The sequence below is a fragment of the Vibrio spartinae genome (assembly GCF_024347135.1).
Classification (GTDB): Bacteria; Pseudomonadota; Gammaproteobacteria; order Enterobacterales; family Vibrionaceae; genus Vibrio; species Vibrio spartinae.
Window position 1 is genome coordinate 631599 of record NZ_AP024907.1, and the last position, 57671, is coordinate 689269.

The following is a 57671-nucleotide window of genomic DNA, read 5'->3' on the forward strand; positions in this document are numbered from 1 at the left end:
GGAAGGTTTCCCACCACTGGGCGAGTTCTTGCGTTTCCCCCCCTTCGACGATACCTCTCATGGTTAAGAAGTCGAAACCGGCACGGAATTTATTGATATCCAGTAAACGGAAAGCCCGTTTACCATGGCGGCGCGGGAAACGCAGTTGTAGTTGCCAGATATCACGAATGGTTGCGGTATGACGTCTTGGGATCGCGATCGTTTTGACCAACTGATCCAATATTTTGTTACCCGCTTCCATCACGGCATCGTAGTAACAGAGGTTTTTGGATTCCATAAATGTTTCGGCCAAATGAATCATCGGATACCAGAGAATCGCCGCAAACATAAATGCCGGATTGATTCGTTTCCCTTCCTCGATTCTTTGGTCGGTCGAATCGAGTGACAGATCGAGCATCTTTTCCGTCGGTGAACTGTGATCCTCGGTAAAGTAGGCGGAGATCATCGGGAACAGTTGCTGGAACAAGTTGTAATGCCGCATTTGATGGTATGTTTCCAGACCATATCCAGTTTGCAGCATTTTCAGCGACTCTTCATAGAGTCGTGCCGAAGGAATGTCTTGTAATAAGGGTGACAGTGCTTCGATGGGGGCGGCTGTTTCTTCTTCGATATCGAAATCAAGTTTGACCGCAAAGCGGATCGCTCTCAACATTCGTACCGGATCTTCGCGGTAACGGGTTTGCGGATCGCCAATCAAACGGATCAGTCGGTCTTCGATATCTTCAATGCCACCGGCGTAATCATGAATCGTATAATCAGCAATGTTGTAATACATGGCATTGATGGTGAAATCACGCCGTTCAGCATCTTCGTCGATTGTGCCGTAAACGTTGTCTCGGAGCAGCATTCCGGCTTCCGACTGACTCGATTTCTGACGGTCGTTTTCCTGATGATGACCACGGAATGTGGCGACCTCGACAATTTCACGCCCGAACATCACATGGGCAAGGCGAAAACGTCGGCCAATCAAACGGCAGTTGCGAAACAGCTTACGAACCTGTTCAGGTGTCGCATTGGTTGTAATGTCGAAATCTTTCGGGGATTCCCCCAGTAAAAGATCACGGACGCCGCCACCGACAAGATAGGCGTGATAGCCTGAACTTTGCAGTCGGTAAAGCACTTTGAGTGCGCTCTCGCTGATTTGTTTGCGAGAGATTTTATGCTCTTGTCGCGTGAGGATATTTAGCGTCAAATCCGGATAAACGCGATGAGCTTGTTCTGTAATATCGTTTTTATTCATGAGCATCAGACAAGGATAAGAATCTCTACCTTGTTGTCTTTTGTTGACAGAATGTCTTTGTGGGTCAATTAGCGGCTAATCATAGCCTATTGGACGCAATTTGAGAATCATCGTGTGATTTCAAGCGTCTCTGGGAGTTGATGAATATGCCAGTTTTGGCAGCCCCAAGCAACAATTTCCGACAGTTCTGCTGCCTCAATATCGACGGGGAGCTGAAAGCCGAGAAATTTCATGGCTTGAATCAGGGTTGGCCGTGGGTTTTGCCGATCAATCGCTGGGGCATGATTTTGCTTCGAGAGTTTATGGCCGCTGCGATCAACGGCGAGTGGTAAATGAAGGTAACTGACCGGAGGATGGCCCAATTGTTGATAAAGGCTGATCTGGCGTCCGGTCGGCTCAATCAAATCTGCACCGCGAACAACTTGTGTAATGCCTTGGTCAATATCATCGAGTACCACTGCCAGATTGTACGCAAACAGACCATCCCGGCGTTTAATCGTAAAATCTTCTTGCGCTAATGCTAGCGGGATCTCAATTTTGCCATGTTTTTCATCGTCAAACTGAGTTATTGGCGTCTCCACCCATAAGCGGACGGCATATCCGGGCTGTGGGAGCAGGTGGCGATGACGGCAGGCGCCGTTGTAATAGCCCCCGTAAGCTTTTATTTGTTTACGGGTACAACGACAATAGTATGCCTGACCTTGAGCAAGCCACTCATCAATCTGCGCCTGATAAGCTCGATGACGACGACTTTGATACCAGACCGTTCGGTCCCAGTGAAGCCCATAGGCTTCGAGGGTTTTCAGGATGAGATCCGCAGCACCGGGCATTTCCCGTGGTGGGTCGAGGTCTTCAATCCTGACCAACCATTCTCCGTGCATGGCGCGAGCCTGAAAATAGCTGCCTAATGCAGCGACAAGGGAGCCAAAATGCAATGGTCCGGAAGGCGAAGGGGCAAAGCGCCCGATATAATTACTCATGTTCATCGATTGTATGGAAATGATACTGTGATTGATGTTCTCATCAAGTGTTGATATGGCCGTATTTTGGACCGGATGACAATAACAAACAAGGGAGCAATTGCTCCCTTGTTTGTATTGCATGAGGTAATCGAACTGACTTAACCTTGCATTTGTCTTTCTTTCATTTCTGCAAGCGTTTTACAGTCAATACACAAGTCAGCGGTTGGACGTGCTTCAAGACGACGAACACCAATCTCAACACCACAAGATTCACAGAATCCGAAGTCTTCTTCTTCAATCTTATTCAGCGTTTTTTCGATTTTCTTGATTAAACGACGTTCTCTATCCCTATTACGAAGCTCCAGGCTGAACTCTTCTTCCTGAGATGCACGATCGACAGGATCTGGGAAGTTCGCCGCTTCGTCCTGCATATGGTGGACAGTCCGTTCAACTTCTTCTCTAAGTTGGTTACGCCAAGCTTGTAAAATTTTTGTAAAATGAGCGATCTGGCCCGGTGACATATATTCTTCACCCGGTTGTTCCTGATATGGCTCAACACCTGCGATGGCTAGGATGCCTAGCGATTTTTTTTTGGATTCTGTCATACAGTATCTCCTACTAACACCTAGTCAACTGCGAGAGCAGTCTACTTAAGGCGGGTATCTATACCAGAAAGAAAAGGGGGTGGCAAACACTCGTTGTAAACTTGTTACCAATGTGCAGACAATATCAATATTTTATTGATTCGCTGAGCCATTCTATCTTTGATACAAGTTTCATTTCATATTTGGATAGTTCTGCTTTGTAGCACAGGACTTCCACGCCTTCCTTTTGTGCTTCTTCCAACAAACGTGAATATGTCGCGTCTATATGGAGGGCGGCCGATACTTTTTCAATCCCTGAGTGTAATACGGTAAATAAAAGTATGGCCCGTTTTCCATTTCGAGCAACCTCAATAAGTTCTCGGAGGTGTTTTTGTCCTCGAGTCGTGACCGCATCCGGGAAGTATCCCTGACCGGATGGCTTGGCATCTAGGGGAGAATACTCAAGTAACGTGACACTTTTTACTTCAATGTAGCAGTCCGGCCGGGAGGTAGCACTGAGGAGAATATCGATCCGGCTGTTCTCCTGACCGTATTTCACTTCGGTACGTAAGGTGTCATACCCCTGAAGTTCTTCGATGACACCCGCTTGGATTGCTTCACAGGCCAGCGTATTAGCTCGAATTGTATTGACACAAATCCGATGTCCGTGTGTGGTTTCCGTCAGCTCCCAACTGAAAGGGTATTTGCGTTTGGGGTTATCCGAGTGCGAAAACCATACCGTGTCACCGGGCGTCGCACAGCCTGTCATCGCGCCTGTATTGGCGCAGTGGATGGTGGTCGTGGTGCCATCGGGCAATTGAATATCAGCCAGAAAACGTTTGTAACGTTTCAACAGGACAGCGGGACTTAACGGGGGAGCAAACTGCATTTATTCACGTTTTTTCGGTACAATCATTTTCTCATTTAATCACAAGGGTGATGTTTTGTCACAGTCGTCAGCGTTATCTCAGTTACCCATAGCAGCCGTCATGGCTGAATTACTGGCAGCGATTGCCGATTGTCCTCAGGTGATCTTGAAAGCCCCGCCCGGTGCCGGGAAATCCACCGGTTTGCCGCTTGCTTTACTTCAGCAAAACATCATTGCCGGCAAAATGATTATGTTGGAACCACGTCGACTTGCAGCGCGGAATATTGCCAATTATCTGGCTTCACAACTGGGAGAATCGGTTGGCGAAACCATTGGGCTTCGGGTTCGGGGCTCGACTCAAGTGAGTTCTCATACTCGACTTGAGATTGTGACCGAAGGCGTGATGACCCGGATGCTACAACAAGATCCGGAACTACAAGGGATTGATTTACTGATATTTGATGAGTTTCATGAGCGAAATTTAAATGCGGACATCTCACTGGCACTGGCATTAGAAGTCCAAGAAGCATTACGAGACGATCTTAAATTATTGATTATGTCGGCCACGCTCGATGGGGCGGCTTTACAGAGCATATTGCCAGCGGCGGGTTATATTGAATCGACAGGGCGCAGTTATCCGGTCGAATTGTATTATAAGACGCCGGCGGCGGGAGGACGGTTGATTGAAACCGCTGCGAAAGAAATCTCGTCTTTGTTCTCACGTGAAACCGGCTCCATGCTGGTCTTTTTGCCCGGGGCTGGCGAGATTCAACGTCTCGCCCAGCAGCTTGACGGTCAATTGGCGGCGGATGTGTTGGTTTGTCCGCTGTATGGTCAACTTTCCGTTTCCCAGCAACAGCAGGCGATTGCGCCGGCCCCGACTGGCAAACGTAAAGTTGTGCTGGCAACCAATATTGCAGAAACCAGTTTGACCATCGAAGGGATTCGCATGGTGGTCGATTGCGGGCTTGAACGACTTGCCCAATGGGACCCGAAAACGGGGATTAGCCGACTTGAGTCTGTCCGTATCTCACGTGCATCCGCTGAACAGCGAGCCGGGCGAGCCGGGCGGTTAGCGCCCGGTATTTGTCTGCGTCTTTACAGTGAGGAAATGTTAGCCCGACAACCCGTCGCACAACAGCCGGAGATCTTACGGGCTGACCTCACTTCACTGGCGATGGAGCTGGCACAATGGGGATGCAGTTCACCTTTGGATTTACAGTGGTTAGATTGCCCGCCAGAACCGGCACTCAAACAAGCTGAGTCGCTATTAGCTTGGCTGGTGGTGACCGATGATGATGGACGACTGACGGCGACAGGCCGTGCGATTTCACAGCTTGGGGTTGAGCCGCGGCACGGGGCAATGTTATGGCGTGCCAAACAGCATGGTGTGTCAGTGGCAGCAACGGCAGCGATGTTAGTGGCGTTACTCGAAGAACCGCCAAGAGGAAATGCAAATCCTGATTTGCACTTCCAACTGAACCTCATTGAAAGTGGTGCCTTGCCACGCAGTCAGTTTTACTTAAAGCGCGCGAGGCAGTTATTCACGAAACTCAGCTATTCAGCACAACCGCTCAAGGTCTCTCACCAATGGATCGCACCTTTGCTGGCAGCCGGTTTTCCTGACCGCATTGCATTATCGCGTGGTCAGGGCAGTCGTTATCGGTTAGCCAATGGTCAGGGGGCGATGATGATGCCAGATGAACCTCTGGCTGATGAAGCATTATTAGTCGTGGCCGACATTGTCAAAACGCAGCAGGGCGATAGTCGGATTTTTTCTGCGGTTCGTGCCGATCAAGCGATGTTGCAACAGGTACTGCCGCATTTGTTTACGTGGCGGGAATGGTTCGATTGGGATGATAACAAAGGACGATTGACCGCAGAAAAGCATCTGTGTTGTGGAAAGTTAGTGCTGGAACGTCAGTCTTTAGGCGAACCTGATGCCGATAAGGCTGCTGAAGCTTTGCTGAATGCGGTGATACGAAAAGGCTTATCGACTTTACCGTGGAATCAAGCCGCGCAGAACTTACTTGAGCGGGCGCGATGTGCACGAGACTGGTTACCCGACTTAGGTATTCCGGCAATGGATGATGAAACACTGCTTGCTGAAGCGGCACTATGGTTACTGCCTTATATGACAGGGATGAAAACATTGAAGGCGTTAGCGCAGCTTGATCTCGTCGCAGCGCTTGAGGCGCGCCTCGGGTGGGATGTGAAGCAACGACTCGATCATGCGTTACCCACGCACTATGTGGTGCCGACAGGCTCGCGCTATCCCATCCGTTATCAACAAGGACAAGCACCGGTTCTGGCGGTGAAATTACAGGAGATGTTCGGAGAACAGGCTTCTCCTCGGATTGCTCAGGGGCAAATTGCTTTGGTGCTTGAATTGCTTTCACCGGCACAAAGGCCGCTGCAAATTACCCGGGATTTGGCTGCTTTCTGGCAAGGCGCCTACCGTGAAGTGCAGAAAGAGATGAAAGGGCGGTATCCGAAGCATCCTTGGCCGGATGACCCTGCCAGCCATCAACCCACCAAAAAGATCAAAAAACAGCTATAGCTATCGCTGTGTGGCGATTTGCTGCATTGGCTGATCGATCTCAAGATTTATCACTGGATGTCCAGCGGTGTGTGCTGTGTCTCATTGCTTAAAATGAGTGGTGAGTGTCAATGATGTCAATAAACGTGTCGTGGCTGTTAATATTGTGTCAAACCAAGCGGTTCAAATTGACATTAAACCAGCGACTTAGTACACCAGATGAACAACCTCCAACCATGTTCATGCACCAATACATCAGGTAACATAACTGCGAACCGATGACATCGCAGCGAAAGTTGCGAATCATCCAGAGCAGAGATAGAAACGAAGCGATAATTAATTCAATGAGTAGTCAAAAAAATCAGCAGAAGAGACGACGTTCTGATCGTCGCGCATCCGATACCAAAAAAGCACAGGGTTCGAGCCACAAAACGGCCGCTAAACGCACTGGATGGTTTAATAAACTGTGGCGTATCGGATGGAAAGTCGGATTAACGCTTGCCATTGTGATTGCGTTCTATGGGGTGTATCTGAATAGCCTCGTCAGTCAGAAATTTGAGGGCCAACTTTTTGATCTTCCGACCGTTGTCTATGCCCGAATTTTATCGATGTCTCCCGGTGATGATATCAGTTTGGATGCGTTGCGGCATGAGTTGGATATTTTAAATTATCGCAAAGTTGCCCGGCCGCGTTATGCCGGAGAGTATTCGGCATCTTCAACCAAGATTGAATTGATTCGCCGTCCCTTTGAGTTTGCCGACGGGCCTGAACCGGATCGACATGTCATGCTTTATTTTGACGATAATGGTTTAACCCGGATTCAGTCGTTGGACAAACATCAGGATATCGGTTTTTTACGTCTGGAACCGAAGATGCTGGGGATGCTGGAAAAAAACATTACCGAACAGCGTTTATTTCTGCGTCGGGAGCAATTTCCGGAAGTGATGATTGATGCATTACTGGCGACGGAAGACCGGCATTTTTATCAGCATGAAGGGGTTTCACCTTTTGCCATCCTCAGGGCCTTGGTTGCAAACGTGCGCGCAGGACGGACGGTTCAGGGCGGCAGTACGCTGACCCAACAATTGGCGAAGAATATTTTTCTCTCTAGCCAAAGAACCTTGGTGAGAAAGCTGCAAGAAGCTTATATGGCACTTATCATTGATTACCGTTTCAGTAAAGATCGCATTCTTGAAGCTTATCTGAATGAGGTTTATCTGGGACAGAATGGTGCTGAAGAAGTGCACGGTTTTGGACTTGCATCCCGTTTATATTTCGGGCAGCCATTGCAAGAACTGAGAATTGATCAATTGGCCTTACTGGTTGGTATGGTCAAAGGACCATCTTATTACAATCCGGTTCGTTATCCTGAGCGTGCCACAGAACGGCGCGATCTTGTGCTGAAACTGATGCTGCAACAAGATATTTTGACCGCAAGGCAGTATGCTCAGGCCGTTGAACGCCCGTTAGATATTCAGAAACATCCCCATATTGCCAGACGTCAGCCCGCTTATTTTCAGCAACTGGCGATTGAATTGAAAGATAAAGTCGGTGACCGGTTTAAATCCGACAAAGGGTTGAGAGTCTTTACAACCTTGGATCCGGTTTCTCAGTCTGAGCTTGAAGAGGCAGTACAAAAGAAAGTGCCGCAGTTAGGTAAAGGTTTAGAGGCTGCTGCGATTGCGGTGGATCGTCAGAGTGGCGAAATCCGGGCAATGGTCGGTGGGGTCCGGATCGGGTTCGATGGCTTCAATCGTGTGTTGAATGGCCGACGGCAAATCGGGTCGCTGGTGAAACCGGCCATTTATCTGACCGCATTGAACGATCCGGACAAATATAATCTGGCGACGACACTGGATGATCAGCCGATTCGTTTGAAATCCGATCGGGGAGATATCTGGACACCAAAGAATTTTGATCATCAGTTCCGTGGTGAAGTCCCGCTGTATCTGGCGTTGGCAAAATCCATCAACATTCCAACGATTAAGTTGGGGATGTCTCTGGGGATTCCGCAGGTGAGTGATACGCTGGTGGCTCTCGGGGTTGACGGACAAGAAATTCGTCCGGTGCCTTCGATGTTTTTAGGCTCGTTTTCACTCACCCCGATTGAAGTGGCACAAATGTATCAGACCCTCACTAATTCCGGCAGACGCGCCAAGCTATCTGCATTACGTTCGGTGATCGATCTGGACGGCAATGTGTTGTATCAGTCAATTCCTAAAAGTACGCAGGCGGTTTCGCAGCAAGCTGCTTGGTTAACAACCTACGCGATGAAACGGGGCGTGATTGAAGGCACTGGCCGGTATCTGCACAATCGTTTTTCCTGGGCAATGCTCGCTGGTAAAACCGGAACCAGTAATGACTATCGGGATAGCTGGTTTGTTGGTGTCGATGGCCGTGAAGTGACCACCATTTGGGTTGGTCTGGATGACAATAAATCCACCGGATTAACGGGGGCGAGCGGGGCCTTACGTGTGTATGCCAATTATCTGCAAAAACGCGTGCCGAAGGTGTTGCATTTGCCATGGCCGCAGGGCATCACCATGATTGGGTTTGATAAAGACCGTCGTGGTGTGCTCAGCCTTGACTGTGATAATAAATTCAAACTCCCGGTATGGGATGCCGACCATACATGGAAACAGCGGTGTGAAGAGAATGACAAGCCGTTACGTTGGCTGAGAAAGATTTTCGAATGGTAGCGTTTTCATGAACGGCAATTTGCAGTGAGGCTATCAAGTACAGCGGCTTCATTGAATACTTGATACACGGCTGAAAAGACCATTCATCATCGTTTTTTCAGCCGTAGTTTTTTGAGTGGCGAGATGTTTTTGAGTCAGGCTTGAAACTACCGTGAAAAGTTTCGTCGGAAGTTGCTGTGTGGGTCAAATAGTATGCATTTCCATTTATGGGTAAGTTTGCTATTCTGCATCAAATGTTTGGCCTCCTCGGCTAAGATAATCTGAGTTTGTCTCTGCATGGAGTGCCAAGTTTCCAAGGACGTTCGTTCCTATAGATATAATAAAGTGAATGAACCGCAATGAGAGGAAAAAGTCGTGCTTGAAGCCTATCGTAAACACGTCGAAGAGCGTGCCGCAGAAGGAGTTGTTCCTAAACCTCTGGATGCTGAACAAGTTTCTGGTCTGGTTGAGTTATTAAAGTCGCCTCCGAAAGGAGAAGAAGCATTCATTCTCGATCTGCTTGAAAACCGTATTCCCCCCGGTGTTGATGAAGCCGCCTATGTCAAAGCTGGTTTTCTTGCTGCTGTTGCCAAAGGAGAAGTGACCTCTCCGTTGATTGATCGCGTCAAAGCGGCTGAGCTGCTGGGAACGATGCAAGGTGGATACAACATCGAACCTCTGGTTTCTTTTCTTGATGATGAAAAGCTGGCCTCTACCGCTGCGAAGGTTTTATCTCATACGCTGTTGATGTTCGATGCTTTCTATGATGTTGAAGAAAAAGCCAAAGCTGGCAATACCCATGCTCAACAGGTACTTCAATCTTGGGCTGATGCTGAATGGTTCTTGTCTAAACCAAGTATGCCTGAAAAGGTAACACTGACTGTATTTAAAGTGACCGGAGAGACCAATACCGATGATTTGTCTCCGGCACAAGATGCATGGTCTCGTCCTGATATTCCTGTTCATGCTTTAGCCATGCTCAAAAATGAGCGTGAAGGGATTGAACCTGATGAGGTTGGAAAAGTCGGCCCTGTCAAACAGATGGATGCTTTGTTGGAAGACAAAGGGCATCCACTGGTTTATGTCGGTGATGTCGTCGGGACCGGGTCCTCACGGAAATCGGCAACAAACTCAGTGCTATGGTTTATGGGCGAAGATATTCCTTATGTCCCGAACAAACGTGCGGGTGGTTATGTCCTCGGTGGTAAAATTGCACCGATTTTCTTTAACACGATGGAAGATGCGGGCGCATTACCAATCGAAGTGGATGTCTCCAAGCTCAATATGGGCGATGTAATCGATGTTTACCCCTATGAAGGCAAAGTTTGTGAACACGGTACCGATAAGGTGTTGGCTGAGTTCAAACTGAAAACGAATGTCCTGATTGATGAAGTGCGTGCCGGTGGCCGGATTCCACTCATTATCGGCCGTGGTTTAACCGATAAAGCACGTGAATCCCTTGGCCTTGAAGCGTCAGATGTTTTCCGTCGCCCGTCACCGGTGAAAGACAGTGACAAAGGTTTTACTCTGGCACAGAAAATGGTTGGTAAAGCCTGCGGTATTGAAGGCGTCCGTCCCGGTACTTACTGTGAGCCGAAAATGACAACTGTGGGATCGCAAGATACCACCGGCCCAATGACGCGCGATGAACTTAAAGATTTGGCGTGTCTCGGTTTCTCGGCTGACTTGGTGATGCAGTCATTCTGTCATACTTCGGCTTATCCGAAGCCTGTCGATGTGAATACACACCACACGTTACCTGATTTTATTATGAATCGCGGCGGGGTTTCTCTTCGTCCGGGCGATGGTATTATCCACTCATGGCTCAACCGGATGTTGCTGCCGGATACAGTCGGAACCGGCGGTGATTCACATACCCGTTTCCCTCTGGGGATCTCTTTCCCGGCAGGATCTGGCTTGGTGGCATTTGCGGCTGCAACGGGTGTGATGCCGTTGGATATGCCTGAATCGGTCTTGGTGCGTTTTAAAGGCAAAATGAAGCCGGGAATTACGCTGCGTGATTTGGTTCATGCGATTCCTTATTTTGCGATTCAAGATGGTCTGCTCACGGTTGCGAAATCAGGCAAGATCAATGAATTCTCAGGTCGAATCCTCGAAATTGAAGGGTTGGAGCATTTAACTGTTGAGCAAGCGTTTGAGTTATCCGATGCTTCGGCTGAACGGAGTGCTGCGGGTTGTACGGTCAAACTGTCTCAAGAGTCGATTGAAGAATATCTGCAATCGAACATCGTGATGCTCAAATGGATGGCCTCTGAAGGTTATGGTGATGTGCGGACGATCGAGCGTCGCGTGAGTGCGATGCAAGAATGGCTGGATAATCCGGCGATGATGCATGCTGACGACAATGCCGATTATGCACATGTGCTGGAAATCGATTTAGATGATATCAGTGAGCCGATTTTGTGTGCGCCAAACGATCCGGATGATGCCCGTTTACTGTCAGAAGTACAAGGCACACCGATTGATGAAGTCTTTATCGGTTCTTGTATGACGAACATTGGCCATTTCCGTGCTGCGGGTAAACTGTTGGATAATCATGTCGGCCAGTTAGAAACTCGTTTATGGGTGGCCCCACCAACCAAAATGGATAAAGATCAACTGGTTGAAGAAGGCTATTACGGTATCTTTGGCCGTGCCGGGGTTCGGATTGAAACACCTGGGTGTTCTCTGTGTATGGGGAACCAGGCCCGGGTCGCTGATAAGTCGACGGTGATGTCTACTTCAACCCGTAACTTCCCGAACCGCCTTGGTGCTGGTGCGAATGTTTTCCTTGCTTCTGCGGAGCTGTCAGCCGTTGGTGCAATATTGGGACGCATTCCAACCACGCAAGAGTACCTTGAGTTCGCTGCGAAAATTGATGCGACTGCTGCGGATACATATCGTTATCTGAACTTCCATAAGATGGATCAGTATACCGAAAAAGCAGATACCGTGATTTTCCAAGAGCCTGCATAAGCACTCTGGTTGTTCTGTTGAATTGAAGTCAATCCCTCCGTATGGAGGGATTTTTTTATCAGAAATTTCTTCTTTTATATCCCATTCCAATGCTTGTTTGAGCGAATCATCTGTGAAAAATGATACGGATACAGGAGGACTGAGACCTGTATCTGATGCGACTTCCGTATATACTAAGCGTCGGTTTGAATGTATCTCGATGAATCTCGGTATTATGGAATTTGAATTTAGAAAAAACATGTTATTAGGTGAGTATTACGCTGCATTTAATATGGAGCACGCCGTTATTTCCCGCTTTCTTGAAGATGAAACTGGCGCGGATCGCACAATAATTGATCAGGTTTTGCAATTACTGCAATCCGCATATCAAGATGATCTCACTGAGCAAGTTTGGTTTGGCAGAGAAATATCACTCAAGATTCTGGAAGGTGAAGTGACGATTTTTGAAAATATCCTGACACACACCAATCATCATGATTTTGAAGATGAATTTGAGTTATATGAGAGTGAAAGTATTGCGACTTGTGGTCTCGATGATTTCGAATCGATGCTTATGCAGTGGCAACAATTTACGCTAAATTAATCGTCTTCAGCCCACCCCTATCGTTTTATCCCGAAACAAATCATTTCACCTTGCACAACCGTGGTGAGCTTTTCAAAACCCGCTTTATTTTTGTGAAATCGTTGCACCATAATAGTGCTCTTGTGGTGGACTTTTACTTCTGTTGTTAATTTTATCGATAATAATCAATTAGTTAAAAAGTTGGCACGTACCTTGGATTGAAGATGAGGTAACCGGAGTACAGCTCGAGAGAGGACGCCATGAAATTAATTAATGCAATTATAAAACCTTTTAAATTAGACGATGTCCGTGAGGCCTTATCTGATGTGGGGATCGAGGGAATGACCGTCTCAGAAGTAAAGGGATTTGGTCGTCAGAAAGGCCATACAGAGCTTTATCGTGGCGCCGAATATCAGGTTGATTTTCTACCGAAAGTAAAACTTGAAATCGCAACACAGGGAGACAATGTTGACCGAGTCGTTGAAGCCATCGTGAAAGCAGCACACACAGGGAAAATCGGTGATGGTAAGATTTTTGTTTATGATCTGAGCCAAGCGGTGCGAATCCGTACCGGTGAAACAGATTCAGAAGCACTTTAAAAGATTCTAAGGATTGGAGAGACTATTATGGATTTATCAGTAACTGTAACGGAGTTACGTTACGCGCTTGATACCTTTTACTTCCTCATTTCAGGCGCACTGGTCATGTGGATGGCTGCTGGATTTGCAATGCTGGAATCAGGTTTGGTTCGTTCAAAGAATACGACTGAGATTCTGACGAAAAACTTTGTATTGTATGCGATTGCTTCTACGTTATATCTCATCGTCGGTTATCACATCATGTATGTTGATAATGCTGATGGGGGTTGGTTGCCTTCATTTGGTGGATTAATCGGCTCTCAAGCTGCAGATGCAGACCACTCTTTAGAATCAGACTTCTTCTTCCAGGTTGTCTTTGTTGCAACAGCGATGTCAGTTGTTTCTGGCGCGGTGGCTGAGCGAATGAAACTGTGGGCATTCTTGATTTTCTCTGTGGTACTGACTGGCTTTATCTATCCTGTTGAAGGTTATTGGACATGGGGTGGTGGTTTCCTTTCTGCTGCTGGATTCAGTGACTTTGCTGGCTCAGGAATTGTTCATATGGCTGGTGCAGCGGCTGCTTTAGCGGGTGTTCTGCTACTGGGTGCCCGCAAAGGCAAATATGGGAAAAATGGTGAAGTTCATCCGATTCCGGGTTCAAACATGCCGTTGGCAACACTGGGAACCTTCATTTTATGGTTCGGCTGGTTTGGTTTCAACGGGGGGTCACAGTTGATGATTTCCGATGCTGCCAATGCGTCAGCGGTCGGTCAGATTTTCTTGAACACCAATGCTGCTGCATCAGCAGGTGCATTAGCAGCGTTATTAGTCTGTAAAACCACTTGGGGTAAAGCGGATTTAACCATGGTACTGAACGGTGCGCTGGCTGGTTTAGTTGCAATTACAGCAGATCCACTGTCTCCGTCACCTATGTACTCGGTTGCCATTGGCGCTGTTGCCGGTGTGATTGTTGTCTTCGCGATTGTCGCGTTGGATAAATTAAAAATCGATGATCCAGTGGGTGCGATCTCTGTGCACGGTGTTTGCGGTCTGTTTGGCTTGATGGTTGTGCCAGTCAGCAATGCGGATGCATCCTTTGGCTCTCAATTACTGGGTGCGGTTGTTATCTTTGCTTGGGTATTTGGTGCTAGCCTAGTTGTTTGGGGTATCCTCAAAGCAACAATGGGAATTCGTGTCACAGAAGAAGAAGAGATGGAAGGAATGGACATGCACGATTGTGGTGTCGGTGCTTATCCTGAATTCGTGACTTCGAAATAAGTTAGTTCTCGCTATGATCAAAACCTGCCCTTTGGGCAGGTTTTTTTATGTCGGTGAGAGGGAGGATAGAGCTGAATGTGGAAGCGTTGAGCGAAGCATAAATTAGATTTAAATTATTTTTAAAATCAATGTTTTGCTTGATAAATGGCGAACTTATTGGTTTTGGCTAGCGTGTTACAGTTCCCCAGTGCTTGTTCAATCAGCGGGGGATATTTGAGGAAACTGTTGGCAACAATTGATAGTTTGCCACGTGGTTTTAAATAATGAGGAGACTGAGTCAGAAATGTCTCACTGGCATGATAACTTGTCCCCAGTCCGGAATGAAACGGTGGGTTGCTGATGAGATGATCGTAACGATCGGTCACATCTGAATAGATATCTGATGGGAAAACATGACCACTCAGTCCGTTTGCAGCCAGAGTCGCTTTACTGGATTCAATGGCTAATGCACTGACATCACACATCGATAGACTGACTGACGGATATTGTGCGGCAATGACAGTTCCAATGACACCGGCACCACATCCGAAATCTAAGACGTCTCCGTGCATATCGGACAGGTTATCTAACAATAACTGACTGCCGATATCTAACTTCCCATGGCTGAATACTCCGGGCAGGCTTTTTACGATGAGTTCTTTGTGCTGATAATTGACGGTATAAGTTTTAAACCAGTCCTGCATATTGAACTGCTCTGGCGTCTGGCTACATTCACCCCAGTAGAAAGAGCAACGGCGTGCGGCATCATACTTACGAATGATGCCGTAGGATTCGAATAATGTCTCAATGCTTTTTATGCCGGAGCGGTTTTCGCCGACTACAATTATTTCTGTTCCCGGGCCGAGTTTGGTCATGAGCATGGCAAGCAGGTATTCTGCTTCCTGTTTCGCTTTTGGCCAGTAGAGCAATACCATATCGGCATGGCAGTCATCGCTTAATGTTGCGCCAAAGTAGGCTGTAACGTTTGAATCGTCCGCGATCTGCCGATAGTAGCCATAGTGTGTGGTAAAGATGGCGACAGACTGACAGGTCTGTCGCAGTCGCAGGGGAAACTGGTCTTCGATCTCACCGGCAACCAGGAGATGTTTTCCCTGAAAATAGGAGAGTTGGCGTTCAGCAATTTGGCTTGGTGCTGAATTCTGGGCTGAGAAATATTTGCTCGACATAATTGTGCTCTACATTCGGTATCACAAAAAGAGGCGCGATTTTCTCACAATCTGTGGATAGCTTGAAGTCATTTAACTTTTATCCTGTCGGTTCAGAAATGACTGGAACTCTTCTTCATAGATATTGAACAGCACAATGGTGATTGCAAAGATCAGAGGGCCGTAGATTAATCCCATCAAACCGAACAGATGAATACCACCAAGTAATGAGAAAAAGATCATGAGGGTATTCATTCCCGAGCTTCCTTGCATCAGCAAGGGGCGTAGTAAGTTATCAATTGAGCCGACAACCACGATACTCCAGACTGCGAGGAAAATCCCCCAGGAAACATCGTTGGTCAGAAACAGATAAGCACTGGCTGGTATCCATATCAATGCCGTACCGACAATCGGAATAAAGGAAGCAAAGCCGATCATCGTGCCCCAGAACAGACCGGGGAAACCCGCAAGCCACATCCCGAGACCGCCGGCTACGCCCTGCGCGAGCGCTGTCAGGAAGGAGCCCATCACCGCTGATTTAGATACTTTCTCTGTCTCTTCCAGCAACCGATCCTCTTGACTGCGAGACAGGGGCAGAACATGGCGCAATGTGGTGATGATTTTTTCATAATCGCGGAGCAGGAAAAACAGCACAAACAGCATCAGGAAAAAGTCCATGATGAATGCGGTGGCATCACCAACGAGTTTGGCGCTGAAACCGACAAGCTGTGTACCGGCCTGACTAGACATTTTGGCTACTCTTTCAGCAATCGCAGACGGGTCAATGGTATTAAATGGCAGGTAGGTGTTCGCAAAGTCCATCGCTTTGACAACCCAAGGATGGTTGAAGACTTCCTGAACACCTCCGTGAGTTACCCACTGATAAAGCGTCTGCGAGAAACGAGCACCTTGTTGAGCAATGGCACCAAACACCAATAGTAGTGGCAGTACAATAATAAAAGTCAGAATGACGCAGGATAAAAATGAAGCAAAATTTCGATAAGGATTCAGCTTCCGTTCCAGATATTGATGGAGCGGATAAATCAGTAAGGAAATAATAAAAGCCAGCATAATCGAATTGATATAGGGCTCAATGAGCAGATAACATGCGATGGCTGCAACAAGCAATGCCGCGACAATCACTCGATGACTGGAGATGGTATTCACGTTATTTCTACCTTCGGTGACTTATATTTAAGATATAGGCCTGTATCATGACGACAATTCAGGTTGTTATCAATCATCGTCATGTTAGAAATGATAAGCATCTGCCATAAATTGCCTCTATCCGAGAGGGCTTTTACGAGGAATCTGGTAAAGAAAAGGCGCTCTGGTGGGAGCGCCTGAAATCTAGTTATCATGAAGTTACTTAGTCGTTTGCCATCATAGTGAAACAACGATCTACGGCTTCTAATGTCGCTTCTATTTCCTGAGAGGAGTGTGCCAGCGAAGTAAACCCAGCTTCAAAAGCTGATGGGGCCATATAGACACCATGGTCAAGCATCAGATGGAAGAAACGTTTAAATTTCTCAACATCACAACGGGCGACATCTTCATAGCAGGTGACTTGTTGTTGATCGGTAAAGAAAAAGCCGAACATTCCACCGACCTGATGTACCAGCAGTGGAATACCATGTTTGTCAGCGAAAAACTTAAAGCCATCCGCAAGCTGTTTGGTTTTCGATGTCAGGCGCTTCTCGTTGCCTTCTTCTTTTAACAGGCAAAGACATGCATAACCGGCAGCCATCGCGACTGGATTTCCAGAGAGTGTTCCTGCCTGATAAACGGGGCCGGTTGGGGCGATATATTGCATGATATCTTTCCGGCCACCAAAAGCGCCGACTGGCATCCCGCCCCCAATAACCTTACCTAATGTTGTTAAGTCTGGCTTGATATTATAGTGTGCCTGAGCGCCGCCGAGGGCGACCCGGAACCCTGTCATGACTTCATCAAAAATCAACAAGGCTCCTGCGTCATCACAGATGGTTCTGAGCCCTTCCAAGAAGCCTTCAACCGGTGGAATACAGTTCATGTTACCGGCAACCGGTTCGACAATAATACAGGCAATTTCGTCTTTATTGGCATCGAACAAGGCTTTGACTGAATCGAGATCATTAAAACGAGCCGTTAATGTGTATTTGGCAAAGTCAGCCGGAACTCCTGGAGAGCTGGGCTGACCCAGCGTAAGCGCACCAGACCCGGCTTTGACCAGAAGGCTATCTGCATGACCGTGGTAACAACCTTCGAATTTGATAATTTTATCACGGCCGGTATATCCGCGTGCCAGACGGATGGCACTCATGGTCGCTTCTGTTCCTGAGTTGACCATACGTAACTGTTCCATCGATGGCACGAGTTGTGAAACCAGTTCAGCGATGGCTATTTCTTGTTCTGTCGGAGCACCAAAACTCAACCCTTTTTGGACCGCGCCAATAACCGACTCTCGAATAACGCCATGATTATGGCCGAGAATCATTGGACCCCATGAACCGACGTAGTCGATATAAGCTCTACCATCAACGTCGAAAACGAATGGACCGTCAGCTCTGTCGATAAAAATCGGCGTGCCACCGACACCATTAAAGGCGCGAACTGGCGAATTAACACCACCGGGGATGGTGATTTGTGCCTGTTGATATAGATCAGATGATTTGGTCATGGGAGTTATCCTCTTTTGAGTGGTTGGACCAACTTGGCAAGCATTGTACTATTCATCGTTCGAAGAGGAATATTTTTTTCGATTTTTTCCTGAAATGCCAATAGATGAACACTCTTTGTTACTGAATTTGTGTCTGTTCAGTGGATTGTACTGAATGATTTCAAGGTTTTGCATGGTTTAGACTACCAAGTTGCGGGCGCGGTTGGAGGGCTCATTGCCATCTGAGAAAGAAAGTTCGTTTGATGTATGCGGTGAATACTTGAACGACTCAGTCAGGTATTAGATAATCAAGGCAGATAATAAAGTATATCTGGTGCAACAATGTTGACTGCGGTTCCGTTGACTGAAACTATGTTAGCAAGAGATATCGAAGCATGAGAGAGGTCGTTGTGAGTGATTTAAATATACCGCTGACATTTTCTGAGGCGGCAGCAAAGCGCGTTAAAGCGTTAATTGCCGAAGAAGAAAATCAGGCGCTCAAACTACGGGTTTATATTACCGGTGGTGGCTGTAGCGGTTTTCAGTATGGATTTACGTTTGATGAAAATGTAAATGATGGGGATATGACTATCGAAAATTGTGGCGTCACATTGGTGGTTGATCCAATGAGTCTGCAATATCTGATCGGTGGCGAGGTCGATTATACCGAAGGACTTGAAGGATCTCGCTTTTTCGTTAATAACCCCAATGCGACAACCACTTGTGGTTGTGGTGCCTCATTTAGTGTCTGACGCTGTCTCATCCTGATGAACCATGTCGGATCGTTGTATTCGAGCCGACATGGCTGTTCTGTGTTCAAATGCTGATGAATCAGTTCACTGCTCATTGATGTTGCTTAATAACATTGATGTTGTTTAATTGCATTCATGTCGAGCGATAAAACTCATATTGAGCAATCAAGTTTATATTGTTCCACGCCTGAATATCACACAGACTCAACCATCGTTGTCCAACGCCTCGCGGCCTTAACGTTTGGCGTACATCAGATGACTAAAGCGTTCTAGCTGTTGCAGTCTGATTTTGGCATTGGCGATAAATGTCTGTTTTGATTGTCCCAAGAGTGATGCGGATTGAGGGAGCGACACCGTTCTTGGGTTTTTGTGTACACCGTGAACGAGAAACTCATAGTGCAGGTGTGGCCCGGTGACCCGTCCCGTCCCCCCCAGTGCGCCGATTTTTTGCCCTTGTTTCACCCGTTGCCCAGTTTTTACATATCGGCGTTTCAGGTGAAGATACTTGGTCATATAGGTCGTACTGTGTTTGATAAAGACATAATTGCCATTGAAGCGGTTATAACTCGATTTCACGACGATACCATCACCGGCCGCCCAAATCGGTGTTCCGACCGGAGCCACGTAATCTGTGCCGCGATGAGGTCTGACTCTGCCGGTAACCGGATGCAGCCTGCGTGGGTTGAAGTTAGATGAGACACGCCGAAAATCGACTGGGGAGCGCAAGAATGCTTTTTTCATGGCTCGTCCATTTTCATCATAATAATCACCATTGTCATCGTTGATAATGGCTTTAAATGTCGTGCCCTGATTGGTAAACGTTGCAGCAATGATATTGCCTTTACCGACAATTTCACCTTCGACGACTTCTTCCAGATAGAGCAGGCTGAATGTATCGCCTTTGCGAATATCTAAAGCAAAGTCGATGTCCCAACCAAAAATACCAGCCAGTGCCATAATCTGATTCGGGGTTAAACCGGCATTGATTGCTGCATTCCAGAAGTTAGATGTAATTTGGGCTTCCGCATAGTTATATTGATAGTGCACTTCCTTTTTATCTAATTTCGCGGTAAAGCCATGTTCTGATTTGGTAATCATAAACGCTTCGTAAGTCGAAAGACTTCGTCGCAATTGCACCAGTTGATCATTTTCGTCAAAGCCGAAACTGAGCTCGTCTCCGGGGCGGAGTCGGGTGAGTTGTTGTTTGATCTCTGGATCACTGGCGGTTAATTCATATAAGAGACGTGATGATAGCCCGATACGCTGAAATAAAATGGCGGCACTTTCTCCGGACTTTACCTGATACTGTTCCCACCTGAGTGTCGCTGTCGGTGCAATTGCTACTCCGGGAGAAAGCGCCTCTGCATTGATCGAGAGTGGATAATGACGACCAATTTCAAGATGTTTTTCTTTTCCTTGAAGCTCTTGAGGATTGGGCAGAAAAAAAATAGCAATCACGATCAAAGCAGAGAAACACCCAATCAGTGTTTGATGTAATCGTGGCAGACGAGCAAAAATAGACAACATATAGGCAGCGTTTTACCGATGGTTCATAAAATCCTTAGAACAATAGTTTAACTGGTTTCAAAATGCATCGCTATTCAAGTAATATATCTAACTAATAAATTTCTGCCAAATTTGTGGAGTGAACGAGAATGGCAACAATTGAAAGCGCATTAGCTGAAATCAAGCGCGGTGTTGAAGAGTTGATTCCTGAAGAGGAATTGATCGCAAAACTGAAAGAAGGCCGTCCGTTAAAAATTAAGTTGGGTGCCGATCCAACCGCACCGGATATTCATTTGGGCCATACTGTCATTCTGAATAAGTTGCGTGCTTTTCAGGAGTTGGGACATGAGGTGACTTTCCTTATCGGTGATTTTACCGGTATGGTCGGTGACCCGACCGGAAAAAATACCACGCGCCCGCCACTGACCCGCGAAGATGTGATTCGTAATGCTGAAACATATAAAGAGCAGGTTTTTAAAATTCTCGATCCTGAAAAAACAAAAATTCAGTTTAATTCCGAGTGGCTTTCTGAATTAGGTGCCGAGGGAATGCTTCGCCTGGCAGCCAATCAGACGGTTGCCCGTATGTTAGAACGGGATGATTTTAAAAAGCGTTACCATAGTGGTCAGCCGATTGCGATTCATGAATTTATGTATCCGCTACTGCAAGGCTATGATTCCGTAGCAATGGAAACAGACGTTGAGCTTGGTGGAACAGACCAAAAGTTTAATCTGCTGATGGGGCGTGAATTGCAAAAAGCACACGGTCAAAAACAGCAGGTGGTATTGATGATGCCCTTACTCGTTGGTTTGGACGGCGAGAAGAAAATGTCGAAGTCGGCTCACAACTATATCGGAATTAATGAAGCGCCCGAAGAAATGTTTGGCAAAATTATGTCGATTTCAGATGAATTGATGTGGAGTTATTATGACTTGTTGTCGTTCCGGCCACTGACTGAAATACAGCAGTTTAAGGACGAGGTTGCTGCCGGTAAGAATCCGCGGGATATTAAAATACTACTGGCGAAAGAAATCATTGCACGTTTCCACGATGAAGCCGCGGCGGAAGCTGCCGAGCAAGAGTTTATTGCACGATTCCAGAAAGGTGCTATTCCCGACGAAATGCCTGAATTCACATTTATATCAGGTATTGCCATCGGTAATATCTTGAAGGATGCAGGTCTGGTGGGTTCAACATCGGACGCCATGCGGATGATTCGTCAAGGCGCTGCCAAGGCGGCTGGTGAAAAAATCCAAGATACCAAATGGATCCCTGATAATGGCACCTATGTGCTTCAGGTGGGGAAACGGAAATTTGCCCGCGTGACGATTCAGTAACATACCAATACATTCAGTAACATGCCAATACATAAAGCCTGATGTGATGATTCAGGCTTTATTTGATACTGGACAGGTAAGATTGTTTTTGCTGACTCATCTGAATGATATCCCGATACAGTTGTTCTTCAAACTGCTCTAGTTGTGACCGAGCCTGAACGGTTTCTTCCTTATCATCGGGGAAGTAGTCCGTAACAAACTGAACGAACAGTACCTGAGGCCGACCTTTTTTATCCAGTCCATATCCCGCCATATTATAACTCCCATATAGAGAGCCGCTTTTGGCACTCAAATGGCCTCTGACAACTGAAGAACGCATACTTTTCCGGTATTTCAGCGTGCCGCTTTGTCCTGCAACCGGTAACAACTCGATCAAATGAAGAGATGCATCATGCTGCCAGATATAACGTAAAACATCAGCCATTTGATTGGCCGTCATCCGGTTATTGCGTGACAACCCGGAACCATCAACCAGTTGTGCACTTTTGATATCAATACCAGCTTTGGCATATAAAATCTGTTTTATTGCTGCTGTGCCGTTGGCAAAACTGCCCGCCTGAACAAAAAATTGATGACCCAGTGTTTTGGTCACATTATTGGCAATCAGGTTATCAGACTCTTTCAGCATGGTATCAAGTAACGCAACGAGTGGTTTCGATGTATGATGAGCCAAAACTTGTTGCAATGGTTTGGGGGGGCGTCCGACAATCACCTCTCCTGTGAGTGTGATCCCCAGTTGATTGAGAATTCTGTAAACAATACGTGTTGCATAAAGACTAGGGTTTTGGATCGCAAATTTTAAAGGGAGCGGTGAACTTCGCTGGACCAGACACCCTGACAGACGATAGTTATTTTCGGCATTACTATGTAGTTCAAGATCGCACAGCTGTTGTTTTTGCTCTTGTGATGAAATGGTTTTCACCTGAGTCGTTACATAAATGGGATATTGTTCAGGAATATAAACCCGAGTATTGCCATTCTTTTGTGTGTAAATTGAGCCGGGCACACAGTTTTCGTCTAACACGATGACACTTGACGGGGCGCTATAACACACTCCCAGAATATCCCACGGCCAGCCGACAGCTTTTTCATAGCCGCTAAATAACGAATTATCGAGCCACAAGTTGCCTTCAATTTTTTTTATACCTTGCTGTTTCAGCGTCACAAACATGTGTTTCAAATCATGGGTTGTGAGCTGAGGATCCCCACTAAAGTGAAGAACTAAATCATTATCTGCTCTGCCTAATAAGGTTTTGAAACGAAATTGATCGCCCAGTTCTAATTTAGCCGCCAGCGCAGTCATCAGTTTCATGGTGCTCGCGGGGGGATAGAATGACTGACTGCCGGTATCGACTTCTCGTAGGGACGTGTCCAGTTGTTCAACGATCAGCGCTGTTCTGCTGGTCGGTGGTAGCAGACGGGTATAAGGCGTCGCCTGAGCAGCGCACAATTCAGCGCTCAGAACAACACAGGTAATAATCAACAGCAGCGTCCGCAGCACAAAGTAATCCCATCTATAATTATGTCATATGACCAGTATAACCAGATAAAAAAACGCCCGCTAGCGCGGGCGTTTCAAGAATCTTGAATCTGGTTCAGATTAGAAGTCGTAGCGTAGACCTACAACCATATCATCTTCAGTACCATTATCACCAATTGCGCTACCGGCAAGGTTAACATCATCTTTATCAAGCATATTGATGTTGTAAGACACATAGCTGCGGAAGTTTGGCTGGAAGTAATAAGCAACTTCTAGAGCAAGATAATTAGCTACATCTTTATCTGTTTCACCATAGTTATATGTCGCAATCAGTTTAGTTTTATCGATGGTATAAGAAGCTGCAAGTTCATAACCGTCGTAGTTATCAGCACCGGCTGCATCGAAGTCGATGTGGCTGTACAATGCTGACAGGTACAGGTCATTCAGGGTATAAGCAACTGTGGCAACGATTTGATTGTCGTCGTTTTGTGCACCGTAACCTAAACCTAGATCAACACCGATATCTGCCAGTGCATAAGTTGCGGACAGGCCATAACCATCTTGATCATTATTATCAATAGTGTTAGTTGTGTCGTTCTCAACACGGTCAGCGAAACGATATTCAGCAAACACATTCAGATTATCAAATGAACCAGCATATTTTAATTGGTTATCGACACGATCAAGCACAGTCAGTTTTTTAACTGCGTTGTCACCGTGGTATGACATGATATCCGTAAAATCAGACAGCGGAGTCAGAACACCGTCTTGCTTACCATAAGTCACTAAACCGTATGTACCGCCCAGACCGGCATAGGTATAACGATCTTTAAAATCACCATTGCCATTGTCTACGGTATTCGTTGTGCCATCGGTTTTCGTTGTGCCATCTTCAGATGTAAACTGACCTTCGAAATAGCCTAATCCATACAGGTTATCATTGATTTCTTGTTTACCTAAGAAACCCAAACGAGCACGAGATTCGTCTGCTGCATCACCGTCTTTCAGAGAAAGAATGGCTTCGACACGTCCTTGCATCGTTAGGGATGTGCCGTCTTGGTTGTATAGTTCACCAGCGTTCACGCCAGTTGCCACTGCAGCACCTGCCACTGCAAGAGCGATCAGAGTTTTTTTCATCTTGTTAATCCTAAAATTTACTGTCCATAAACGTTGAAGAACATAATCGGTCTGACCTGTTAAGCGAGGTATCGGAGCGACTATCGTCCATCATCTGTAATGCGAATGCGCGCAACGCAACATAAATATAAAATTACGAAACATTGAACTTTTCGCCTTTTTCGTAGCCTAGTTGTACATGCAAAGATGGGGACGAAGTTAGTAAAATGATATAAATCGACATGGTGAACGATGTTTTATTGGATATAAATAAATGTCAAATTCATGTTTTAAAAGTATTTTGTTGTTATTTTTTAAAGTTCCGTGACTTGAGAAATTTAATCTATATTTACTTTTTTTTACGACTTTTGCTTCATATTTAGAATAATGTTTTGTGGCATGGATCAATTTTACACATGCGTAAGTCAGTGTTCAGGTTTGGCGGTGTCAAAGATTTCTAAATTGGGGTCTTGAATTTAGATGATTTCGCGACCAACTTTGTTTACACTGAGACAATCAATTTGAATGAAAAGCTACCTAATCCTTGGGATTGGGTAGTTTTGTTTTGTCCAAAGATAACTTTGGTTTCGAGGTATAAAATGGAAAAAGTTCCAATGACGGCTCGTGGCGAGCAACTCCTGCGTGAAGAGCTTGACCGACTCCTGAAATTAAGACCAAAGATTTCACAGGCGATTGCTGAAGCTCGTGAACTCGGAGATCTGAAGGAAAATGCAGAATATCATGCTGCCCGGGAAGAACAGGGAATCTGTGAAGCCCAAATTCGTGACATCGAGTATAAACTCTCCGTTGCTCAAGTGATTGATGTCACTAAGCTTGATAATTCCGGCAAAATTATTTTTGGTTCGACGGTGACTTTGGTCGATGTGGAAACCGATGAAGAAAAAAGCTACCAGATTGTCGGTGATGATGAAGCTGATATTAAAGCGGGACGTATTTCAGTGAGTTCTCCGATTGCCCGGGGACTGATTGGCAAAGTCGAAGGGGATGAAGTTACCATCGTCACTCCGGGTGGTGAAAAAACGTTCGATATCGATAAGGTTGAGTATAAATAAAAACGGTCATGATGATTGTTCGATACTTTGCTGATAGTAATAAAAAAGCCGCTTCAGCGGCTTTTCTTATTTTCTGGGAATTTCAATTCTTCGTTGTTCTGAAGGACGATATAACACCAGCACTTTGCCGATAGTTTGAATTTTTTCAGCACCGGTTTCTCGAATAATTGCATCAATAATCAGCTGCTTGGTTTCCCGATCTTCTGAGACAACTTTGACTTTGATTAACTCGTGATGACCAAGTGCAATTTCGATCTCTGCAAGCACGGCTTCTGTCAGGCCATTTGCGCCCATGAGAACGACGGGTTTCAAATGGTGGGCTAAGCCCTTTAAATGCTGTTTTTGTTTTGTGCTTAGGTTCATGATGCAGCCAATTTAATTTACTATATTAGGGTTGAAAACAACTATTTTAGCGCCATCTATGGAAGATGACCACATCTTCCGTCCTTTGTTTGTCTGGTGAAGTGATTTGTATTGGAACAGAAATGAGTAAAAATAAGCATTCTGCGAGCTCAGGCCGATGGCTGAAAGAGCATTTTGATGATAAATATGTAAATGATGCGAAGAAGAAAGGTTATCGTTCTCGTGCTATCTTCAAACTAGAAGAGATCCAAGGGAAAGATAAACTGCTCAAACTTGGCATGACAGTGGTTGATTTGGGTGCAGCTCCCGGTGGGTGGTCTCAATATGCCGCGAATATTGTCGGTGATTCGGGGCAGGTTATCGCGTGTGATATTTTGCCGATGGATTCGATTGCCGGGGTTGCCTTTCTTCAAGGTGACTTTCGGGAAGAAGCAATTTTAAATGCCTTACTCGATAGAATTTCTCCGAACCTTGTCGATATTGTGATGTCTGATATGGCGCCTAACATGGCTGGGAATTTATCCGTTGATCAGCCCAGGGCAATGTATTTGGTAGAATTGGCACTCGACATGTGTCGACAAGTGCTCGCTGGGAATGGTAGCTTTATTGTCAAAGTGTTTCAGGGAGAAGGCTTTGACCAATACGTGAAAGATGTCCGGTCACTGTTTAAAGTGGTGAAAATAAGAAAACCAGACTCATCGAGAGCACGCTCTCGGGAAGTCTATATTGTAGCAACTGGTTACAAAGGGTAACCATTTACGGGGCTCGGGCGCTGCCTATTCGGTAGCGACATACTATAATCTGTAGTACCCTACCTTTAATTACAACTAGTTATCGCGAGGCTTACACCTTGAGTGACATGGCAAAAAATTTAATATTATGGCTGGTTATCGCCGTTGTCTTAATGTCCGTATTTCAGAGCTTTGGCCCTGGAGATAATAGTGGCAGGGCGGTTGACTATACCACTTTCGTGAAAGAAGTCGGACAGGGTCAAATTCAGGAAGCTCAATTCAAAGATAGTGAGATTACGTTTACCCGCCGAGGCAGTAGTACTCATTATGTTACGTACATGCCTGTGTACGATCAGAAACTACTTGATGATCTGATTAATCAGAATGTAAAAGTTCAAGGGACGCCTCCTGAAGAACAAAGCTTACTGGGGACGATTTTCATCTCTTGGTTCCCGATGATTCTCTTGATCGGTGTCTGGATCTTCTTTATGCGACAGATGCAGGGCGGTGGTGGTAAAGGTGCCATGTCGTTCGGCAAGAGCAAAGCCCGCATGATGACTGAAGAGCAGATTAAAACAACATTCGGTGATGTTGCTGGTTGTGATGAAGCCAAAGAAGATGTGAAAGAGCTTGTCGACTATCTGCGTGATCCGAGCCGTTTCCAAAAACTGGGCGGAAAAATTCCAACCGGTGTTTTAATGGTTGGTCCTCCGGGTACCGGGAAAACGTTGTTAGCGAAGGCTATTGCCGGCGAAGCGAAAGTCCCGTTTTTTACCATTTCAGGTTCTGATTTTGTTGAAATGTTCGTCGGGGTTGGTGCTTCTCGGGTCAGAGACATGTTTGAGCAGGCTAAAAAGGCTTCTCCTTGTATCATATTCATCGATGAAATTGATGCTGTCGGGCGTCAGCGTGGTGCTGGTGTCGGTGGTGGACACGATGAACGCGAACAGACATTGAACCAAATGCTGGTTGAAATGGACGGTTTTGAAGGGCATGAAGGCATCATTGTTATTGCTGCAACCAACCGTCCGGATGTATTAGACCCTGCGTTATTACGTCCAGGTCGTTTTGACCGTCAGGTTGTGGTTGGATTGCCGGATATCCGTGGGCGTGAACAAATTCTGAAAGTTCACATGCGTAAAGTGCCGATTTCTAATGATGTCAATGCCTCACTGATTGCTCGCGGTACGCCTGGATTCTCAGGTGCAGACTTGGCCAACTTGGTCAATGAAGCCGCACTGTTTGCGGCTCGTGGGAATAAACGCAATGTCTCGATGGTTGAGTTTGAACTGGCGAAAGACAAAATTATGATGGGTGCTGAGCGACGTTCCATGGTGATGTCAGAAGAAATCAAAGCATCAACTGCGTATCATGAAGCAGGACACGCGATTGTCGGACGTTTGGTCCCAGAGCATGACCCTGTGTATAAAGTATCGATTATTCCGCGTGGTCGTGCTTTAGGTGTCACCATGTACTTACCGGAGCAAGATCGCATCAGTATGTCTCGGCAACACCTGGAATCAATGATTTCCAGCCTTTATGGTGGACGTCTGGCTGAAGAACTGATCTATGGGGTCGATAAAGTCTCAACCGGGGCGTCAAACGATATTGAGCGTGCGACAGATATTGCACGTAAAATGGTGACCCAGTGGGGGTTCTCAGAAAAATTAGGTCCGTTGTTATATACCGAAGATGAGGGAGAAGTCTTTCTCGGTCGGAGTATGACAAAAACGAAGCATATGTCTGATGATACGGCAAAACTGATCGATGATGAGATTCGGAAGATTATTGATCGAAACTATGAGAGAGCGAGAAAGATCCTGTTGGATAATATGGATATCATGCATTCGATGAAAGATGCTCTGATGAAGTATGAAACCATCGATGCTGGTCAGATTGATGATTTGTTGGAGCGAAAATCTGAAATCAGGGAGCCAGCCGGATGGAGTGATCGGGACTCAGGCGCTCAGGAAAAAGTGAAGTCTACTGAATCAGAAAATGATGCGAAGCCTGATGAAACTCAACATGAGGAACAACAGGACAAATCAGATAATGATGATCAAAGTGGACGAACTGAGTAAATCGTTTTGCCTCTGAAAAAAGCCCCGGTATTGTCGGGGCTTTTGCTATTATGGGAGTATTATGGATATTCGGACGTCCTATAAAACCTTAAGTTTAAGTTCTCCTCAGGTGATGGGGATTTTGAATACGACGCCTGATTCTTTTTCTGATGGCGGGCAGTTTGTTTCTCCGAAGAAAGCATTAGCGCATGCAGATACGATGATTCGGGCTGGTGCGACGATTATTGATGTCGGGGGGGAGTCAACTCGTCCCGGTGCTGCTGAAGTGACCGTTGAAGAAGAATTAAACCGGGTGATTCCTGTTGTCTGTGCTATTCGACAAAAGTACCCGGACATCTGGATTTCTGTTGATACAAGCAAAGCAGAAGTCATGCAACAGAGCATTGATGCGGGCGCGGATCTGATTAATGATATTCGTTCACTTCAGGAGCCGGGAGCATTAGCCGTTGTTGCAAAAGCGGATATTCCTGTTTGTTTAATGCATATGCAAGGACAACCAGGAACGATGCAGAAGCGTCCTGAATATCGTGATGTTATTCAGGAAGTCTACACGTTTTTAAAGGACAGAATTGCCGTATGCGAGAAGGCAGGCATACGACGAGAAAATATTATTCTTGATCCTGGTTTTGGGTTTGGTAAAACCCTTGAGCATAATTATCATTTATTAGCCAATCTAAACACCTTTCATCAGTTTGGCCTGCCCCTGTTGATTGGTCTATCCAGAAAATCAATGTTGCATAAGTTTCTGGACAAACGACCTGCGGACTGCATGGTCGCAAGTATTGTTTGTGCCGCGGTTGCTGCAATGCAAGGTGCACAGATCTTCCGGGTTCATGATGTTGATGAAACCGTTGAAGCGATGAAAATAATCAGTATGATTCAAGCAAATCAATCATAAAAAATAGGAGTATCGATGTCGAATCACAGGCGTTATTTTGGTACCGACGGGGTCAGGGGAAAGGTTGGTCAATTTCCTATTACCCCAGATTTTGTGATGAAGCTTGGATGGGCTGCCGGTCGGGTTTTATCGAAACAAGGAACCCGTAAAGTGATTATCGGTAAGGATACTCGCATCTCCGGCTATATGTTGGAATCAGCTCTGGAAGCTGGTTTGGCCGCGGCCGGGCTCGAAGCGACGTTAACGGGACCGATGCCCACACCCGCAGTTGCTTATCTGACACAAACCTTTCGTGCTGAAGCCGGAATCGTGATTTCTGCATCTCATAATCCATATGATGATAACGGGATCAAGTTTTTTTCCTCTGAGGGAACAAAGCTACCTGATGAGGTGGAGTTCGAGATTGAACAAGAGCTGGATAAGGTGATTGAGTGTGTTCCCTCTGCTGAGTTAGGAAAGGCTTCTCGTTTAACTGATGCAGCCGGACGTTATATTGAGTTTTGCAAAAGTACTTTTCCATCCAGATTAAGCTTGGCTGGGTTAAAAATTGTTGTCGATTGTGCTCATGGCGCAACTTATCATATTGCTCCGAGTGTTTTCAGAGAGTTAGGGGCTGATGTGGTTGCTATTGGCGTAAATCCAAATGGTTTAAACATCAATGAACAGGTCGGTGCGACCGATATTCGCGCGCTTCAGCATAAAGTACTGGAAGAAAAAGCAGATATTGGATTGGCCTTTGATGGCGACGGTGATCGCATCATTATGGTTGACGCATTGGGGCGTAAAGTCGATGGCGATCAAATTGCCTATATCATTGCTCGCTACCTGCTGCGCAAGGGAGAGCTGAAAGGTGGTGTAGTCGGGACGTTGATGACGAACCTCGGTATGGAGGTTGCGTTGAAACAACTGGGGATCCCCTTTGCCCGGGCTGCTGTTGGAGACCGGTATGTCATGGAAAAGCTGTTGGAAAAAAACTGGAAAATCGGTGCGGAGAATTCAGGGCATGTGATCTTACTGGATAAGATGACAACCGGAGATGCGATTGTGGCTGCGCTACAGGTTTTGACCGCGGTTGTGGATAGTGAGATGTCACTGGGTGAATTATCCAACGGCATGAAACTTTTCCCACAGATACTGGAAAATGTTCGCTTCAGTGGCGATTCTAATCCACTCGATGCTGAAGCTGTGAAACAGTGTGTTGAGGCCGTTGAAGGTGAATTAGGCGATAAAGGACGAGTGCTGTTAAGAAAATCAGGCACTGAACCGTTACTCCGCGTGATGGTTGAGGGTGAAGATGAAACACTCGTTCGGGAATCTGCATTAAAGATTGCTGACGTCGTGAAGTCAAACTGTTGAATGATCGCAAGGAACTGTTAAATGACGGTTCCTGTCATCTGAATTTATTCTCTCTGAATGATGAAAATACTGCAGTTGTCCCTTTTTTAACCGCTTAACCATGAATTTGAAAAAAAAGTAATTTATCCTCTTGCCAGTTTTCAATCCTTTCGTTAGTATTGCCCCCACTTCCGATACGGAGGTCGCTAGCCTAGTTCAAGTCGATAGATAAGAACGGCGCTGGCTCAACAATTTGGAACATAGGTGGATATGTTATGTTTACAGTCCTACTTGTGATTTACCTGTTGGCAGCGGTTGCTATCATCGGATTGGTGTTGATTCAACAAGGTAAAGGCGCAGATATGGGAGCCTCATTTGGGGCAGGTGCTTCAAATACAGTATTTGGTGCCGGTGGCTCTGGAAATTTCTTAACCCGAATGACTGCAATTTTTGCAATTGTATTCCTAATCGTTAGTCTGTTTTTAGGGAATTTATCAACACATAAAGCGAAATCGCAATGGGTTGATCCTGCTCAGGACAAAGCAGTCCAAGAGCAAACGAAGACTGATGATGGTGTTCCTGCTGACGACTCAAACGGCAGTGAAATACCACAGTAAAGAGAATTTGGCCGAGATGGTGAAATTGGTAGACACGCTAGCATGAGGTGCTAGTGCCTATGGTGTGAGGGTTCGAGTCCCTCTCTCGGCACCATTATTCTTTACAAACTTGTAAATGAAGATTGAGAGCGTATAATGCTCAGCAAGTCGGACGCGGGGTGGAGCAGTTTGGTAGCTCGTCGGGCTCATAACCCGAAGGTCGTCGGTTCAAATCCGGCCCCCGCAACCAATTATTGAATTGGTTGTTGCAGGTTTGATAGTGAGTGTTTATCTCACTATATGTTAAGACAAGGTCTTAACATTCAGGGTCCAGCATAGATAAAAACCCCGGCTATCGGGGTTTTTTGTTATCTGATTCTCGTGTATGAGCAGTAATCACTGTTAATACATCGAAGATTTGGTCTGTTTGCTTGGAATTGAAATTGGGCTCATAGCCCTTTTTTTGTTTCTGGAGTCGTTTAAATGACAGGGTTAGAAAAACAACTTTCTGAATTACTTGAAGCACCTGTTGTTGCTGCAGGTTATGAATTAGTCGGATTAGAATTTGTTCGTGCTGGAGCGCATTCAACGCTACGAATTTATATTGATCACGACAATGGTATTACTGTGGATGACTGTGCTGAGGTTAGTCGTCAGGTCAGTGCTGTGCTTGATGTAGAAGATCCTATTTCTGTGGCCTATAACCTTGAAGTTTCTTCACCTGGCGTAGACAGACCTTTATTTAAATCTGAACACTATGAGCAATTTATTGGTCACGAGGTCAATATTGTTTTGAAAATGGCTGTTGGAAACCGCCGCAAATGGAAAGGTATCATCCAATCGGTTGATGGTGAAACCATTGTGGTTACTGTTGATGAGCAAGAAGAACCATTCGCGCTCAGCAATATTTCAAAAGCTAATCTGATCCCTAAATTTTAAGTCTTAAAGAGGCTGGAAATAATGAGTAAAGAAATTTTAGCGGTAGTTGAGGCGGTTTCAAACGAGAAGGCTGTTCCTCGTGAACGTATTTTTGAAGCGCTTGAAACTGCTTTAGCAACCTCGACTAAGAAAAAATACGATATTGATATTGATGTTCGCGTTGAGATTGATAGAAAGACTGGAGAGTTTGAAACATTCCGTCGCTGGTTGGTTGTAGCAGAAGTTCTGAATCCAACCAAAGAGATTTCAATCGAAGCGGCTCAATTTGATGATGATTCAATCGAGTTGGATGATTTTATTGAAGATCAAATTGAATCGGTTAAGTTTGACCGGATCACCACTCAGACGGCAAAACAGGTTATTGTCCAGAAAGTTCGTGAAGCTGAACGGGCACAAATCGTTGAGCAGTTTATTGATAATGAAGGTGAACTTGTCACCGGTGCAGTAAAGAAAGTTACCCGAGATAGTATTATCCTTGATCTCGGTAATAACGCAGAAGCTGTAATTTTGCGTGAAGATCAACTTCCCCGAGAAAACTTCCGTCCTGGTGACCGCGTTCGTGGCTTACTTTATGCGGTTAGACCTGAAGCGCGTGGTTTCCAGCTCTTCATCACTCGTTCTAAGCCTGAAATGCTGGCTGAATTATTCCGTGTTGAAGTCCCTGAAATTGGTGAAGAACTAATTGAGCTGAAATGTGCATCTCGCGATCCGGGATCAAGAGCTAAAATCGCGGTGAAAACCAACGATAAACGCATTGACCCAGTCGGTGCATGTGTTGGGATGCGTGGTGCCCGAGTTCAGGCGGTTTCCGGTGAATTAGGTGGCGAGCGTATTGATATTGTGCTGTGGGACGATAACCCAGCTCAATTTGTAATTAATGCAATGGCACCAGCTGATGTTGCTTCTATCATCGTTGATGAGGATGCTCATTCGATGGACATTGCTGTTGAAGCCGACAATCTAGCTCAAGCGATTGGCCGTAGTGGGCAGAATGTTCGTTTGGCCTCTCAGTTGACTGGCTGGGAACTCAATGTGATGACAGTAGAAGATCTTCAGAAGAAGCATCAGGAAGAATCAACTGAGTCCATTGAGTTGTTCATGAAGCATCTGGCTATTGAGCAGGACTTTGCCGAATTGTTGGTTGAAGAAGGCTTCTCTACATTAGAAGAAGTTGCCTATGTGCCGGTGAATGAGTTGCTTGAGGTTGACGGGTTGGATGAAGACCTTGTTGAAGAATTGCGTACTCGTGCAAAAGATGCACTGACAACTCTTGCTTTGGCCAGAGAAGAGTCACTGGATGGAGGTGAGCCAGCTGAGGACCTGTTAAATCTATCTGGTCTTGAGCGTGAAATGGCTTACAAACTGGCAGCTAAAGGAGTGATAACTCTTGAAGATTTGGCTGATCAGGGAATTGATGATCTTGAAGGTATAGAAGAACTGACAGAAGAACGCGCTGGAGAATTAATTATGGCTGCGCGTAATATTTGTTGGTTTGGCGAAGACGCGTAATTTTCAGCAAGGGGAGAAAGCGGCATGACAGAACTTACAGTTAAAGCACTGAGTGAAGAGATTGGTACACCAGTTGACCGCTTATTAGAGCAACTTGCTGACGCAGGAATGACAAAAACGAGATCGGATAGTGTTTCTGAAGATGAAAAACAGAAACTGTTAACTTTCCTTCGTCAAGAGCACGGTGGCAGCTCTTCAAAGGACGAACCGACTCGTTTAACATTACAGCGAAAAACCCGCAGCACACTCAGTGTGAATGCGGGAGGCGGTAAAAGTAAGAATGTTCAGGTTGAAGTGCGCAAAAAACGAACGTATGTTAAGCGTAGTACAGTCGAAGATGAAGCGAAACGTGAGGCAGAAGAAGCAGCCCAGCGTGAAGCTGAAGAGAAAGCTAAGTTAGAAGTAGAAGCTGAAAAAGCAAAATTAGAAGCTCAAGCGAAGCGTGAAGCTGAAGAAAAAGCGAAACGGGAAGCTGAAGAGCAGATGAAGCGTGAAGCCGAAGAAAAAGCGAAGCGTGAAGAGAAAAACAGTCAGAAAGTTGAACTTTCTGATGAAGAAAAATCCAAGCAAGAGGCAGCGCGTCAAGAAGCCGAAGCACTGAAGCGTCGTCAGGAAGAAGAATTGAGACGTAAAGCTGAAGAGGAAAGTCAGCGTCAGCTCGAAAAAGCGCGTGAATTGGCTGAAAAGAATCAAGAGCGTTGGTCTGCTGCAGAAGAGAAGAAAGGTGCTATGGAAGACGAAAATACTGATTACCATCTAACTACTTCCCGTTATGCCCAAGAGGCAGAAGACGAAGCAGACCGTCGAGATGAAGGTAGTCGTCGTGCAAAAGCGAAGAAAAAAGCTTCTGCTCGCGATGAACAACGCCAAGAACGCGACATGCGTCCTCGCGGTGGAAAAGGTGGACGTAACTCGAGTCGAGGTCGGGGAAAACCGTCTTCAATGCGGCAAGGTTTTGATAAGAATGCAACTGTTGCAAAATCTGATGTTGTCATCGGTGAAACAATCATTGTTTCCGAGCTGGCTCAGAAAATGTCAGTAAAAGGCACCGAAATCATCAAAGTTATGATGAAAATGGGTGCTATGGCAACGATTAACCAAGTGATTGATCAGGAAACTGCACAGCTTGTTGCCGAAGAAATGGGTCACAAAGTGATTCTCCGTAAAGAAAATGAACTGGAAGAAGCGGTTCTTTCTGATCGTGATAGTACTTCTGAAGCCGTTCCTCGTGCACCAGTGGTTACCATCATGGGACACGTTGACCACGGCAAAACTTCAACACTGGATTATATTCGTCGTACACACGTTGCATCTGGTGAAGCCGGTGGTATTACCCAGCATATCGGTGCTTATCATGTTGAAACTGACAATGGCATGATCACTTTCCTTGATACCCCGGGACACGCGGCATTTACGGCAATGCGTGCTCGTGGTGCTCAAGCAACGGATATCGTGGTGTTGGTTGTTGCGGCTGATGATGGTGTTATGCCTCAAACAATAGAAGCAATTCAGCACTCAAAAGCAGCGAAAGTTCCGTTAATTGTTGCAGTGAACAAGATTGATAAAGAAGGTGCCAATCCGGACAATGTGAAAAATGAACTGGCACAATATGACATCATTCCTGAAGAATGGGGTGGTGAGAATATTTTCGTTCATATTTCTGCCAAGCAGGGAACGAACGTAGAGTCTTTGTTAGAAGCGATTCTTCTTCAAGCCGAGGTTCTGGAACTGACTGCTGTTGCTGACGGCATGGGAACTGGTGTTGTTGTCGAGTCTCGACTGGATAAAGGCCGTGGCCCTGTCGCAACGATTTTGGTTCAGTCAGGTACAGTGCGTAAAGGCGATATTCTGCTTTGTGGTCAGGAGTATGGCCGAGTCAGAGCAATGCGCAACGAAGTCGGTGATGAAGTGCTGGAAGCTGGCCCATCAATTCCGGTCGAAGTTCTCGGTCTTTCTGGTGTGCCTGCTGCGGGTGATGAAGCGACTGTTGTGCGTGATGAACGTAAAGCGCGTGAAGTTGCGAACTACCGTCAGGGTAAATTCCGTGAAGTTAAACTGGCTCGTCAGCAGAAAGCTAAACTAGAGAATATGTTCTCTAATATGACCGCTGGTGAAGTTGCTGAATTGAATATCGTGCTGAAAGCTGATGTTCAAGGATCGGTTGAAGCGATTACAGATGCACTGATTAAACTTTCAACGGATGAAGTGAAAGTCAACATTGTTGGCTCCGGTGTGGGTGGTATTACAGAAACTGACGCAACATTGGCTGCGGCATCGAATGCTATTGTACTGGGCTTTAACGTCCGTGCAGATGGTTCCGCCCGTCGAACCATCGAAACAGAGAACCTTGATCTGCGCTATTACTCCATCATTTATCAATTGATTGATGAAGTGAAACAGGCGATGAGCGGTATGTTGGCTCCTGAATTTAAACAGGAGATTATCGGTCTGGCAGAAGTCCGTGATGTATTCCGTTCTCCGAAACTGGGTGCTATCGCTGGCTGTATGGTTACTGAAGGACTGATCAAACGGAATAATCCTATTCGCGTGCTGCGTGATAACGTGGTCATTTATGAAGGTGAACTGGAATCACTCCGTCGCTTTAAAGATGATGTTGCAGAAGTGAAAAATGGTTATGAATGTGGTATTGGTGTGAAAAACTACAACGATGTCCGTGTTGGTGACCAGATCGAAGTTTTTGAAATAATTGAAATTAAACGTTCAATCGATTAATCGACATTGATGGTTAAGTGATATACCACACAATCGGTTGTTGAATGTATCGTTGGTTGTTGAATACACCATGGGGGGTTGGCTAGACCATCCCCCCATTCTTTCTATGAGAAAGTTAAAATATGGCAAATTTTAGTCGTACGCAGCGCGTTTCTCAGCAGCTGCAAAAAGAGCTGGCAATGATATTGCAGCGTGAAATCAGAGATTCTCGCCTCGGTATGGTGACAATTTCTGAGGTGAAAGTTTCCCGGGACTTGGCTTATGCCAAAGTGTATGTTTCCTTCTTATGTGTTGGAGAACAGACACCAGAGAGTTGCCTGAAAGCGTTGAAAGAGCATGAATCTCATATTCGTATGATGTTAGGTAAGCGGATTCGTCTGCGTCTGACACCTGAAGTCCGTTTTGTTTATGATGATACTTTGGTTGAGGGGAGACGGATGTCGAGTCTGGTTAACCAAGCTGTTGATGAAGACAAACGGAAGAGGGATGAATCAGGTTCGGATGAGGAGGCGTAATGGCTCGTCGTCGGAAAGGTCGTCCGGTTGATGGCATCATTTTACTGGATAAACCTACGGGGATTTCATCCAATGATGCACTCCAGAAAGTGAAGCGTATTTTCTTTGCCGAGAAAGCCGGGCATACCGGTGCATTAGATCCTCTAGCGACGGGGATGCTACCGATTTGTCTGGGGGAAGCGACCAAGTTTTCCCAATTTCTCCTCGATTCAGACAAGAAGTATCGAGTGATTGCAAAACTGGGTGTGCGTACCAATACGTCGGATTCAGATGGCGAGATTGTTGAGACTCGGCCTGTTCAAGTTTCTGAATCGTTATTGGTGCAATCTATCGAGAAATTTAAAGGCGAAACCGCTCAGATTCCTTCGATGTTTTCAGCATTAAAGTATCAAGGTCGCCCTTTATATGAGTATGCTCGGGAAGGCATTGAAGTTCCCAGAGAGTCACGTCAGATCTCGGTCTATTCCATCGAACTGATCCGTCATGAAGCAGATGAAGTCGAGATGGAAATTCATTGTTCCAAAGGAACTTATATCCGTACTATCGTTGATGATCTTGGTGAAATGTTAGGCTGCGGTGCTCATGTGATATATTTACGTCGTACGGCTGTTGCACAATATCCGGCTGAGCGAATGGTCACTATCGAGGCGCTTGAACATATCCTTGAAGCCGCGCGTGAACAAGATGTCGCCCCAAGAATTTTACTTGATCCGCTCCTGTTACCGATGGATTCAGCTGTTCAGTCATTACCTGAAGTGAATTTAATTCCTGATTTGGCAGAAATGGTCCAGAAAGGGCAGGCTGTGCAAGTTTTTGGTATACCAGCGAGTGGTACGGTGCGTATGACGGTTGGTGAAGAACAACACTTTATTGGTGTTGGTGAAATTGATGATGACGGAAAAATAGCCCCGAAACGATTAGTCGTTTTTCGTGAATGAAAGATGGGTTATTTTCCCAATGATTCACTATTGCGGGGATAGGGAATATTCTCTATAATCCCCGCTCCTCGTGTCGGCTGAATCAGAGATTGGCTGACACAAACTAAAACTCTAACTCTTAGGAGAAAATTATGTCTCTGAATGCAGAAACTAAAGCAGCAATCGTTGCTGATTACGCGCGTGGCGAAGGTGACACTGGTTCACCAGAAGTTCAAGTTGCTCTATTGACAGCTTCAATCAACCACCTTCAAGGTCACTTCAAAGAACACAAAGGCGATCACCATAGCCGTCGTGGTCTTTTACGCATGGTTTCTCGTCGTCGTAAGCTTTTGGACTACCTGAAAGGTAAAAGTCTGGATCGTTACCATGACCTTATCCAACGTCTTGGCTTACGTCGTTAAGATTGGATTTGTACAAAAAAGGGGCGAAAGCCCCTTTTTTAATGGCTAAATTTAGCCAAAGGACGCTTGAGTAGTTTATACTAGCGACCGTTGAAGTCAGTCAATTGATTTCAATATACAGACTCAAAGCATGACAGTCACCGAAGTCGGCCAAAAGGTCGCGACTATTCAAAGGAGATTGGCATGTCAGTACCCTTTTACTAGTCGCGATTTGTGATGCCTTGAGTATTGATAACCCATTTCTAGGATAACCTAGGCAAAGGAATAATAATGTTTGAAAAACCAGTTGTGAAAACGTTTCAATACGGCAATCACACCGTCACGATTGAAACTGGCGTGATTGCACGTCAGGCAACATCAGCAGTTATGGTCACCATGGATGATACATCTGTATTCATTTCTGTGGTTGGAAAAAAAGAAGCGGTAGAAGGTCAAGACTTCTTCCCGCTTACAGTTAACTATCAGGAACGGACTTATGCTGCCGGTAAGATTCCTGGCGGATTCTTTAAACGTGAAGGTCGTCCTTCTGAAGGTGAAACACTGACTGCTCGCCTGATCGACCGTCCGATCCGCCCTCTGTTCCCTGATGGTTTTACCAATGAAGTTCAGATTATTGCCACCGTTATGGCTGTAAACCCTGATGTTCAGCCTGATATCCCAAGCTTGATCGGTACTTCTGCCGCGTTGGCGATTTCTGGGATCCCATTTAATGGCCCGATTGGTGCGGCTCGTGTGGGTCACATTGATGGACAGCTCGTTTTGAACCCAAGTGCGAAAGAGCTGGGTGAATCTCGTCTGGATCTCGTGGTTGCTGGGACAGAAAATGCTGTACTGATGGTTGAATCTGAAGCCGATATCCTTTCTGAAGAAGAGATGCTTTCAGCGGTCGTATTCGGTCATGAACAGCAACAGGCTGTGATTCAAGCCATCAATGAATTTGCTGCTGAAGTTGCGGCACCTGCATGGTCATGGAGCGCTCCTGAAGTTAATACCAGCCTGAAAGCATTAATTGCTGAACATGCGGAAGCCCGGTTTGCTGAAGCATATCAGATCACTGAGAAAATGGCGCGTTACGAGCAAGTGAGTCAGATTAAATCTGATGTCATCGCAACCTTACTCGAGCAAGATGACGCTTTGGATGTAAATGAACTCCGTAACATGCTGAGTTCATTAGAAAAGAAAGTCGTGCGTAGTCGCATTCTGTCTGGTGCACCACGTATCGACGGTCGTGAAAAAGATATGGTTCGGGCACTGGATGTTCGTACGGGTGTTCTGCCTCGCGTCCATGGCTCATCGTTATTTACCCGTGGTGAAACACAAGCTGTCGTGACTGCTACGCTGGGCACTCAGCGTGATGCGCAAATTATCGATGAACTAATCGGTGAGCGAAAAGAGCACTTCCTGTTCCACTATAACTTCCCTCCTTACTGTGTTGGTGAAACAGGTTTCGTCGGTTCACCGAAGCGTCGTGAAATTGGCCATGGTCGTTTGGCGAAGCGTGGTATTCAGGCGGTTATGCCATCGATTGATGAATTCCCTTATACCATCCGTGTCGTCTCTGAAATTACCGAATCAAACGGTTCTTCTTCAATGGCTTCCGTATGTGGTTCATCGCTGGCATTGATGGATGCTGGTGTACCAATTAAGGCCTCTGTCGCTGGGATTGCGATGGGACTCGTCAAAGAAGATGATGATTTTGTGGTTCTGTCTGACATCTTGGGTGATGAAGATCATCTTGGTGATATGGACTTTAAAGTTGCCGGTACATCCAATGGTGTGACTGCACTGCAAATGGATATCAAAATCGAAGGGATCACCAAAGAAATCATGCAGATCGCTTTGAATCAGGCAAAAGGTGCTCGTTTACATATTCTGTCTGTGATGGATAAAGCGATTCACAGTGCGCGTGATGACATTTCTCAGTTTGCGCCACGTATCCATACGATGAAAATCAGTTCTGATAAGATCAAAGATGTTATCGGTAAAGGCGGCGCTGTCATTCGTGCATTGACAGAAGAAACCGGAACCACAATTGAAATCGAAGATGATGGCACGATCAAGATCGCTGCGACAGAAGGCGAAGCTGCTAAACATGCGATTCGTCGTATCGAAGAGTTGACGGCTGAAGTTGAAGTTGGTCGGATCTACACTGGTAAAGTCACTCGTATCGTTGACTTTGGTGCATTCGTTGCCGTCCTTGGTGCTAAAGAAGGTTTGGTTCATATCTCTCAAATCGCAGATCAGCGTGTCGAGAAAGTGACGGATTACCTGAAAGAAGGTCAAGAAGTTCAGGTGAAAGTGCTGGAAATTGATCGCCAGAACCGTATCCGTTTGAGTATGAAAGAAGCAGCTGCAAAACCAGCGGCTGAAGACGCACCACAACAAGATCAATCTGACGCAGAATAGAAACGCACCTCTGGATTCGATATATCCATTGGGTTGCTTTTTTATTGCTAAGCATGATGTTATAAAGGGAGCTGTTTTGCTCCCTTTTTTTATGCCCGCGTTGAGGAGAATAATTTTGGCGAAGTGGTTTCTTACGATATTGACAGGACTCGGCTTACTTTTGAGTGCTGGGTGCTCATCGTTTGTGCATCAGCAAGAGTCAGAGTGGCTTTATGCCCCGATGGCCCGGCCATTACAACCGACGATTCAACAAGAAGTAAAAATCTTGCGTTTGAGCCAACTGCTACAGCAAAAAGAACTCACCGATGAAATTCGGGCCAAAGTTTTTTATGAACGTGGTAATAGCTACGATATGCTGGGTTTAAAAAATCTGGCGCGTTTGGACTTCGAACAATCTTTGCGCTTTTATCCATCTCAGCCAGAAGTGTTTAACATGCTTGGCGTTTATTACACAGAAATCAACGATTTCGATTCAGCTTATGAGTCATTTGATTCTGCATTAGAGCTGGCACCGAAGAGTGTGTATGCAGGCAGAAATCTTGCGATTGCGTTGTATTACGGTGGCCGCTCCCGTTTGGCCCGAGATGAAATCGAACAGGTGATACAGCAAAATTCAGCGGATCCTTTTAGTGCCTTATGGCGATATATGATCGTGAGTGAGATGGATGCTGAAACGGCTCGGAAAGAATTGATGCAAAGTTATCACTCCCGCCAGTCTGAGCAAAATAACGCTTGGGGATGGTCTTTGGTTGCCATGATGTTAGGGGAAGCCGATGATTCGGTGGTTTTCAAACAGCTCTTGCAAGAGACCAGTGATAATACGGTGCTCGCTCGTCGCTTAACGGAAGCTTATTTTTATCTCGGAAAGCGTTATGAGATGCAAGCACATTATGCTGAGGCCATCGCCTTATACAAACTCGCAATCTCAATGAATGTTTACGAATATATTGAACATCGCTATGCTTTTTTAGAACTGGAACGGATATACCATACGATTAAGGACGATCATTCATCGTAACATTGATATTTTCTTAATTGAAATCATCACCTCAGGGGCTGAATTGATCGTCCCGAGGTTTGGTTTGTGGTGAACAGCCTGCATTGATTTTTGCAGGCTGTTTGTATTTCAGGTTTAGGTTGAATCTATGCAGCAGTCTATTTATTCACAGTATTTTCGCTATACCGTTCCAACCGTTGCGGCAATGTTGGTCAATGGCTTATATCAGCTCATTGATGGTATTTTCATTGGTCAGTATCTTGGTGTTGATGGATTAGCCGGCATTAATATCTCTTGGTCCATGATTGCTGTACTGGTTGGTATTGGTTTGATGGTGGGGGTCGGGACTGGTGCGATTACCTCCATTTATAAAGGGCAGAAGAATTTATCCGCAGCCCGGCAGACGATCAGTACCGGGCTGATCTTGTTGATCTTGTTATCGCTATTGTTGTCTTTGGGACTGCGGTTCTTTATGGCGGATATTCTGGCTTGGCAAACACAAGATCCGAATGTCTTTCATCTAGCGATGCAGTATATGCAAGTGGTGGTGTTTACCTCTTGCTTTACCCTCTCTGCGACGGCATTACCATTTCTGATGAGAAACGATGACAGCCCGGCATTTGCGACGTATTTGATGATTATCGGTGGGGGGCTGAATATTGTTTTTGATTATCTGTTTATTGTGGTCTGGGATATGGCATTGCAGGGGGCAGCGATTGCGACCGCAATATCGCAGGCTGTGGTCACCATTATCGGACTCAGTTACTTCTTTTCTCCTGCGGCATCTTTACGTTTAAGACGCGCTGATCTGCTGTTTTTCCGGTGGCAGGATATTCGTCAGGTTGTTTTGGTCGGCCTTTCAAGCTTTTTCATGTATTTCTATTGGAGCGTGATGGTTGCTTTGCATAACAGTCAGTTTGCAGTCTACGGTGGGACGACTGCTTTGGGGGCATACACCATTCTTGGCTATGTGGTGACGTTCTATTATTTGACGGTTGAAGGGTTTGCGAATGGGATGCAACCGTTAGTGAGTTTTAACTACGGCGCCAATCAGTTAGCGAATATCAAAAAACTGTTGTTGATGGCGATGGGTTTATCTGTGACGTTTGGGCTGATTGTTACTACGATTATGAATCTTTATCCGCATGAGATTATTGCTATTTTTAGTCGTAATCACTCGGAATTGAGCGATTTCGCCACCACAGGGATACATTTGCACTTGATTGCACTGTGTTTGGATGGCTTCATTGTGGTTGCATCTTCATTTTATCAATCGATTCACCGGGGTAAAAAAGCGGTGAGTATTTCACTGGGTAACATTTTCATTCAGCCCCCATTTCTATTTTTGCTGCCGTTGGGATGGGGGCTGACCGGCGTATGGCTGGCATTTCCGATCTCGAATATTGTCTTGTCGTTAGTGGTTTCAGCGATCTTGTATAAAGATATCAGGCGGTTATTTCATTCAGCCGCCTGATAGGGTTGGTTGTGGTTTTGTCATGGCTGTGCAGTGGCGCCATTCACTGGGTATTTGAGGTCACGTTCTCTAGTCCCGCGACGCGGTGCCAGTAACCATTACATTGGTGGTTGTCTAACGGATAGGACTGCGCCGCAGTCTCATTACCGCGGAATGCTTGTATGGTTGTCAGGGTTTCCGCGTTTGTGGGGCTGAGACGAACGACATCAACGCTATCGGTCATACCGGGGAGTTCGTTAATCAAGTTATAGCAGTAGCCTGACTGTGTCTGAATCCCGTTCAGGTTGAAGACTTCTTGTCCTTCCTGACTTTGGACGCGGATACCATCGGGATAATGGATACAACATGTTTTACATTCATCTTTCGGGCGGTTTTCAGCCCGGGCCGTGAAACAGCGGGCGGAGTAGGCGAGCGGGAGATAACCATAGCCGAATATTTCAACTTCAAATGCGTGACGAATCCCCAACGTTTCACATTGTTGCAGCACTTGTTGCAGCCACGAGTGGGACAGCTCGACAGGCATACACCACCGGATCATGCCTTGGCGAAGAAAATATTTCAGGGTATGCGCGTTGTAACAGTTGATCGCCGGTCCGACAACAAATGGTACCCGCTGTTCGTTGGCGAGATGAACGGCTGAAACATCGTTGGCTTCAATAATAAAATCACCGTTATCAATGTATTTTTTCATCACGGTTAGCTCACTCCGTGACTCAAGCAGCGCCATGGTTGACAGAACAACCTGTTTACCGCTCCGGGCGATTTCCTGTGCGATTGCCAGCCAGTCGTGTGCTTTTAACTCCCGACGCTTGGAACAAACGGTTTCTCCCAGATAAATGATATCAGCGCTGGATGTCTGCGCTTGCTGATAGAATTGTTCAACCTCTGTTCTGGGCCAGAAATAGAGTAATGGGCCTAATGCATATTTCATCTGTGAACTCCCTTTATTGCCACTTTCTGTGATAGGCACCGAGTGTTGTCTGAGTGCCTTCGGAAACGTTGGCAAGAGTTCGGTTCCATGTTTCATCGACCTGATAACTTTGCGGGGCAGACAAATAATGGTCAATCGCTGCCCGCCATGTCTTGGTGACTTGCTCCACATAGGCAGGACTGCGCTGGCGGCCCTCAATTTTGACTGAGGCGACATTCGCAGCGAAGAGCGCCGGTAAGAGCGATAGTGTATTGAGACTCGTGGGTTCTTCCAAGGCGTGATAACACTGCTGTTGGCCGTTCAACGCAGTGACAAAGCGGCCCTTACATAAAGTCGGATAGCCAGCATTCTCCCCGGGTTTGTATTGATCAATCAGAATGTTATTCAGTCGGGTTTCCATTCCATCTGGTGTTTCTTGCCAGCGGACAAACTTTGCGGGTGAACAGGCACCGACAGTATTGGGCGATTCTCCCGTCATATATGAAGAGAGATAGCAGCGACCTTCCGACATAATACAGAGACTCCCAAAAGCAAACACTTCCAAGTCAATCTCCTCATCAATGGATTGAGAGAGTTGTTTGACTTGATGAATCGATAGCACCCGGGGGAGAACAACCCGTTTGATGTGGAAGTTTTGGTGATAAAACGCAATGGCTGCGCTATTGGTAGCGGAAGCCTGAACGGAAAGATGAATTTCCTGATGCGGATAGCGATTAGAGATGTACTCCAGCAGCGCAATATCGGCAACAATCAACGCATCGACGCCCAGATCAACGGCTTTATCTGCGGCTTCCGTCCAGCGGCTAAACCGATCTGGATGGGCAAATGTGTTGAGAGCGATATGAATTTTTTTGTGATGTTCATGAACGAACCGAACAGCACTTTCCAGTTTTTTTCCTGAGAAATTTAAGCCGGCAAAATGGCGGGCATTGGTGTCGTCTTTAAAACCGATATACACCGCATCGGCACCATTGGTGATTGCCGTCTTTAGGGCAGGAAGGTTTCCCGCAGGACAAAGCAGTTCCATAGTAACTTAATTTCATTGGTGGCTCTTGAAGTGTTTGTATTGTATGGAAACGTGCGACAGAATGAATTGATGTGAGGCAGGTTTGACCTTGATTTCTCGTGATTTATGAAGCGGAGTGGCGACGGTTTTGGGCGAATAAAGCTTCGACTTCCTGCTTGGGTTGCGGACGATGGAAATGAAACCCTTGGATAGAATGACAGTGAAGATTGGCAAGTAAAATGGCTTGTTGCTGAGTCTCCACACCTTCTGCCACGACCTTTAACTGTAAAGATTGGCCGAGATTGATAATGTTTTCGATGACGGTCAACTGTTTGGGTAATTGATCAATCTCCGTAATAAATGCTCGGTCAATTTTGAGCTCATCAATCGGAAAGCGGGCGAGATAAGAGAGAGATGAGTAACCTGTGCCGAAATCATCAATCGATAGGGTAAAGCCAAGTTTCTTGATGGCATTCAACATTTGCACGGTGTGTTCACTGTTACTCATGACCGCACTTTCGGTCAGCTCGAAAGTAATACAGCTCGGATCAAGCTGCGTCGAGCGCAGAAGTTTTTCCATGAAATCGATCAGTTTCGGGTTACCAAACTGCTCCGGAGACAGATTGATCGCGACAGGGCCGGGGAGGATCCCTTGCTGTTTCCAACGCTTAACCGTCGTAAAGACCTCCCGCATTACTGCCCGGCCCAAATGCTCGATTAACCCAGCTTTTTCTGCGACGGGAATAAATGTGCCGGGGCTGATATACCCTTCGACCGGATGTTTCCATCGCACCAATGCTTCTGCACCGTTGATACTAAAATCTCTCGCACCGACTTTCGGTTGATACCAGACTTCCAGACCACTATTTTGCAGCGCTTTTTGCAGTTCGATCTCCAGCCATAACCGGGTTCTTGCTTCTTTATTCATCTGCGAACTGAAGCGAATCATCCGGTTACGTCCTCTTGCTTTGGCTTCATACATCGCGGTATCGGCATTTTGCAGTAAGATTCGGGCATCGCTGCCATCACCGGGGTAAGTCACACTGCCAATAGAGCAAGCAAGCCTTTTCGTAAAATAGTTCAAATCAAAAGGTTGATTGACCAACGCAATAATCCGTTCTGACAGCATTTCTGCGGAACGGGGTTCCGGCTCTGGCAAGAGTAAACCAAACTCGTCAGCGCCCAAATGACCTAAAATTGCATTTTGAGGGAGTAGCCGTTTGAGTCGGGCTGCAACCTCTCGGATCACTTTATCACCGATATGATGCCCCAGAGAGTCATTGATGTTTTTAAAGTTATCAATGTCGAGGTAGAGCATCACCAACGGGATGTTATCGGCAATGAACATATCGAGTCGTTTGGTAAAACCCGATCGGTTATACAAGCCGGTCAACGGGTCAATGTGGACATCAATCGATGGGTGATGTAATAATTCAGGCGTCTTTTTTTCTTGAGGTTGGATGAGAACAAAAAATGCCTGACTACCAAAAACCTTGGTGGTTTCAATCCGAAGTGTCACCGGCTGTCCTTCACCGTAGGCTTGCGTCGTATGACAAGAGATAGGATGTTGAATGGCCGGGGAGGGATTGAGAATAAAAGGTCTTTGCGTTGATGTCTGAATAAAAATCTCCGAGAGCTGCTCTCCGTAAAGCTCATCAGCAGTATTCAGTCCCAGCGAATGAGCCGCCGCAGGATTGCAGGAAATGACGGTGTTTTCTTCAACAATGAGTACCGATTCTTTCAACATATAAACTAAAGTGGAAAATTTTTTTTCTGACTCCTCAATGGTATCGAGTAACATCTGCTTTTCTGAAACATCGACTGCCTGAAAGATGATTCTTGGGGGATGACTATCGAATTGCAGTCGCGAGATGGATATCAGTAATGTTGTCGCGAGCTGCATGTTGTTGAGCGTCAGCTCGGTTTCAATGGTTTCTCCGTCAAACGCGCGATGATAATAGGGACGAATCGCTTGATAGAACGATTCCCCAAAGACAGCCGGATCATTGGAGCCGATGAGTTGCTCGCTTGTGAGGCCTGATATTTCACAATAGCGTTCATTTACCATCGTATAGTTGTGCTGGGCATCGAGAATGGCAAAAAAGAAAGGGCTGTGTGACGTTAGCTGTTTAAACCAGCGTTGAAATTCTTGTGAAATCATGCCAACTATTCATTGCTTCGACACCAAATTGGTACTCAGCATTTATCAATCGATACAGAGTACGCCACTATAACCGTCTTTGTAACATTAGTGAAGCGCATGACGGTCTTGGATTTTTTGATTCACAACAGCAATTCAAGTTCAATCTTTCAGTATGATAACACCATTCATATCAACTTAATGGATAACGAGTGTGTTAAACAAGATTCAGTTCTACATGGTGCAAAATGCCGCTTCATTGTTGAAAAAACCTGCCCGCTTTTTGCCAAATTTTGTGCAAAACAAAATTTTGTTAGAGGCTTTGAATGCCATTTTTAAAGAGGCGCTGGCGGAAGGAGAGTTTGAATTCCTTGAGCGTCAGTGTTTGAAAGTTGAGGTAAAAGATTTAGGGCTCTCTTGGCACCTCACCTGCCGTAAAGCGCAGTTGGTCATCGCTGACCCCGCGGTTGAACCGGATGCTTGTTTTAGTGGCTCTCTGAATGATTTTGTGCTGATTGCAGGACGAAAAGAAGATCCGGACACCCTCTTTTTTCAGCGACGGCTTTCGATTGAAGGAGATACTGAGCTGGGACTTGAAGTGAAGAATATGATGGATAGTGTGGATCTGGATACATTTCCGGCACCAATTAAATATTCTTTGAATCAGCTCTCTGATTTTGTGTATAAAGGTATGCAGTCAGAACACTCAAATCATAGAGGAATGGTGAATGCTCATTCGCACTGAAGCACCCGCAGATATTTTACCCATTGATCAGTTACTACGTTCATCGCTGAAGAGCGAGGAAACCGCTGATCTGGTCATGGCTTACCGGGAAAGTAGTCGTATCACATTGTCTCTGGTGGCCTGTGATGATGAAGGACAGATTTTGGGATATATTCTGTTCACACCGATTGCTCATGATGGCCAGTTTCATAACTGGCAGCATCTGCGTTGGTTGCTTGCTGACCCACAAGCTCAGGACGATATTAAGCAACAGTTAGTGAGCGAAGGGCTGAATTCGCTGTATGAGTTTGGTTACCCTGTATGTTCGGTGTTTGGCGTCTATGAAGACTATCAGTCACTGAGCTTTCAGCCGGGGAAAAATTTTGGCTTCAATGCTGTGCATTCTTTGTCACCACCGAATCAATTACTCATTTGTGAAATGGTTCAGGGGGCGGTGGATGAAATCGGTGAGCATCAGATTGATTTTGACCCCTCACTCCTTTGAGTCTTCTCCGGCTTCTGCTTCAAAGGGAAATTTGTTAGTATACCGCCTTCTTTTATTGGTTCATCGGGCTGACATTCATGCAAGAGCGTCAACAATATTATTTACAGGAAATGGGGATTCAGAGCTGGCAGCTCATTCATCCTGAGCGAATTCCGGGTGTGGTCCACACACCGTATGATTTGCCATCATCCTGTAAATTATTATTTGTCAGTCCGGTTTTACCTGAAGGAACTCAGGCGGTGATGTTTGAGAAAGTGTTGAAGAGTTTTGATGTTTCTCTTGAAGAAGCACGACATGTCTATCCTCATTCGCTTGATTTGGTTGCTCTGACTCATATTGAATGGATCTGGTTTGCCGGTTGTTCTGTACCGGAGGGGATAACAGCAAAACTGCTCACGTCACCTTTGTTGAGCCAGATTGACGGTCATCCTTTACATCGTCGCGAGCTCTGGCGTCAAATTTGTTCTTATCAGGCCTCATGAATATTTCAATTATCCCAATGTCCTCTGACCATCTGGATCAGATCTATCAAATAGAGTGTCGGGCTCACTCGTTTCCTTGGAAAGCGTCGATCATCCGTGCTCTGGATAGTCGCGGCGCTTGTCATCATACTTTGTTAATTGATGGGCGTGTTGGTGGCTATTTTTATGCTCAGAATATTGTCGGTGAAGTCTCGTTGCTCAACATTGCCGTTGATCCGGTGCATCAAGGCAAAGGGATTGGCCGACAGCTGCTCACGTTTTTTCTCGATTTTTGTGAACAGCATGCTGTAGAAAGCGTGTGGTTAGAGGTGAGAGCGAGTAATCTGCCAGCATATCAGCTGTATCTCAATGCGGGGTTCAATGAAGTTGATCATCGTTTTGGCTACTATCCGACTGAAAATGGTCGTGAAGATGCAATTATCATGAGCTATTTTCTATAATCACATCCCTGATTACATTTCGTCTGACACGTCGTTCTCCATCCCTTTTCGTTATCATCTGTCCGTTCATTTGTTTTCAAAAAAATGACGGATTCAGATGTCATGAACGATTGAATTAAAATAACTGAAGTATCTATCATTTTAAATAAATACTTTTGAGCAGATTGTCTCATTGTTGATATTTTGACAGTAAAATAACATTCCTATGTATCTAACTTGATGTTAATTCGATTTTTTATCGATATAACTTGACTGTACAGTCAATAAAAACAACCCCACCAATGATGTTGTTCTAACGTATTTTATCATAATTAATTATTGTGTGAATTTAATGTCTCATTTTTAAGAATGAGAGGGATATAAGTGTTATTTGCCTTTATTAAGATTGAAATAATAGTGACTGATGTCGCATACTTTGACTCTGGTCAACTTCACATTTTGACAAATAAAGTGAAGTCGCTCATGTGAACTTGGTAAGTGGATGATAACTTTTTATTTAAAAAAATAAATATAAACAATAGGTTATGTTGTTTTTAGCCGTTGTGCCATAGCGTCGTTTCTTCAGTTCGTGGGGTGCTTCACCCAAGGGCGGTAGCATACTAAATTTATATTGGTTAGGTGGGATGTCAGATGGGATATGGTAGTCGAATTAAATATTATGGAGAAGAGTCATCAGTCGGATTTAAGATTGTTGATATTTTTGTTATTTCAATGATTTTATTTTTAGTGTCAGATCTGTATTTAGACGGATTTACAACTATTTATCAACTAATATTGAGTCTTTTTGCTGTTGTCTATTTTGTTGTTTCTGATGTCGCAGGTGTGTATCGACCATATAAATATCTTTCATTTAAACAAAATTTCTTTGCGATAGTGATGACTTGGAGTATTTGTGTCGCATTATCTCTTATTGTTGGCTTTTTCCTTAAAATCAGCGAAGACTATTCTCGTCTGGTGATTGGTTTATGGTTCGCTCTAACCCCGTTATGTTTGGTGGGATGGCGCTGGCTGGTTCACGGCATGTTCCGTGTGATCTTCCCCGGAGATAAACATCGCAGCAAAGCCATCATCATCGGAGCGACAGGGTCCGGTCTCCAACTGGCTCAGGAGCTCAAGCAGCACCGTTCAAGTCGGGAAGTGTTGGTCGGCTTCTATGATGACCGCAGTCTGGATCGAATCGGCTTACATCGCCTCTCTTCTCCCCTACGCGGAAAAATCGATGATGCACTGATGCTGGCGAAAAGCCACAGTGTACAGAAAGTTTATATTGCATTGCCGATGGAAGCTGCCAAACGAATCAAACAAATCTTAAATGCCTTTGCTGACTCGAATGCCCATGTCTACGTTGTTCCTGATTTCTTTACCTTTGATCTGATGCAATCGCGGCTGAAAAATATTGGTAAAGTTGTCACATTGAGTGTTTATGACACACCTTTCTACGGTTTTGCTTCTTTGATCAAACGTATCGAAGACATCATCCTCGCCTCAATCATTATCACGCTGATTAGTCCCGTGCTGTTATTTGTTGCCATTGGCGTGAAACTGTCGTCCCCGGGACCCGTCATTTTCAAACAGGAGCGCTATGGTCTCGATGGCAAACCGATCAAAGTCTGGAAATTCAGATCAATGCGGGCCATGGATAATGGTTCGGTGGTGAAACAGGCAACCAAAAATGACCCTCGCGTGACCCAATTCGGAGCTTTCATTCGCCGCACCTCTTTAGATGAGTTACCGCAGTTTATCAATGTGATTACCGGACAGATGTCGATTGTCGGCCCACGTCCGCACGCGGTTGCGCACAATGAGGAATATCGTGGGCAGATCGATAAGTATATGCTCCGACATCATGTCAAACCCGGCATTACTGGCTGGGCTCAAATTAACGGCTACCGAGGAGAAACTGACACACTCGATAAGATGGAAAAGAGAGTTGAGTTTGATTTGAGCTATATCCAGACATGGTCTCTATGGCTCGATTTAAAAATTATATTCTTGACGGTATTGAAAGGATTTGTCGGGAAAACAGCATATTAATCCACTGTTTTCCGAGAGTTGGGTTTAGAGTTCTGATAGGTAAGTGATGTTGAAAATAATATTAAAAGGCATGGTTTTATGCTGCATATTCTTTTCTGTTTTTTCCAGTGCAACTGAATATAGATTAGGTGCTGGGGATACAATCAGAATTTCTGTATATGGGGAGCCCGATTTATCGTATGAGCAGTATCTCATCGATAGTGGTGGAACAATGGATTACCCTTATTTAGGTAATCTGGAACTAAAACATAAAACGCTTCGTGAACTGCGAGCTATGATTGTCGGCGGTTTGAAAGGTCAGTATTTAGTCGATCCGAAAGTGACAATCAACATTGTGAAATATCGAAATATCTATGTGAATGGTGTGGTTAATTCTCCGGGCGGATATGAATATCAACCGGGACTGACTGTTCAGAAAGCGATTGCTCTGGCTGGCGGATTTCTCGCGAAATACCGCAAAACGCGTGGTATCTATTTGACCAAAGATGAAGAAATCGAAGGATTATCCCAGGATCAGATTGAGGAATTACTGAAAGGTAAACATGAAGTTGAACTGAATGAAACTGTACATCCCGGTGATACGATTTATGTGGTGAGTTCTTTTTGGTAAGTCTGAAAATATAAAATAGATTAAGGCAAGGTAAACAATGCAAGAGCACTTTGAAGATAATGCCAATCAACAGAATGATATGATTGATCTGACACATTATCTGAATTTAATCAAGAGAAACTGGATCTCAATATTATTATTCTCAATATTGGTGACCGGGCTGTCAGTATTTATTGCACTGTCTTTAAAGTCGAAATATACCGCAACGGCTACCTTACTGATTGAATCAAAAGAAAGACAGGCGATTTCAATTGAAGAGGTTGTCGGTATCGAACCCAATCAAAAAGAATACTATCAGACACAGTTTGAAATATTGAAATCCAATCAGATTGCTGAAAAAGTGATTCATAAATTGGCTTTGGATCAGAAGGAAGAATTTAATCCATTGCTGAGCCAGGAGAAAGGGATTATCGAGACGATAAAATCTTACCCTGTGATTGCTGGATTGCTTGGTTCGACGAACGAAGAGGAAGCGCCGGATCCTGAATATGTTCGTCAGAAAGTGTTAAATGCATTTAAGAAAAGCCTTGAGATTACACCGATTTTAAAGACCCAGTTGGTCAGCATCAGCTTTACCTCGGAGGATCCGCAACTGGCAGCCAAAATCGCCAATGAAGTTGGTTACGCTTATATTGAAAATAATCTCGAATCGAAGCTCTCCGTAACGCAGTACGCATCAAGCTGGATATCATCGCGTTTGTCTGAGTTAAGGGATCAATTAGCCGATTCTGAAAAAGCCCTCTCTGACTTTTTGATCAAAGAGAAATTGATTGACGACAGCGGCATTGAATCTCTTGCCAGCAAACAATTGGCAAGTTTGACTGAGCGATTGGCACAAGTTCGCGATGAGCGAATAGAAACAGAATCAGCCTACAAGGCGTTAACGACGGGAAATGTGAAAGATATTGCTTCTTTGTCTGCGATCCCTTCGATCTCCCAGCATCCTCAGGTGATTGATATCCGAAATGCGGAGCTGGAAGCCCAGAATGAAGTCAATGAATTAAGCAAACGCTATGGGCCGAAGCATGACAAAATGATCGCCGCTCAAGCGAAACTAAAGTCGATTGAAGATCAGGCCCAACGAGTCACTCAGAAATTGATTCGGGGCATCGGCAAAGAGCTACAGGCAACAAAAGAGCAAGAAGCGCTGTTGGTGCAGGAAGTCACACGCGAGAAGAATGATTTTCAGGCGTTGACGGTCAAGAAAAGCAAATATGATTCATTGCAGCGTGAAGTTGAAACCAATCGGGAGATTCTCAACCTCTTTTTGACGCGACAAAAAGAAACCACAGCGACCAGTGATTTTGACTCGACGAGTGCCCGATTTACTGATCTGGCTTTGATTCCCCAGTTACCCAGTGCACCGAAACGAAAACTGATAGTCATTGCTGCATTTATTTTCAGTATCGGAATGGCGATTGGCTTTCTTATCATGCTTGATCTCCTGAAAAATACCATTGAATCCGCGGGTGATTTTGAAGACAAGTTCGGCTTAATTCCGATGGGTGGAATTCCGGTGGTGAAATCCAAACGATTCCGCAAGCAACCGATCGATAGCAGTATCTTTACGGATGAGAATGAGGTGGGTTTTAGTGAGTCGATTCGTTCAATCAGAACCTCTTTGCTGGTCAATCATATTGATAGGCAACACCGGAAGATTGCGGTGACGTCATCGCTACCCGAAGAAGGTAAGACCACGGTTGCTCTCAATTTGGCGGTTTCATTTGCCAAAGTTGAGCAAGTTTTATTTATTGATCTCGATTTACGTAAACCAGCGGTTGCCGAACGTTTTGGCTACAAGAAATATCAGCAAGGGCTCACGAATCATTTGTTGATGAATACACCATTAAGTGAGTGCATCTTTAAAGATGAAGCATCCGGTTTATCGGTTTTACCTGCCGGCATGTTAGCGGCGAATCCTCAAGAGTTGTTGAGTTCTCACCAGTTGAAAGCGTTACTGACAGAGCTGGAAGCCAGTTATGATCGGATTATTATTGATACGCCGCCAACGCTACCGGTTAGCGATTCTTTAATCATCGGACAGCTAGTCGATTCTATTGTGCTGGTGGTGAAAGCGAATGCGACCAAGCAGACATTAGTGAAAAAAGCGATGACCAAACTCATCAGTCATCAAAGTACGCTTGCCGGTGTGGTCATCAATCAGATCAGTCAGAAAGCTGGTGCGCCTGAGAATGAGTACGGTCAGTATTACGGCTATGCGGAAAACTGAAATCTGGCAATGTAACTCAGGGATGATGGGAATGAATTGCTCGAAAATTTCACAGTATGCGCTGATTGCGATCTCCGTATGGATGATCATTTTCTCGGGACAGGCATTGATGGGGAGTTTGTACAGCAATGTTGTCCATCTGGAAATTGAGCGTCTCGACCAATCAGATCATCAGATAACCGATGATGCACTTGCGCAGTTGAATCAATTCAAAGATAGAATGTTGTCATGGGATGACGGCAATCCGGAAAATCTGTCAATGGCTGCTTATACCGCGTTACTGAATAGTTTTGCTGCAAAGGGATTTGCCAGAGAGCAGTATTTGCAGCAAAGCGATCATTATAACTGGCAATCGATCCGGCGCAGACCTTTGTTTCCTGACGGCTATACTCAGGAAACGGAACTGCTTGCCTTATGGGAAAAGCCATTTGATGAAGTTGTCCGGGTCTTGAATATGGCTGAGACATTCGGACCTTATGAAAAATATACGGCCGAAACCGCGCTGAATGTGTTGTTTAAGTATTGGGCGCAGCTATCTCAGCAACAGCGTCTGAATGCGATTCATTATATGACTGCGCATGAAAAATATGGTCTGAAACGGTGGCGGTTGAATGAAATATTCAAAGTTTCCCCTTACAAACAACAGTTTTGCAGTCTGGCTATATTTATTCGTTTGCCTTTGTGGACGTGTGGCAATTTATCGGATGCGGCACGCAATGCGCCTCGTTCTCAGAAGGGCGTCTGAATGAAGCGATACTGGATACTGATTTTGGCTGTCATGGTGGTTTGCTCTCTTTCGCTGAGTAAAAGTAGCGGTTTTGGGGCGCAACACGTGATTGCTCTGGAACAGATCTTAGGCGGAGATAAATACCTGCATTTCTTGTGTGCTTTTGTTCTGACTTGCCTGTCGATCTGGGTGACCCGATCCCGTGTGCGCAACCATAAGACCAAGTGTTTGATCGGTTGGCCGACCTTGATTGTTGTTGTACTCATGATGCTGGATGAGTCCTCTCAGTTTTGGCTGCAGAGGCGTGAATTTTCAGTCGATGACATGATGACGAATCTGTTTGGTGTTGCGATGGCATTGTGTGTTGCAACCTGTGTGAATTACATCCTGTCAAACAAAGCGCGTTTTGATGACTAAATCCTGACTATCACCGATTCAGGCAGATGCAATTTTAGACAGATAGAAATTTTAGACAGATAGCAATCGAACACAGAAGTGAGCTCAATGAGATTCCACAAAAACACATTATATAGTCTTTTAATTTCGTCTAATTTGTTATTTTTGACGCTGTCTAATGGTTTGTTCAAACGCCCGATTTTGACTTTATACCTACTGATTTTTCTGTCGTTATCATTGCGGCCATCGGTCATTAAACAGATGGTTTCATTATGCCGGCGTTGTTATCCACTTATGATTGTTTTTGCATGGTGTGCAGTGACAGGCCAATGGTCGCCATGGCCGAAAGTGACTTACTATGAATTGCTCTGGCAATTGATCTTATTTGGTTATGTGATGCTGTTTGTGATCCATTTTTATGCGATCAATGCCCGGCGAGTCGTTTACTACACCTTCTGTGTCTGGTTATTTTTAACTTATTTCCTCGTGTTTAAAAATGATCTATTGGCCGGGCGCTTGCTGGAAATATCAGGCGCGTTTGCCAATAAAAATAATTTAGGGCCGATTATCAGTGTCTTTTTGTTTTTTTATCTCTACTCGGTCCAGCGATGGAATGTATTGAGAGTGGGGATGTTGCTGGCGACTCTTTTACTGCTGTTGGCGACGGTATCCAAAACATCCATTGCACTTTTTGTACTGGTCACTTTGCTTGCCCGGAGTATTTTTTACTGGGACAAACAACTGGTTAACCGTTTCCGGCGGCTTTATTACGGGAGCGGTCGCGTTGTCGGGTTTGGTATCTCGGTCGCCTTAATGGTGATGCTGGTGCTCTATTACCAGGATATGGTGGACTGGCTGTTGATGCATGTTCGGGATGAATGGTTGACCGGCCGCGGTAAGCTGTGGTTGGTGATGTTGAATCAATCTTACGAAAAGCTGTTTTTGGGCGTAGGTTACTCCGCGGTTTGGGGATTGGGCGACAACAACCTGATCCAAGGGACAGAACTCGCAAAATATGCGCCGGAGTGGGTGGAAAAGCTGGCTGCATCGGATGGCGGTTATGTCGATATGCTTATTTCTATCGGTGCTATCGGGACCGCGCTTTTCGTCTATACCATTTGTGATTTTTTTATGACCTTTTATACATCACTGCGAACTCAGAAAAATGTCGCAATCACGAAGTTATGTTTTTGTGTCGGCACGTTTGTTGTTTTGAATAATGTCACGGAGACGAAGTTTTTATTGGGTTCCGGCTTTAGCTGGTTTTGTTTTCTCTTCTGCTATGTGTTGTTGAAATACATCACAGGTAAAGAGTATTTTTTAAAAAATAAAGTGTCGTCATGAGTAATATTCGAAAATTGATTTGGTTCAGTCTGGACAATCTTGGTGGGGTAGTGTTCGGATTGTTCAGTATCGTCTTTATTGCCAGAATATATGGGCCGACGAATATGGGATATCTCTCTTATATTCAAGCGTTGGCGAGTATTCTCTCTTGCGTGTTTATTCTGGGAATGGATAACGTCGTGATGAAAGAATATGTGCAGCATCGTGAGAAAAAGCGGGTGTTTTATGCGGTTTCTTTGGTGCGCTTGGTTGGTGGTATTGTCTTCTTTAGTGCGGTGTTTTGTTGGGCTTATTTTTTCAGTAAGACACCGGATGAATTGGTGTTGACGCTGGCATTCACCGCTTGTGTCACTACTTATTTCGGGAAGTCTTCTGCATTTCGGCTCTATTTTCAAGCGACCGAACAGCCCCGGGTTCTGTCAATTTCTACCGTGGCATCGCGGGTGGCAGCCATCGTTTATATTCTGGGCGTCATTTACTTTCAGCTGAGTTTTGTCTGGGCAATTTTCTATCTGGTGGTGTACTCGGTGGTTGCTCAGGTGATTTTACTGTGTGAATTTTATCGCGAGACCAAAGATGAGTTGTTCCCTGCGATTGCCGATAGTCTTCGATATGGTAAACAGCTGCTGAGCGAGTCGAAGTTTGTCTTTTTCTCTTCCATTCTGTTTCCGATCTTTATGTACTTTGATGTGGTGATCATCGAAAAATTCCTCTCTCCTGAAGCGGTTGGGTTATACGGTGTCGCAACAAAGTTAGTCATGCAGTTACTGTTCGTCGGCCATATTTTTGTCTTTGCATTTTTTACCCGTCTCAATCAAGAGCTCAATGAACAGAAGTTGGATGGGTATATTTTCCGAAATATTGTCCGACTGAT

At 45.4% G+C, this 57671-nt stretch carries 48 protein-coding genes and 2 tRNA genes (2 of these 50 cut by a window edge); 36 read left to right on the forward strand and 14 right to left on the reverse strand.

Annotation, left to right across the window (positions count from 1 at the left end; translation table 11 throughout):
* From pcnB to sfsA, 4 genes are all read right to left on the reverse strand, one after another.
* Positions 1-1246, reverse strand: the 5' portion of a protein-coding gene (gene pcnB / locus OCU60_RS02875; RefSeq protein ID WP_074372788.1) for a polynucleotide adenylyltransferase PcnB. 122 nt of this gene lie to the left of the window's left edge; the window shows 1246 of its 1368 coding nt (coding positions 1-1246); its start codon is at positions 1244-1246; the stop codon falls past the left edge of the window.
* Positions 1247-1347: 101 nt separating this feature from the next.
* A complete protein-coding gene (gene gluQRS, locus OCU60_RS02880; RefSeq protein ID WP_074372892.1) occupies positions 1348-2220 on the reverse strand; it encodes a tRNA glutamyl-Q(34) synthetase GluQRS in 873 nt (290 codons plus the stop codon).
* Between the two features lie 140 nt (positions 2221-2360).
* Positions 2361-2807, reverse strand: coding sequence for an RNA polymerase-binding protein DksA (gene dksA / locus OCU60_RS02885; protein WP_074372789.1), 447 nt, complete (start codon positions 2805-2807; stop codon positions 2361-2363).
* 124 nt (positions 2808-2931) lie between these two features.
* On the reverse strand, positions 2932-3675 hold the full coding sequence (gene sfsA, locus OCU60_RS02890; protein ID WP_074372790.1) for a DNA/RNA nuclease SfsA: 744 nt from the start codon (positions 3673-3675) through the stop codon (positions 2932-2934).
* 55 nt (positions 3676-3730) lie between these two features.
* Between sfsA and hrpB the strand changes: the two genes are divergently transcribed.
* The 6 genes from hrpB (at position 3731) to OCU60_RS02920 (ending at position 14265) form a co-directional block, all read left to right on the forward strand.
* Positions 3731-6214, forward strand: coding sequence for an ATP-dependent helicase HrpB (gene hrpB / locus OCU60_RS02895; RefSeq protein WP_261854737.1), 2484 nt, complete (start codon positions 3731-3733; stop codon positions 6212-6214).
* Between the two features lie 323 nt (positions 6215-6537).
* Complete coding sequence (gene mrcB, locus OCU60_RS02900) at positions 6538-8892, forward strand: penicillin-binding protein 1B (protein ID WP_074372792.1); 2355 nt, start codon at positions 6538-6540, stop codon at positions 8890-8892.
* A 354-nt stretch (positions 8893-9246) separates the two neighbouring features.
* Positions 9247-11847 (forward strand): bifunctional aconitate hydratase 2/2-methylisocitrate dehydratase, encoded by a 2601-nt coding sequence (acnB, locus tag OCU60_RS02905; RefSeq protein ID WP_074372793.1) that lies wholly within the window; start codon positions 9247-9249, stop codon positions 11845-11847.
* A 214-nt stretch (positions 11848-12061) separates the two neighbouring features.
* A complete protein-coding gene (locus tag OCU60_RS02910) occupies positions 12062-12430 on the forward strand; it encodes a YacL family protein (protein ID WP_074372893.1) in 369 nt (122 codons plus the stop codon).
* A 239-nt stretch (positions 12431-12669) separates the two neighbouring features.
* Entirely contained in the window at positions 12670-13008 is a 339-nt protein-coding gene (gene glnK / locus OCU60_RS02915) for a P-II family nitrogen regulator (RefSeq protein WP_074372794.1), read from the forward strand.
* 27 nt (positions 13009-13035) lie between these two features.
* Positions 13036-14265 (forward strand): ammonium transporter, encoded by a 1230-nt coding sequence (locus tag OCU60_RS02920; protein ID WP_074372795.1) that lies wholly within the window; start codon positions 13036-13038, stop codon positions 14263-14265.
* 125 nt (positions 14266-14390) lie between these two features.
* Here the strand turns inward: OCU60_RS02920 and rsmC are convergent, their stop codons facing one another.
* The 3 genes from rsmC to hemL all read right to left on the reverse strand — a co-directional run bounded on the left by rsmC (position 14391) and on the right by hemL (position 18069).
* Positions 14391-15431, reverse strand: a complete 1041-nt coding sequence (rsmC, locus tag OCU60_RS02925; protein ID WP_074372796.1) for a 16S rRNA (guanine(1207)-N(2))-methyltransferase RsmC — start codon at positions 15429-15431, stop codon at positions 14391-14393.
* A 72-nt stretch (positions 15432-15503) separates the two neighbouring features.
* Positions 15504-16577, reverse strand: a complete 1074-nt coding sequence (locus tag OCU60_RS02930; protein WP_074372797.1) for an AI-2E family transporter — start codon at positions 16575-16577, stop codon at positions 15504-15506.
* A 202-nt stretch (positions 16578-16779) separates the two neighbouring features.
* Entirely contained in the window at positions 16780-18069 is a 1290-nt protein-coding gene (hemL, locus tag OCU60_RS02935; RefSeq protein WP_074372799.1) for a glutamate-1-semialdehyde 2,1-aminomutase, read from the reverse strand.
* A 389-nt stretch (positions 18070-18458) separates the two neighbouring features.
* On the opposite strand from hemL, the gene erpA reads away from it, so the two are divergent.
* On the forward strand, positions 18459-18800 hold the full coding sequence (erpA, locus tag OCU60_RS02940) for an iron-sulfur cluster insertion protein ErpA (protein WP_074372894.1): 342 nt from the start codon (positions 18459-18461) through the stop codon (positions 18798-18800).
* A 234-nt stretch (positions 18801-19034) separates the two neighbouring features.
* On the opposite strand, the gene OCU60_RS02945 is transcribed toward erpA, so the two are convergent.
* The gene (locus tag OCU60_RS02945) at positions 19035-20327 is read right to left on the reverse strand and encodes a peptidoglycan DD-metalloendopeptidase family protein (protein ID WP_074372800.1); all 1293 of its coding nucleotides are present in this window, start codon (positions 20325-20327) and stop codon (positions 19035-19037) included.
* A 128-nt stretch (positions 20328-20455) separates the two neighbouring features.
* Between OCU60_RS02945 and tyrS the strand changes: the two genes are divergently transcribed.
* Entirely contained in the window at positions 20456-21643 is a 1188-nt protein-coding gene (gene tyrS / locus OCU60_RS02950; RefSeq protein ID WP_074372801.1) for a tyrosine--tRNA ligase, read from the forward strand.
* Positions 21644-21701: 58 nt separating this feature from the next.
* Here the strand turns inward: tyrS and dacB are convergent, their stop codons facing one another.
* Both dacB and OCU60_RS02960 read right to left on the reverse strand, forming a co-directional pair.
* On the reverse strand, positions 21702-23144 hold the full coding sequence (gene dacB, locus OCU60_RS02955) for a serine-type D-Ala-D-Ala carboxypeptidase (protein ID WP_074372802.1): 1443 nt from the start codon (positions 23142-23144) through the stop codon (positions 21702-21704).
* A 99-nt stretch (positions 23145-23243) separates the two neighbouring features.
* The gene (locus OCU60_RS02960; RefSeq protein WP_074372803.1) at positions 23244-24260 is read right to left on the reverse strand and encodes a porin; all 1017 of its coding nucleotides are present in this window, start codon (positions 24258-24260) and stop codon (positions 23244-23246) included.
* A gap of 578 nt (positions 24261-24838) precedes the next feature.
* Here OCU60_RS02960 and greA point away from each other — a divergent pair.
* Positions 24839-25312: a transcription elongation factor GreA gene (gene greA, locus OCU60_RS02965; RefSeq protein WP_074372804.1), complete on the forward strand. Its 474-nt coding sequence runs from the start codon at positions 24839-24841 to the stop codon at positions 25310-25312.
* A gap of 66 nt (positions 25313-25378) precedes the next feature.
* Here greA and yhbY read toward each other — a convergent pair whose 3' ends face one another.
* The gene (gene yhbY, locus OCU60_RS02970; protein ID WP_074372805.1) at positions 25379-25675 is read right to left on the reverse strand and encodes a ribosome assembly RNA-binding protein YhbY; all 297 of its coding nucleotides are present in this window, start codon (positions 25673-25675) and stop codon (positions 25379-25381) included.
* A gap of 122 nt (positions 25676-25797) precedes the next feature.
* Between yhbY and rlmE the strand changes: the two genes are divergently transcribed.
* From rlmE to OCU60_RS03050, 16 genes are all read left to right on the forward strand, one after another.
* Positions 25798-26427, forward strand: a complete 630-nt coding sequence (gene rlmE, locus OCU60_RS02975) for a 23S rRNA (uridine(2552)-2'-O)-methyltransferase RlmE (RefSeq protein ID WP_074372895.1) — start codon at positions 25798-25800, stop codon at positions 26425-26427.
* 98 nt (positions 26428-26525) lie between these two features.
* Positions 26526-28487 (forward strand): ATP-dependent zinc metalloprotease FtsH, encoded by a 1962-nt coding sequence (ftsH, locus tag OCU60_RS02980; RefSeq protein WP_074372806.1) that lies wholly within the window; start codon positions 26526-26528, stop codon positions 28485-28487.
* Positions 28488-28548: 61 nt separating this feature from the next.
* Entirely contained in the window at positions 28549-29385 is an 837-nt protein-coding gene (folP, locus tag OCU60_RS02985; RefSeq protein WP_074372807.1) for a dihydropteroate synthase, read from the forward strand.
* A 15-nt stretch (positions 29386-29400) separates the two neighbouring features.
* Entirely contained in the window at positions 29401-30741 is a 1341-nt protein-coding gene (gene glmM, locus OCU60_RS02990; RefSeq protein ID WP_074372808.1) for a phosphoglucosamine mutase, read from the forward strand.
* A gap of 254 nt (positions 30742-30995) precedes the next feature.
* The gene (secG, locus tag OCU60_RS02995) at positions 30996-31337 is read left to right on the forward strand and encodes a preprotein translocase subunit SecG (protein WP_074372809.1); all 342 of its coding nucleotides are present in this window, start codon (positions 30996-30998) and stop codon (positions 31335-31337) included.
* Between the two features lie 10 nt (positions 31338-31347).
* Positions 31348-31431: transfer RNA gene (locus OCU60_RS03000), tRNA-Leu, on the forward strand.
* Between the two features lie 58 nt (positions 31432-31489).
* A tRNA-Met gene (locus tag OCU60_RS03005) sits at positions 31490-31566 on the forward strand.
* A gap of 233 nt (positions 31567-31799) precedes the next feature.
* Positions 31800-32255 carry a ribosome maturation factor RimP gene (gene rimP / locus OCU60_RS03010; RefSeq protein ID WP_074372810.1) on the forward strand — a complete coding sequence of 152 codons (456 nt, stop codon included), beginning with the start codon at positions 31800-31802 and terminating at the stop codon, positions 32253-32255.
* 21 nt (positions 32256-32276) lie between these two features.
* Positions 32277-33764: a transcription termination factor NusA gene (gene nusA, locus OCU60_RS03015; RefSeq protein ID WP_074372811.1), complete on the forward strand. Its 1488-nt coding sequence runs from the start codon at positions 32277-32279 to the stop codon at positions 33762-33764.
* 24 nt (positions 33765-33788) lie between these two features.
* On the forward strand, positions 33789-36497 hold the full coding sequence (infB, locus tag OCU60_RS03020; RefSeq protein ID WP_074372812.1) for a translation initiation factor IF-2: 2709 nt from the start codon (positions 33789-33791) through the stop codon (positions 36495-36497).
* A gap of 122 nt (positions 36498-36619) precedes the next feature.
* On the forward strand, positions 36620-37012 hold the full coding sequence (gene rbfA, locus OCU60_RS03025; RefSeq protein ID WP_074372813.1) for a 30S ribosome-binding factor RbfA: 393 nt from the start codon (positions 36620-36622) through the stop codon (positions 37010-37012).
* Complete coding sequence (gene truB / locus OCU60_RS03030; RefSeq protein WP_074372814.1) at positions 37012-37950, forward strand: tRNA pseudouridine(55) synthase TruB; 939 nt, start codon at positions 37012-37014, stop codon at positions 37948-37950. Before rbfA ends, truB begins: the two co-directional genes overlap by 1 nt.
* Positions 37951-38081: 131 nt before the next feature.
* Positions 38082-38351: a 30S ribosomal protein S15 gene (gene rpsO / locus OCU60_RS03035; protein WP_027694233.1), complete on the forward strand. Its 270-nt coding sequence runs from the start codon at positions 38082-38084 to the stop codon at positions 38349-38351.
* Positions 38352-38621: 270 nt separating this feature from the next.
* Positions 38622-40757, forward strand: a complete 2136-nt coding sequence (gene pnp / locus OCU60_RS03040) for a polyribonucleotide nucleotidyltransferase (RefSeq protein WP_074372815.1) — start codon at positions 38622-38624, stop codon at positions 40755-40757.
* A gap of 115 nt (positions 40758-40872) precedes the next feature.
* Positions 40873-41775: a lipoprotein NlpI gene (gene nlpI / locus OCU60_RS03045; RefSeq protein WP_228448973.1), complete on the forward strand. Its 903-nt coding sequence runs from the start codon at positions 40873-40875 to the stop codon at positions 41773-41775.
* Positions 41776-41902: 127 nt separating this feature from the next.
* Positions 41903-43228, forward strand: coding sequence for an MATE family efflux transporter (locus OCU60_RS03050; protein WP_074372817.1), 1326 nt, complete (start codon positions 41903-41905; stop codon positions 43226-43228).
* A 43-nt stretch (positions 43229-43271) separates the two neighbouring features.
* Here OCU60_RS03050 and OCU60_RS03055 read toward each other — a convergent pair whose 3' ends face one another.
* The 3 genes from OCU60_RS03055 to OCU60_RS03065 form a co-directional block, all read right to left on the reverse strand.
* Positions 43272-44159 (reverse strand): U32 family peptidase, encoded by an 888-nt coding sequence (locus OCU60_RS03055; RefSeq protein ID WP_074372818.1) that lies wholly within the window; start codon positions 44157-44159, stop codon positions 43272-43274.
* A 13-nt stretch (positions 44160-44172) separates the two neighbouring features.
* Complete coding sequence (ubiU, locus tag OCU60_RS03060; protein WP_074372819.1) at positions 44173-45186, reverse strand: ubiquinone anaerobic biosynthesis protein UbiU; 1014 nt, start codon at positions 45184-45186, stop codon at positions 44173-44175.
* Between the two features lie 103 nt (positions 45187-45289).
* Positions 45290-47326 (reverse strand): sensor domain-containing protein, encoded by a 2037-nt coding sequence (locus tag OCU60_RS03065; protein WP_074372820.1) that lies wholly within the window; start codon positions 47324-47326, stop codon positions 45290-45292.
* A gap of 193 nt (positions 47327-47519) precedes the next feature.
* Between OCU60_RS03065 and ubiT the strand changes: the two genes are divergently transcribed.
* The 11 genes from ubiT to OCU60_RS03120 form a co-directional block, all read left to right on the forward strand.
* Positions 47520-48050 (forward strand): ubiquinone anaerobic biosynthesis accessory factor UbiT, encoded by a 531-nt coding sequence (gene ubiT / locus OCU60_RS03070; protein WP_074372821.1) that lies wholly within the window; start codon positions 47520-47522, stop codon positions 48048-48050.
* Positions 48034-48534, forward strand: a complete 501-nt coding sequence (locus OCU60_RS03075; RefSeq protein ID WP_074372822.1) for a GNAT family N-acetyltransferase — start codon at positions 48034-48036, stop codon at positions 48532-48534. Before ubiT ends, OCU60_RS03075 begins: the two co-directional genes overlap by 17 nt.
* Positions 48535-48611: 77 nt before the next feature.
* Complete coding sequence (locus tag OCU60_RS03080; protein WP_074372823.1) at positions 48612-49016, forward strand: DNA polymerase III subunit psi; 405 nt, start codon at positions 48612-48614, stop codon at positions 49014-49016.
* Entirely contained in the window at positions 49013-49456 is a 444-nt protein-coding gene (rimI, locus tag OCU60_RS03085) for a ribosomal protein S18-alanine N-acetyltransferase (protein WP_074372824.1), read from the forward strand. The genes OCU60_RS03080 and rimI overlap by 4 nt, the downstream gene beginning before the upstream one ends.
* Positions 49457-50086: 630 nt before the next feature.
* Complete coding sequence (locus tag OCU60_RS03090; protein WP_074372825.1) at positions 50087-51490, forward strand: undecaprenyl-phosphate glucose phosphotransferase; 1404 nt, start codon at positions 50087-50089, stop codon at positions 51488-51490.
* Positions 51491-51560: 70 nt separating this feature from the next.
* Complete coding sequence (locus OCU60_RS03095; RefSeq protein ID WP_228449022.1) at positions 51561-52100, forward strand: polysaccharide biosynthesis/export family protein; 540 nt, start codon at positions 51561-51563, stop codon at positions 52098-52100.
* A 37-nt stretch (positions 52101-52137) separates the two neighbouring features.
* On the forward strand, positions 52138-54330 hold the full coding sequence (locus tag OCU60_RS03100) for a GumC family protein (RefSeq protein ID WP_074372827.1): 2193 nt from the start codon (positions 52138-52140) through the stop codon (positions 54328-54330).
* Complete coding sequence (locus tag OCU60_RS03105) at positions 54293-55075, forward strand: hypothetical protein (RefSeq protein ID WP_139302105.1); 783 nt, start codon at positions 54293-54295, stop codon at positions 55073-55075. Before OCU60_RS03100 ends, OCU60_RS03105 begins: the two co-directional genes overlap by 38 nt.
* A complete protein-coding gene (locus tag OCU60_RS03110) occupies positions 55076-55474 on the forward strand; it encodes a VanZ family protein (protein ID WP_074372829.1) in 399 nt (132 codons plus the stop codon).
* A 297-nt stretch (positions 55475-55771) separates the two neighbouring features.
* Positions 55772-56797: a hypothetical protein gene (locus tag OCU60_RS03115; RefSeq protein ID WP_139302106.1), complete on the forward strand. Its 1026-nt coding sequence runs from the start codon at positions 55772-55774 to the stop codon at positions 56795-56797.
* A protein-coding gene (locus OCU60_RS03120) for a flippase (RefSeq protein WP_074372832.1) crosses the window boundary here: on the forward strand, positions 56794-57671 show its 5' portion. 454 nt of this gene lie beyond the right edge of the window; only the first 878 of its 1332 coding nucleotides appear in the window; it begins with the start codon at positions 56794-56796; the stop codon falls past the right edge of the window. The genes OCU60_RS03115 and OCU60_RS03120 overlap by 4 nt, the downstream gene beginning before the upstream one ends.

Coding starts and splice junctions, on each gene's coding strand:
- gluQRS (WP_074372892.1), bottom strand. CDS start 2,220: ATGAGTAATTATATCGGGCGCTTTGCCCCTTCGCCTTCCGGACCATTG.
- dksA (WP_074372789.1), bottom strand. CDS start 2,807: ATGACAGAATCCAAAAAAAAATCGCTAGGCATCCTAGCCATCGCAGGT.
- sfsA (WP_074372790.1), bottom strand. CDS start 3,675: ATGCAGTTTGCTCCCCCGTTAAGTCCCGCTGTCCTGTTGAAACGTTAC.
- mrcB (WP_074372792.1), top strand. CDS start 6,538: ATGAGTAGTCAAAAAAATCAGCAGAAGAGACGACGTTCTGATCGTCGC.
- OCU60_RS02910 (WP_074372893.1), top strand. CDS start 12,062: ATGGAATTTGAATTTAGAAAAAACATGTTATTAGGTGAGTATTACGCT.
- glnK (WP_074372794.1), top strand. CDS start 12,670: ATGAAATTAATTAATGCAATTATAAAACCTTTTAAATTAGACGATGTC.
- OCU60_RS02920 (WP_074372795.1), top strand. CDS start 13,036: ATGGATTTATCAGTAACTGTAACGGAGTTACGTTACGCGCTTGATACC.
- rsmC (WP_074372796.1), bottom strand. CDS start 15,431: ATGTCGAGCAAATATTTCTCAGCCCAGAATTCAGCACCAAGCCAAATT.
- hemL (WP_074372799.1), bottom strand. CDS start 18,069: ATGACCAAATCATCTGATCTATATCAACAGGCACAAATCACCATCCCC.
- OCU60_RS02945 (WP_074372800.1), bottom strand. CDS start 20,327: ATGTTGTCTATTTTTGCTCGTCTGCCACGATTACATCAAACACTGATT.
- tyrS (WP_074372801.1), top strand. CDS start 20,456: ATGGCAACAATTGAAAGCGCATTAGCTGAAATCAAGCGCGGTGTTGAA.
- OCU60_RS02960 (WP_074372803.1), bottom strand. CDS start 24,260: ATGAAAAAAACTCTGATCGCTCTTGCAGTGGCAGGTGCTGCAGTGGCA.
- greA (WP_074372804.1), top strand. CDS start 24,839: ATGGAAAAAGTTCCAATGACGGCTCGTGGCGAGCAACTCCTGCGTGAA.
- yhbY (WP_074372805.1), bottom strand. CDS start 25,675: ATGAACCTAAGCACAAAACAAAAACAGCATTTAAAGGGCTTAGCCCAC.
- rlmE (WP_074372895.1), top strand. CDS start 25,798: ATGAGTAAAAATAAGCATTCTGCGAGCTCAGGCCGATGGCTGAAAGAG.
- folP (WP_074372807.1), top strand. CDS start 28,549: ATGGATATTCGGACGTCCTATAAAACCTTAAGTTTAAGTTCTCCTCAG.
- glmM (WP_074372808.1), top strand. CDS start 29,401: ATGTCGAATCACAGGCGTTATTTTGGTACCGACGGGGTCAGGGGAAAG.
- secG (WP_074372809.1), top strand. CDS start 30,996: ATGTTTACAGTCCTACTTGTGATTTACCTGTTGGCAGCGGTTGCTATC.
- rimP (WP_074372810.1), top strand. CDS start 31,800: ATGACAGGGTTAGAAAAACAACTTTCTGAATTACTTGAAGCACCTGTT.
- nusA (WP_074372811.1), top strand. CDS start 32,277: ATGAGTAAAGAAATTTTAGCGGTAGTTGAGGCGGTTTCAAACGAGAAG.
- infB (WP_074372812.1), top strand. CDS start 33,789: ATGACAGAACTTACAGTTAAAGCACTGAGTGAAGAGATTGGTACACCA.
- rbfA (WP_074372813.1), top strand. CDS start 36,620: ATGGCAAATTTTAGTCGTACGCAGCGCGTTTCTCAGCAGCTGCAAAAA.
- truB (WP_074372814.1), top strand. CDS start 37,012: ATGGCTCGTCGTCGGAAAGGTCGTCCGGTTGATGGCATCATTTTACTG.
- rpsO (WP_027694233.1), top strand. CDS start 38,082: ATGTCTCTGAATGCAGAAACTAAAGCAGCAATCGTTGCTGATTACGCG.
- pnp (WP_074372815.1), top strand. CDS start 38,622: ATGTTTGAAAAACCAGTTGTGAAAACGTTTCAATACGGCAATCACACC.
- OCU60_RS03050 (WP_074372817.1), top strand. CDS start 41,903: ATGCAGCAGTCTATTTATTCACAGTATTTTCGCTATACCGTTCCAACC.
- OCU60_RS03055 (WP_074372818.1), bottom strand. CDS start 44,159: ATGAAATATGCATTAGGCCCATTACTCTATTTCTGGCCCAGAACAGAG.
- ubiU (WP_074372819.1), bottom strand. CDS start 45,186: ATGGAACTGCTTTGTCCTGCGGGAAACCTTCCTGCCCTAAAGACGGCA.
- OCU60_RS03065 (WP_074372820.1), bottom strand. CDS start 47,326: ATGATTTCACAAGAATTTCAACGCTGGTTTAAACAGCTAACGTCACAC.
- OCU60_RS03075 (WP_074372822.1), top strand. CDS start 48,034: ATGCTCATTCGCACTGAAGCACCCGCAGATATTTTACCCATTGATCAG.
- OCU60_RS03080 (WP_074372823.1), top strand. CDS start 48,612: ATGCAAGAGCGTCAACAATATTATTTACAGGAAATGGGGATTCAGAGC.
- rimI (WP_074372824.1), top strand. CDS start 49,013: ATGAATATTTCAATTATCCCAATGTCCTCTGACCATCTGGATCAGATC.
- OCU60_RS03090 (WP_074372825.1), top strand. CDS start 50,087: ATGGGATATGGTAGTCGAATTAAATATTATGGAGAAGAGTCATCAGTC.
- OCU60_RS03095 (WP_228449022.1), top strand. CDS start 51,561: ATGGTTTTATGCTGCATATTCTTTTCTGTTTTTTCCAGTGCAACTGAA.
- OCU60_RS03100 (WP_074372827.1), top strand. CDS start 52,138: ATGCAAGAGCACTTTGAAGATAATGCCAATCAACAGAATGATATGATT.
- OCU60_RS03105 (WP_139302105.1), top strand. CDS start 54,293: ATGAGTACGGTCAGTATTACGGCTATGCGGAAAACTGAAATCTGGCAA.
- OCU60_RS03110 (WP_074372829.1), top strand. CDS start 55,076: ATGAAGCGATACTGGATACTGATTTTGGCTGTCATGGTGGTTTGCTCT.